Origin of the sequence: Spirillospora sp. NPDC047279, from assembly GCF_040643285.1 — a bacterium.
GTDB lineage: Bacteria > Actinomycetota > Actinomycetes > Streptosporangiales > Streptosporangiaceae > Spirillospora.
In genome coordinates this window covers 57672-114505 of record NZ_JBEYUA010000020.1, presented here as the reverse complement: position 1 = coordinate 114505, position 56834 = coordinate 57672, and the positions used below count along the sequence as shown (strand labels likewise).

50 protein-coding genes and 2 pseudogenes (2 of these 52 cut by a window edge) are annotated in these 56834 nt (G+C 71.1%); 34 read left to right on the top strand and 18 right to left on the bottom strand.

Annotated elements, in window-relative coordinates; translation table 11 throughout:
* The 4 genes from ABZ810_RS39040 to ABZ810_RS39025 all read left to right on the top strand — a co-directional run.
* On the top strand, positions 1–566 hold the 3' portion of the coding sequence (locus ABZ810_RS39040) for an LLM class flavin-dependent oxidoreductase (RefSeq protein ID WP_358411951.1). It extends 538 nt beyond the left edge of the window; the window shows 566 of its 1104 coding nt (coding positions 539–1104); the start codon falls outside the window, past its left edge; its stop codon occupies positions 564–566.
* A 71-nt stretch (positions 567–637) separates the two neighbouring features.
* Positions 638–1465 (top strand): SDR family oxidoreductase, encoded by an 828-nt coding sequence (locus tag ABZ810_RS39035; RefSeq protein WP_358411950.1) that lies wholly within the window; start codon positions 638–640, stop codon positions 1463–1465.
* Entirely contained in the window at positions 1462–2529 is a 1068-nt protein-coding gene (locus ABZ810_RS39030) for a dihydrodipicolinate reductase (protein ID WP_358411949.1), read from the top strand. The genes ABZ810_RS39035 and ABZ810_RS39030 overlap by 4 nt, the downstream gene beginning before the upstream one ends.
* Before the next feature lie 88 nt (positions 2530–2617).
* Positions 2618–2833, top strand: coding sequence for an EF-hand domain-containing protein (locus tag ABZ810_RS39025; protein WP_358411948.1), 216 nt, complete (start codon positions 2618–2620; stop codon positions 2831–2833).
* Between the two features lie 43 nt (positions 2834–2876).
* Here ABZ810_RS39025 and ABZ810_RS39020 read toward each other — a convergent pair whose 3' ends face one another.
* On the bottom strand, positions 2877–5834 hold the full coding sequence (locus ABZ810_RS39020) for an AAA family ATPase (RefSeq protein WP_358411947.1): 2958 nt from the start codon (positions 5832–5834) through the stop codon (positions 2877–2879).
* Positions 5813–7048: a glycosyltransferase gene (locus ABZ810_RS39015; RefSeq protein ID WP_358411946.1), complete on the bottom strand. Its 1236-nt coding sequence runs from the start codon at positions 7046–7048 to the stop codon at positions 5813–5815. Before ABZ810_RS39015 ends, ABZ810_RS39020 begins: the two co-directional genes overlap by 22 nt.
* A gap of 174 nt (positions 7049–7222) precedes the next feature.
* On the opposite strand from ABZ810_RS39015, the gene ABZ810_RS39010 reads away from it, so the two are divergent.
* From ABZ810_RS39010 to ABZ810_RS39000, 3 genes are read left to right on the top strand one after another with little or no spacing between them, the layout of a single operon-like run.
* Entirely contained in the window at positions 7223–8488 is a 1266-nt protein-coding gene (locus ABZ810_RS39010) for a serpin family protein (protein WP_358411945.1), read from the top strand.
* A gap of 42 nt (positions 8489–8530) precedes the next feature.
* On the top strand, positions 8531–9148 hold the full coding sequence (locus ABZ810_RS39005; protein ID WP_358411944.1) for a histone deacetylase: 618 nt from the start codon (positions 8531–8533) through the stop codon (positions 9146–9148).
* Between the two features lie 46 nt (positions 9149–9194).
* Positions 9195–9653, top strand: a complete 459-nt coding sequence (locus ABZ810_RS39000; protein WP_358411943.1) for a peroxiredoxin — start codon at positions 9195–9197, stop codon at positions 9651–9653.
* Between the two features lie 41 nt (positions 9654–9694).
* Here ABZ810_RS39000 and ABZ810_RS38995 read toward each other — a convergent pair whose 3' ends face one another.
* On the bottom strand, positions 9695–11263 hold the full coding sequence (locus ABZ810_RS38995) for a CocE/NonD family hydrolase (RefSeq protein ID WP_358411942.1): 1569 nt from the start codon (positions 11261–11263) through the stop codon (positions 9695–9697).
* A gap of 213 nt (positions 11264–11476) precedes the next feature.
* On the opposite strand from ABZ810_RS38995, the gene ABZ810_RS38990 reads away from it, so the two are divergent.
* Positions 11477–12544: a mechanosensitive ion channel family protein gene (locus ABZ810_RS38990; RefSeq protein ID WP_358411941.1), complete on the top strand. Its 1068-nt coding sequence runs from the start codon at positions 11477–11479 to the stop codon at positions 12542–12544.
* A gap of 68 nt (positions 12545–12612) precedes the next feature.
* Here the strand turns inward: ABZ810_RS38990 and ABZ810_RS38985 are convergent, their stop codons facing one another.
* The 4 genes and pseudogenes from ABZ810_RS38985 to ABZ810_RS38970 form a co-directional block, all read right to left on the bottom strand.
* Entirely contained in the window at positions 12613–13044 is a 432-nt protein-coding gene (locus ABZ810_RS38985) for an ankyrin repeat domain-containing protein (protein WP_358411986.1), read from the bottom strand.
* Between the two features lie 90 nt (positions 13045–13134).
* A pseudogene (locus tag ABZ810_RS38980) lies at positions 13135–13506 on the bottom strand (ATP-binding protein); the annotation flags it as partial.
* Between the two features lie 59 nt (positions 13507–13565).
* On the bottom strand, positions 13566–14255 hold the full coding sequence (locus tag ABZ810_RS38975) for a lysophospholipid acyltransferase family protein (protein ID WP_358411940.1): 690 nt from the start codon (positions 14253–14255) through the stop codon (positions 13566–13568).
* Between the two features lie 159 nt (positions 14256–14414).
* Positions 14415–14870, bottom strand: coding sequence for a MarR family transcriptional regulator (locus tag ABZ810_RS38970; RefSeq protein WP_358411939.1), 456 nt, complete (start codon positions 14868–14870; stop codon positions 14415–14417).
* A gap of 97 nt (positions 14871–14967) precedes the next feature.
* Here ABZ810_RS38970 and ABZ810_RS38965 point away from each other — a divergent pair, with 97 nt between their 5' ends.
* Both ABZ810_RS38965 and ABZ810_RS38960 read left to right on the top strand, forming a co-directional pair.
* Positions 14968–15375: an organic hydroperoxide resistance protein gene (locus tag ABZ810_RS38965; protein ID WP_358411938.1), complete on the top strand. Its 408-nt coding sequence runs from the start codon at positions 14968–14970 to the stop codon at positions 15373–15375.
* Positions 15376–15406: 31 nt separating this feature from the next.
* A complete protein-coding gene (locus tag ABZ810_RS38960) occupies positions 15407–15895 on the top strand; it encodes a cupin domain-containing protein (RefSeq protein WP_358411937.1) in 489 nt (162 codons plus the stop codon).
* A 3-nt stretch (positions 15896–15898) separates the two neighbouring features.
* Here the strand turns inward: ABZ810_RS38960 and ABZ810_RS38955 are convergent, their stop codons facing one another.
* From ABZ810_RS38955 to ABZ810_RS38920, 8 genes and pseudogenes are all read right to left on the bottom strand, one after another.
* Positions 15899–17419, bottom strand: coding sequence for a hypothetical protein (locus ABZ810_RS38955; protein WP_358411936.1), 1521 nt, complete (start codon positions 17417–17419; stop codon positions 15899–15901).
* Positions 17420–17465: 46 nt separating this feature from the next.
* Positions 17466–18101, bottom strand: coding sequence for a redoxin domain-containing protein (locus ABZ810_RS38950; protein ID WP_358411935.1), 636 nt, complete (start codon positions 18099–18101; stop codon positions 17466–17468).
* A gap of 83 nt (positions 18102–18184) precedes the next feature.
* On the bottom strand, positions 18185–19645 hold the full coding sequence (locus ABZ810_RS38945; protein ID WP_358411934.1) for a DHA2 family efflux MFS transporter permease subunit: 1461 nt from the start codon (positions 19643–19645) through the stop codon (positions 18185–18187).
* A gap of 136 nt (positions 19646–19781) precedes the next feature.
* Positions 19782–20405: a GPP34 family phosphoprotein gene (locus ABZ810_RS38940; RefSeq protein ID WP_358411933.1), complete on the bottom strand. Its 624-nt coding sequence runs from the start codon at positions 20403–20405 to the stop codon at positions 19782–19784.
* 156 nt (positions 20406–20561) lie between these two features.
* A pseudogene (locus tag ABZ810_RS38935) lies at positions 20562–20753 on the bottom strand (hypothetical protein); the annotation flags it as partial.
* Between the two features lie 3 nt (positions 20754–20756).
* Complete coding sequence (locus ABZ810_RS38930; RefSeq protein ID WP_358411932.1) at positions 20757–21683, bottom strand: SPFH domain-containing protein; 927 nt, start codon at positions 21681–21683, stop codon at positions 20757–20759.
* Positions 21684–21713: 30 nt separating this feature from the next.
* Positions 21714–23306 carry an MFS transporter gene (locus ABZ810_RS38925; RefSeq protein WP_358411931.1) on the bottom strand — a complete coding sequence of 531 codons (1593 nt, stop codon included), beginning with the start codon at positions 23304–23306 and terminating at the stop codon, positions 21714–21716.
* Positions 23307–23383: 77 nt separating this feature from the next.
* Positions 23384–26512, bottom strand: a complete 3129-nt coding sequence (locus ABZ810_RS38920) for a BTAD domain-containing putative transcriptional regulator (protein ID WP_358411930.1) — start codon at positions 26510–26512, stop codon at positions 23384–23386.
* Positions 26513–26571: 59 nt separating this feature from the next.
* Between ABZ810_RS38920 and ABZ810_RS38915 the strand changes: the two genes are divergently transcribed.
* A complete protein-coding gene (locus ABZ810_RS38915; protein ID WP_358411929.1) occupies positions 26572–26973 on the top strand; it encodes a limonene-1,2-epoxide hydrolase family protein in 402 nt (133 codons plus the stop codon).
* Positions 26974–27017: 44 nt separating this feature from the next.
* Here ABZ810_RS38915 and ABZ810_RS38910 read toward each other — a convergent pair whose 3' ends face one another.
* Positions 27018–30548, bottom strand: coding sequence for a SpoIIE family protein phosphatase (locus tag ABZ810_RS38910; RefSeq protein WP_358411928.1), 3531 nt, complete (start codon positions 30546–30548; stop codon positions 27018–27020).
* A 31-nt stretch (positions 30549–30579) separates the two neighbouring features.
* Positions 30580–32637, bottom strand: a complete 2058-nt coding sequence (locus ABZ810_RS38905) for a LuxR family transcriptional regulator (RefSeq protein ID WP_358411927.1) — start codon at positions 32635–32637, stop codon at positions 30580–30582.
* A 376-nt stretch (positions 32638–33013) separates the two neighbouring features.
* On the opposite strand from ABZ810_RS38905, the gene ABZ810_RS38900 reads away from it, so the two are divergent.
* The 4 genes from ABZ810_RS38900 to ABZ810_RS38885 all read left to right on the top strand — a co-directional run bounded on the left by ABZ810_RS38900 (position 33014) and on the right by ABZ810_RS38885 (position 36451).
* The gene (locus ABZ810_RS38900) at positions 33014–34126 is read left to right on the top strand and encodes an alpha/beta hydrolase (RefSeq protein ID WP_358411926.1); all 1113 of its coding nucleotides are present in this window, start codon (positions 33014–33016) and stop codon (positions 34124–34126) included.
* Positions 34127–34322: 196 nt separating this feature from the next.
* Positions 34323–34730, top strand: coding sequence for a PPOX class F420-dependent oxidoreductase (locus ABZ810_RS38895; protein ID WP_358411925.1), 408 nt, complete (start codon positions 34323–34325; stop codon positions 34728–34730).
* Between the two features lie 56 nt (positions 34731–34786).
* Positions 34787–35125 carry a hypothetical protein gene (locus ABZ810_RS38890; RefSeq protein WP_358411924.1) on the top strand — a complete coding sequence of 113 codons (339 nt, stop codon included), beginning with the start codon at positions 34787–34789 and terminating at the stop codon, positions 35123–35125.
* A gap of 96 nt (positions 35126–35221) precedes the next feature.
* On the top strand, positions 35222–36451 hold the full coding sequence (locus ABZ810_RS38885; protein WP_358411923.1) for a S8 family serine peptidase: 1230 nt from the start codon (positions 35222–35224) through the stop codon (positions 36449–36451).
* A gap of 213 nt (positions 36452–36664) precedes the next feature.
* Here the strand turns inward: ABZ810_RS38885 and eccCa are convergent, their stop codons facing one another.
* Positions 36665–40684 carry a type VII secretion protein EccCa gene (eccCa, locus tag ABZ810_RS38880; protein WP_358411922.1) on the bottom strand — a complete coding sequence of 1340 codons (4020 nt, stop codon included), beginning with the start codon at positions 40682–40684 and terminating at the stop codon, positions 36665–36667.
* Positions 40685–40927: 243 nt separating this feature from the next.
* On the opposite strand from eccCa, the gene eccD reads away from it, so the two are divergent.
* The 19 genes from eccD to ABZ810_RS38785 all read left to right on the top strand — a co-directional run.
* Positions 40928–42319, top strand: a complete 1392-nt coding sequence (gene eccD, locus ABZ810_RS38875) for a type VII secretion integral membrane protein EccD (RefSeq protein WP_358411921.1) — start codon at positions 40928–40930, stop codon at positions 42317–42319.
* Between the two features lies 1 nt (position 42320).
* Positions 42321–43661, top strand: a complete 1341-nt coding sequence (gene eccB, locus ABZ810_RS38870) for a type VII secretion protein EccB (RefSeq protein ID WP_358411920.1) — start codon at positions 42321–42323, stop codon at positions 43659–43661.
* Positions 43662–43884: 223 nt separating this feature from the next.
* Positions 43885–44199 (top strand): WXG100 family type VII secretion target, encoded by a 315-nt coding sequence (locus tag ABZ810_RS38865; protein WP_358411919.1) that lies wholly within the window; start codon positions 43885–43887, stop codon positions 44197–44199.
* 35 nt (positions 44200–44234) lie between these two features.
* Complete coding sequence (locus ABZ810_RS38860; protein ID WP_358411918.1) at positions 44235–44528, top strand: WXG100 family type VII secretion target; 294 nt, start codon at positions 44235–44237, stop codon at positions 44526–44528.
* Between the two features lie 92 nt (positions 44529–44620).
* A complete protein-coding gene (locus tag ABZ810_RS38855) occupies positions 44621–44908 on the top strand; it encodes a hypothetical protein (RefSeq protein WP_358411917.1) in 288 nt (95 codons plus the stop codon).
* Between the two features lie 1477 nt (positions 44909–46385).
* Complete coding sequence (locus ABZ810_RS38850) at positions 46386–47555, top strand: S8 family serine peptidase (protein WP_358411916.1); 1170 nt, start codon at positions 46386–46388, stop codon at positions 47553–47555.
* Positions 47539–48588, top strand: coding sequence for a hypothetical protein (locus ABZ810_RS38845; protein WP_358411915.1), 1050 nt, complete (start codon positions 47539–47541; stop codon positions 48586–48588). The genes ABZ810_RS38850 and ABZ810_RS38845 overlap by 17 nt, the downstream gene beginning before the upstream one ends.
* Positions 48569–48880 carry a hypothetical protein gene (locus ABZ810_RS38840; protein WP_358411914.1) on the top strand — a complete coding sequence of 104 codons (312 nt, stop codon included), beginning with the start codon at positions 48569–48571 and terminating at the stop codon, positions 48878–48880. Before ABZ810_RS38845 ends, ABZ810_RS38840 begins: the two co-directional genes overlap by 20 nt.
* Before the next feature lie 23 nt (positions 48881–48903).
* Complete coding sequence (locus ABZ810_RS38835) at positions 48904–49743, top strand: hypothetical protein (RefSeq protein WP_358411913.1); 840 nt, start codon at positions 48904–48906, stop codon at positions 49741–49743.
* 128 nt (positions 49744–49871) lie between these two features.
* Positions 49872–50297, top strand: coding sequence for a hypothetical protein (locus tag ABZ810_RS38830; protein WP_358411912.1), 426 nt, complete (start codon positions 49872–49874; stop codon positions 50295–50297).
* A 1079-nt stretch (positions 50298–51376) separates the two neighbouring features.
* Positions 51377–51631: a hypothetical protein gene (locus ABZ810_RS38825; RefSeq protein ID WP_358411911.1), complete on the top strand. Its 255-nt coding sequence runs from the start codon at positions 51377–51379 to the stop codon at positions 51629–51631.
* Between the two features lie 52 nt (positions 51632–51683).
* A complete protein-coding gene (locus tag ABZ810_RS38820) occupies positions 51684–52355 on the top strand; it encodes a S8 family serine peptidase (RefSeq protein ID WP_358411910.1) in 672 nt (223 codons plus the stop codon).
* A gap of 25 nt (positions 52356–52380) precedes the next feature.
* Positions 52381–52944 carry a hypothetical protein gene (locus ABZ810_RS38815; protein ID WP_358411909.1) on the top strand — a complete coding sequence of 188 codons (564 nt, stop codon included), beginning with the start codon at positions 52381–52383 and terminating at the stop codon, positions 52942–52944.
* Positions 52934–53296 carry a hypothetical protein gene (locus tag ABZ810_RS38810; RefSeq protein ID WP_358411908.1) on the top strand — a complete coding sequence of 121 codons (363 nt, stop codon included), beginning with the start codon at positions 52934–52936 and terminating at the stop codon, positions 53294–53296. Before ABZ810_RS38815 ends, ABZ810_RS38810 begins: the two co-directional genes overlap by 11 nt.
* A 155-nt stretch (positions 53297–53451) precedes the next feature.
* Positions 53452–54024: a hypothetical protein gene (locus ABZ810_RS38805; protein ID WP_358411907.1), complete on the top strand. Its 573-nt coding sequence runs from the start codon at positions 53452–53454 to the stop codon at positions 54022–54024.
* 155 nt (positions 54025–54179) lie between these two features.
* Entirely contained in the window at positions 54180–54584 is a 405-nt protein-coding gene (locus ABZ810_RS38800) for a hypothetical protein (RefSeq protein WP_358411906.1), read from the top strand.
* A 2-nt stretch (positions 54585–54586) separates the two neighbouring features.
* Positions 54587–54949 carry a hypothetical protein gene (locus ABZ810_RS38795; protein ID WP_358411905.1) on the top strand — a complete coding sequence of 121 codons (363 nt, stop codon included), beginning with the start codon at positions 54587–54589 and terminating at the stop codon, positions 54947–54949.
* A gap of 455 nt (positions 54950–55404) precedes the next feature.
* Positions 55405–55773 (top strand): hypothetical protein, encoded by a 369-nt coding sequence (locus ABZ810_RS38790; protein WP_358411904.1) that lies wholly within the window; start codon positions 55405–55407, stop codon positions 55771–55773.
* A 51-nt stretch (positions 55774–55824) separates the two neighbouring features.
* Positions 55825–56834 carry the 5' portion of a hypothetical protein gene (locus ABZ810_RS38785; RefSeq protein WP_358411903.1) on the top strand. It continues 340 nt past the right edge of the window, so 1010 of the gene's 1350 nt are visible here — the first part of the coding sequence; the start codon lies at positions 55825–55827; its stop codon lies beyond the right edge, outside the window.

Sequence of the window (56834 nt, the reverse complement as noted above, 5' to 3'; positions counted from 1 at the left end):
CCTCCAGCGACGAGGGGCACCGCGAGGTCGGCGGCCTCGGCCTGGGGTTGTGCTCGTTCGCGGTCGGCGTGCCGCCCGACGAGGTCAAGCGGAAGATCGACATCTACCGCGGCGCCGTCGGCGCCTGCACCGCGCCGATCGGCGCGGCCGTGCACGACAACGCGGCGACGTTCACCATGGCCCTCTGCGACACCGACGCCGGCCGGGCGGTCGAGACGGCCCGCGAGTCGTTCGAGTGGTACCCGAAGACCGGTGCCCGGCAGATCGCCACCGTCGCCGAGTGGATGGCCGAACAGCAGCGCGACCTGGGCAACTACGGCTACGCCGCCGACCTGAAGAAGACCGACGAGCAGGGCCTGCTCGACATGCTCACCATGGACTACCTCCTCGACGCCGGCGCCTGCGTGGTGGGCACGCCCGCCGACTGCGTCGAGTCCTGCCGCCGCTACGAGGAGGCGGGCGTCGACCTGCTGCTCTGCCTGGTCAACCCGTACAAGATCCCGCACGAGTCCGTGATGCGCACCATCGAGCTCATGGGCACCGAAGTCATCCCGCATTTCCGCTGAGCCAGTATTGAAACACGTTCTATTAAGTGCCAGGCTGGCCGAGCAGTCGAGCGTCCCGGAGGTGGGGTTCGGTGATCCTGGATCGGTTCCGAGTCGAGGGCAGGGGCGCGGTGGTCACCGGTGCGGGCCGCGGTATCGGCGCCGCGAGCGCGGTGGCCCTCGCGCAGGCGGGCGCCGACGTGCTCATCTCAGCCCGTACCGAAGAACAGCTGGTCAAGGTGGCCGCGGAGATCGAGGCGGCGGGCCGCCGCGCGCTCGTGGTGCCCGCCGACCTGAGCGACCTGGACGCGGCGGCGGCGCTCGCCGACCGTGCCGCCGCGGAGTTCGGCCGGCTCGACATCGTCGTCAACAACGTCGGCGGCACGATGCCGCGCCCGTTCCTGGCCACCAAGCCGCACCACCTGGAGAACGCGTTCCAGTTCAATGTCGGCATCGCGCACGCGCTCACCCGCGCGGCGGTGCCGCACCTGCTCCGAGCCGGTGGCGGCGCCGCCTCGGGGAGCACGGCCGGCGGCACGGCCGGCGGGGCGGTCGTCAACATCTCGTCGGTGATGGGCCGGGTGGCCGGGCGCGGCTACCTCGCGTACGGCAGCGCCAAGGCGGCCCTCGCGCACTACACCCGGCTCGCCGCCCTCGACCTGGCGCCGAAGATCCGGGTGAACGCGATCGCGGTCGGCTCGGTGGCCACGTCCGCGCTCGACATCGTGATGACCGACGACGGCCTGCGGACGCAGATGGAGGACAACACCCCGCTGCGCCGCATCGGCGAGCCGGAGGACATCGCCGCGGCCGTTCTCTACCTGGCCTCGCCCGCCGGCGCCTACGTCACCGGTTCGGTGCTGGAGGTCGACGGCGGCATCGACCGGCCCAACCTCGACCTCGGACTGGAGGACCTGTGACCTACCGGGTGGTGCAGTGGAGCACCGGGAACGTCGGACGGCACGCGCTGGCGGGCATCGACGCCCATCCCGAGCTGGAGCTGGCCGGGGTGTGGGTGTCCAACCCCGCCAAGGTCGGCAAGGACGCGGGCGAGCTCGCCGGGCTCGGCCGTTCGCTCGGCGTCGCCGCGTCCGGCGACGAGGCCGAGGTGCTCGGGCTGCGGCCCGACTGCGTCGTCTACACGGCCATGGCGGACGTGCGGATCTTCGAGGCGATCGACGACCTGTGCCGGATCCTGCGGTCCGGCGCCAACGTGGTCTCCAGCAGCCCGGTCTTCCTGCAGTTCCCGGACGGCGTGGTGCCCGAGGAGATGTCGCGGCCGGTACGCGAGGCGGCGGCCGAGGGCAACGCCTCGATCTTCGTCAACGGCATCGATCCGGGCTTCGCCAACGACGTGCTGCCGCTGGCGTTGACCGGCATCAGCGAGCGCGTCGAGGAGGTGCGCTGCCTGGAGATCCTCAACTACGCGACCTACGACCAGGCCACGGTGCTCTTCGACATCATGGGGTTCGGCGGCGCGCTGGACGACGCGCCGATGTTGCTCCAGCCCGGCGTGCTCACCATGGCGTGGGGCAGCGTGGTCCGCCAGATCGCCGCGGGCCTGGACGTCGAGCTGGACGCGGTGGAGGAGTGGCACACCCGCCTGCCCGCCCCCGAGACCTTCGACGTGGCGTCCGGCACCATCGAGAAGGGCACCGCGGCGGCGCTGCGCTTCGAGGTGCGCGGCATGGTGGGCGGCCGGCCGGTCGTGGTGCTGGAGCACGTCACCCGGCTGCGCGACGACCTCGCCCCGGACTGGCCGCAGCCCGCCGGGGCCGGGTGTTACCGCGTGGTCGTCACCGGTGAGCCCAACTACACCCTCGACCTGCAGCTGCTCGGCACCGACGGGGACCACAACACCGCCGGGCTCAAGGCGACCGCGATGCGGCTGGTGAACGCGGTGCCCGCCGTCGTGCGGGGCCCGGCCGGGCTGCTCACCGCCCTCGACCTGCCGCTCGTGCCGGGCCGCGGCCTCGTGCGGTAGCCGCGGCGGTCTTCGCAATACGGTCATCTCGGACTCGTGATCGTGCTTCGATGCTGCCTGTCCGGATCAACGATGCGAAAGGTTCGTCATGGCCGATCTCGACCCGACCGCCACGTTCAAGGAGTTCGACCGCGACGGGGACGGCTACATCACGCGCGAGGAGTTCGCCGCGGCCCTGAACGCGCGCGGCGAGGAGGTCACCTCGGCCGAGCTCGACTCCATCTTCAAGGCCGCGGACCAGCGCGACGGGGACGTCGACGGCCGCATCTCGCTGGCGGAGTTCCTCATCGCCTGGGAGAAGTAGCCGCCCGGCCGGTCCCGGCCCGCCGGCCGGGTGCTGAGGGGGGTCAGGCCCCGCCGGCCAGGCCCTCGCGGTGGGCGACGGCGGCCGCCTGCGTGCGGCTCGTCACGCCGAGCTTGGCGAGGATGTTGGAGACGTGCACGCTCGCCGTCTTCGGCGAGATGAACAGCTCCGCCGCGATCTCCCTGTTGTTGCGGCCCTCCGCGACGAGCTTGAGCACCTCGCGCTCCCGGCCGGTCAGCGCGCCGAACGCCGCCGGCGCGCCGGCCGGGGCGGACGGCGCCGCGCCGGGCGCGGACAGGCGGGCCCGGGTGCCGAGGTCCCGGAGGGCGCGCAGCAGGGGAACGGCTCCGAGCCGTTCGGCGTCGCGGACCGCCGCCTCCCACTCCGCGGCGGCCTCGTCGCGCTCGCCGCGTTCGGCCAGCGCCTCGGCGAGGCGCCAGCGGGACCGGGCGGTCTCGTACACGTAGCCGTAGTCGAACGCCTTGACGACGGCACGCCAGCGGCCGGGGTCGTTGTCGCCGCGAGCCCGGGCGACCTCCGCTTCGGCCCTGGCCAGCCAGGCGTGCCCTTCGAGCCCGAGCCAGGCGCGGTCCTTGCCGTCGGGAGTGGACGTGGCCGCCCCCCTGGCCATCTCGTGGAACTCGGCGGCGCCCCGCGCGGCCACCGCCGCGGTGGCGTCGTCGCCGGCGGCGCGGGCACGCACGGCCCGGTCGGCCTGGGCCCAGGCGCCGGTGGCCGCGACGCGGATGATCGGGGTGTCGCGCGGGTCGAGTAGCCCGTCGATGGCGCCCGCCACGTGCTCGAGGGCCGTGCCGGTGTCGCCCCGCCAGAGCGCGTGCTCGGCGGCGAGCCCGCGCGCGATGTAGGAGATCAGCCAGTCGTCGTCCCAGAGGGGCTCCAGCCAGCGCAGCCGCTCGTCGACGTTGGAGTCGTCGCGGGCCACCTCAAGGAAGAGCGCGTAGGAGGAGACCTCCGCCTCGATCGACCGGCCGACCCGGATGCCGAACCCGGACGACAGCCGCGCCGCCTGCTCCCAGTCTCCGGTCGTGTAGTGGATCAGGAACTGCAGGCAGCGCAGCGTCGTGCCGTAGCGGCTCCAGCGCAGGCCCCTGTCGAGCGTGAAGCGCACGCTCTCGTCCGCAGCCTCGGCCGCGCCCGCCAGGTCGCCCCGGTCGAACTTGGTGCGGGCGATGTGGAACGCGGCCCGCAACGCCACCTGCATGTTGCCGGCGCCGATCGCCAGGTCGCGGGCGCGCACGAACAGCTCGGCCACGTCGGAGGCGGCCTCCCGGGACTCGCGGTAGAGGCCGAGCGAGGTCAGCGCGCTGGCCTCCGCGTCGGCCGCGCCCGTCGCCCGGGCCACCTCGATGGCCTCCCGGGCCACCTCGGGGATCTCGGTGTGCTGCTCCTTGAAGAGCATCGTGCGCGTGTAGGTGGCGAGCAGGGAGGCGCGCTCCGGCGTCGGAGGGTCGGCCGGGACCAGCTCCAGGGCGGTGCGGGCGACCTCCAGGGACTCGTCGTCGGCGTCGATGTCGCCCAGGTAGTAGGCGAGGCTGTCGCGGACCTCGGCGGCCGTCCGCCAGTCGTCCGGGTCGACCATCTCCACGATCCGCCGGAGCCGCGACACCGCCCGCCTGGCCTCGCCGGACCGGCCGGAGGCGCGGACGGCGGCCAGCGCGAGGCGGATCCGGTCCATCCCGGCGGCGGCCTCCGGCTCGGGCACCGTGTCCCACAGGGACAACGCCTGGTCGTAGTGCCCGTGCGCCTCGTGCGGAGCGCCGAGATCCTCCGCCTCCCGGCCCGCCTGGACCGAGGCGGCGAACGCCCCGGCCAGGTCGTGCGCCTGGAGGCTGTGGTGGGCGAGCTCGGCGGCGGCGCCGCGCCGGCCGGCGGCGACGTCGCGCGCCACCAGCGCGGCGAACGCCGCGTGCAGCCGGGTGGCCTCGCCCGGCAGCACGTCGGACAGGGCGGCCTCGCGCAGCAGCGCGTGCCGGAAGACGTAGCCGTCGGTGCCGTCGGGCAGCAGGAGCCGGTGCGAGACGATCTCGCGGAGCGCCTGCCCCGTCGTCGTCTCGTCCAGCCCGGAGACGCCGCGCAGCCGTTCGTCGTCGACCCGGCGTCCGGCGACGGCCGCGATCCGGACCACCTGCTGCGCGGGCTCCGACAACCGTTCCAGGCGGGACAGCAGCAGGTCGGCGAGCCCGGCGGGCAGGTCGTCGCCGGTCTGCGCGGCGGCGGCCAGCTCGGCCGCGTAGAACGGGTTGCCCTCGGAACGGTCGTGCACCCGCCGGGCGACCTCGGCGGACACCCCCGGCTCCAGCGCGGCCAGGTAGTCGGCGGTCTCCTCCGGGCCGAAGGGGCGCAGGTCGACCCCCGACACGGTCGGCAGCCGCGACAGCTCGGCCACGACGGGCCGCAGCGGGTGGCGGCGGTGCAGGTCGTCGGAGCGGTAGGTGCCGACCAGGCAGACCCGCTCGTTCTGCAGGACGCGGCTGAGGAACGTGAGCAGGTGCCGGGTGGACGGGTCGGCCCAGTGGAGGTCTTCGAGGACCAGCAGGACGGGGCGTTCGGCGGACATCTCGCCCAGCAGGCCCAGGACGGCGCCGAAGAGCTGCTGCTGGGCCACGTCCGGCGCGGCGCCGGCCTGCTGCCCGCCGCCGTCGGGGAGGAGGCGGGCGAGCACCGGCCGGGCGTCGAGGGCCTCGCGCAGCGCCTGGCGTTCGGCGGGGGAGGCGAGCGGGTCACGGGTGGCGGTCCAGAGGGCGTCGGTGAGGGGCAGATAGGGCATGCCCTCGCCGAGCTCGGCGCAGAGGCCGACCAGGACGGCGGCTCCCCGCTCGCGGGCGGTGGCGGCGAGCTCGGCCACCAGCCGGCTCTTGCCGACCCCGGCGTCGCCACTGATCAGGACGACGCCGGCCTGGCCCTCCCCGGCACGGTCGAGCGCGCCGGTGAGCTCCCCGAGCTCGGCGCGCCGTCCGATCAGCTGCTGACGGTCTCCCACTCGTCCGAGTATTCCATCGGGTGGCGGCGCTCCACGATCTCCGTGTAGGCGCGGGCCGTTTCCGAGGCGATCCTGTCCCAGGAGTAGCGCGAGTGCGCGCGGTCGGCGGCGGCGATCGCGTAGCCGGCCAGCGTGGTCTGCTCGGCGAGCAGCAGCCGGACGGCGCGGCCGATGGCGGTGGGGCGGCCGGGCGGCACGTGCAGGCCGGTGATGCCGTCCAGCACGCTGTCGGAGTTGGCGCCGACCGGGGTGGCGACGACCGGGACGCCGCACGCCATGGCCTCCAGCGGGGCCAGCGGCGAGTCGCCGCGCGGCGAGACGCACAGCGCCAGCTTGGCGGTGCGCAGCAGGCGCGGCAGGGTCTTGCGGGGCATCGCGCCGAGAAAGATCACGCGGTCGTCGACGCCGAGCTCCTTGGCCAGCAGCCGGAGCGTGTGGACCGTGCCGTCGTTCTCCAGGTCCTCGCGCGCCGGGCCGCCGGTGACGGCCAGCTCGGCGCCGGGGATGTGCACGAGCGCGCGGATGGCGGTGGCGGTGCCGCCGTCGGCCAGGTCGGCCGACAGGACGACCAGCCGGTCCAGTTCGCCGCTCGGCATCGCCGGGCCGAGCTGGCTGAACTGCTCGCCGTCCACGCCGTACGGGGTGATGCCGATCCGGGCGCGGGGGATGCCCATCCGGACGAGGCTCTCGACCTCGCCGGCGTGTCCGGCGAACACCGCGTCGGCGCCGCGGCCGATCGCCTTCTCCATGCGGATCCGGGCCGGGTGCACGGACCGGCCGGCGTTCTGCTCGGCGATGCCCAGGCCGTGGTAGCTCTGCACCACCGGCAGGTCCAGGTCGCGGGCGGCGGCGCAGGCCGCCAGGCCGCCGATCCAGCCGTGCGCGTGGACCAGGTCGGGCTTCTGCTGGGCGTTCGACCAGCGGCGGCGCAGGCCGGAGGCGAGGTCGCGGACGTGCGGGAGCAGCTGCTCCTCGGAGAGGGGCCTGGCCGGGCCGGCGTCGAGGCGGCTCAGGGTGGCGCCGGGGCCGAGCCTGGTCCGCGTGCGCGCGGCCGTGTCGAGGCGGCGGGCGTGCAGGGTGACCTGGCGCTCCTCGCGACCGTCGGCGTCGGGGCGGCCCAGGGCGCAGGCGAGCTCTCGCACGTGAACGTCCTGAACGTCGTCGCCGTCCGAACCGGTCGCGGAGACGAGGGCGATGTTGAGGGGGCGGAACATGAGACATCCTCCGGTAAACGCGCAAGGGGCTACCTGGAGGTGTCGTCGTCGTAGACACCACTCCCCTGAAACCCTAACCGGTCTTTGGGGGAACAAAACCTTGTCCTGGTGATTCCCAGGAAAAACCTCCGGTGAGACAGGGAACCCGTACCGGGGGAGTGCCGTCTGACGTCCATGGGTCTTCTGCGCACGAGCACCGTGCTGGGCTGCACGATCCTGAGCGGCATGGCGGCCCTCTCGCTCACCGCCGCCTGCGGCTCGGAGCAGGGCGGGGGCTCGCGCACCGTCCGCGGGGCCGCCGCCCAGGTGCCCGCCGCGGACCCGCGCCCCTACGCCGACGCGGACGCCGCCTTCGGGCTCGACGTGCTGAAGTCCTGGTGCGGCGAGGACAAGGCCGCCAACGTCGTGTTCTCGCCGAGCAGCCTGTCCAGCGGCCTCGGCATGGTGCACCTGGGCGCCAGGGGCCGGACCGCCGCCGCCATGGCGCGCACGCTCCGGCTCCCCGCCGGTGACCCGCTGCCCGGCCTGCACGCCCGCGGCCGGTCGTTCGAGGGACTCGGTGGCAAGGACGTGACGTTCACCACCAGCGACCAGGTGTGGTCCGACGAGCGCGTCACGCCCGGCAAGGCCTACCTCGACCGGGTCGCCACCGCGTACGACGCGAGCCTGGAACTCCTGGACATCGCCGGCGACCCCGACGGCGCCCGCAAGACGATCAACAGCGCGGTCAAGAAGACGACCGGTGGCAAGATCCCCTCGCTGCTCCCCAAGGACTCGATCACCAAGGAGACCGGCTGGGTCCTGACCGACGCCGTCTACCTCAAGGCCGACTGGGCCACGCCGTTCAAGAAGTCCGCCACCGGGCCCGAGCCGTTCACCACGGCGGCGGGCAAGCGGATCCAGGCCGACATGATGAGCCGGGCGGGCATGTTCGGTCACGCCGAGGCCGGCGGCTGGACGGCGGTCGACCTGCCCTACAAGGGCGGCCGGCTCGGCATGACCGCGCTGCTGCCCGACGACGCCGGCTCCACCGGCTGCCCGGAGCTGTCGGCCGCGACGCTGCGGAAGGTCACCTCGGCCCTCCGGCCCGCCCGCCTCGACCTGCACCTGCCCAAGATCGACCTCAAGTCGAACGAGGACATGAAGCCGCTGCTCACCAGGCTCGGCATGGGCGTGGCCTTCGGCGACCAGGCGGACCTGACGGGCCTCTCGGCGCACGCCGACAAGATCCAGTTCGTCCGGCACGCGGCGACGTTGCGCGTGGACGAGAAGGGCACCGAGGCCGCCGCGGCCACCGGCACCGGCATCGGCGTCACCTCGGCCCCGCCCGCCGCCGAGAAGAAGATCGTTTTCGACCGGCCCTACCTGGTGCTCGTCCGCGACACCCGGACCGGCCAGCCGCTGTTCCTGGCGCGCGTCGCCGACCCGTCCGCCTCCTGACCGGCGCGTCCCGGCCCGGCGGGCCTCGGGCATCCTGAACGGGTGGACGACGACCTTCTCTGGTACGTGGCGTACGGCTCCAACCTCTTCCGCGAGCGGTTCGCCTGCTACCTGGCCGGAGGACGGCCCCGGGGCGGCGCGCGGCACTACACCGGATGCCGTGACCCGCGCCCGGCGCGCGCCGAGCGGCCCGTCACGCTGCCGGGCGGGATCTACTTCGCGCTGACGTCCCTGACCTGGGGCGGCGGCATGGCGTTCTACGACTCCGAGCTGCCGGGCCGCGCCGCCGCCCGCGCGTACCTGCTCACCCGGCAGCAGTTCTGCGACGTGATGTCGCAGGAGATGCGCCGCGAGGTGGGGGAGGACCCCGACCTGGGCGAGGCCCTCGCCACCGGCAGGCAGCGGCTCGGCCCCGGCCGGTACGAGACGGTCGTCCGGGTCGGGGAGGAGGGCGGCCACCCGATGCTCACGTTCACCTCGCCCGACGGCGCGGGCCGCGCGGAGCTGAACGCGCCGACCGCGCCGTATCTGGCCATGCTGGGCGGCGGCCTGCGCGAGGCGCACGGCTGGGAGCCCCGCCGGACCGCCGCGTACCTGGCCGGGCGCCCCGGCGCGCACGGCGCGTGGACCGAGGCGGGCATCGTCACGCTGCTGGGGTGACCTCCGTCACGGCCGGGCTTTCTTGGCGATGGGATAACTTCTACCCATGAAGGTCGGTGACGTCGTTGACGACTTCGAACTGCCCGACGAGACCGGTACGCCGCGCACGCTGGGCGGCCTGCTGGAACAGGGCCCGGTGGTGTTGTTCTTCTACCCGGCGGCGATGACCGCCGGGTGCACCGCGGAGGCCTGCCACTTCCGCGACCTCACGTCCGAGCTGGCCAAGCTCGGCGCGCACCCCGTCGGGATCAGCTCCGACACGGTCGAGAAGCAGAAGGAGTTCGCCGACAAGCACAGCTTCGGCTACCCGCTGCTGTCGGACACCGACGGCGCCGTCCGTGCCGCGTTCGGGGTCAAGCGCGGGATCGCGCTCGCCCCCACCAAGCGGCAGACGTTCGTCATCGACACCGACCGCCGCGTCCTGGAGATCGTCAAGAGCGAGATCCGGATGAACGCGCACGCGGACAAGGCGATCGAGGCCCTGCGCGCCCGCGCCGGGTCCTGATCCCGGCACAGGCCGGCGATCCCGCCCATCCGGCCGGCATTTCAGCCGGGCATGACCGGCAGGACGATGGCCGACGGGCGGCCGGGGGCGTGGAAGATCTCCTGGTCGGCGGTGACCATGCGGGTCGCCGTCCCGATGGGTTCTCCCGTGCCCGGATTGCGGGCCACCCGCGGGTAGGCGCCGCTGCAGACCTGCACGCGCACCCGGTGGCCGGCCCGGAACCGGTGCCCGGCGGGCCACAGCTCCACCGCGACCCGGCGGACGCCGTCGCCGTCGGCCTCGGGCGTGCCGGGGACGAGGCGGCGCATGCCCTCGCAGAGGTTGAGCGAGGCGCCGTCGGGCGCGACGTCGCACAGCCGCACCACGAAGTCGGTGTGCTCCCGGTCGGACCGGACGTACAGGTCGGCGGAGACCGGGCCGATGATCTCCAGGTCGTCCGCGAGCTCCGCCGAGGTGAACGTGAGCACGTCGCGGCGGCGCTCCAGCCGGCGCTGGTCGGTCTGCGGGTGCGTGTCGCCGAGCAGCGTGGGCCCGCCGAGGAACGGCGTCGGATGCGCGGGGTCGTACCGGTAGGAGGCGGGCTCGGACTCGGGCGGCGGATCCGGTGACAGGGCGCCGTCCGGCTGCAGGTGCCAGCGCTCCTCGGTCATGCCGGGCACCGGCCAGTCGGGGAAGTCGCGCCACTCGTCCGAGCCGGTCACGTACAGCCGCACGGGGTCGGGGCGCAGCCCGGACGGGTCGTCCAGCAGCTGGGCGCGGAACCAGCGGATCGACTCGCCGATCGAGTCGCGCATCATCTTGCCGTCGGCGTGGAACCACGGCCCGATCGTCAGGTACGGGCGGTGGCCGCCCGCGCGCAGCGCCGCGTAGTCCTTCAGCTGCCACGGCAGGAAGATGTCGTACCAGCCGCCCGTCATGTTGACCGGCGCCCGCACCTCCGACACCGTCGGGCTGAAGTCGCGCTTGTCCCAGAACGGCGTGTCCGGGCCCTGGGTGAGCAGGTCCTGGAAGAACCGCTGCGTGGTCCCGGTCGCCAGCGAGTCGAGCTCGGCGAGCGGCCGGCCCGACAGCGTGGCCCGGCGGGCGCGGCGCGGCGACATGATCCCGGTGGTGAGACCGGACAGCGGATGTTTCATCCGGGCGGTCAGGTCGACCCAGATCAGCGCGGACTCGAGCGCGAACGTGCCGCCGACGTTGACCGCGTCGCGGAATGTGGACGCGGTGACCTGCATCGACAGTGCGCGCAGCTCGGGACCGGCCTCGGCGGCCACCGCCCACTGCACGTAGCCGAGATAGCTCGGGCCGTGCATGGCGAACGTGCCGCCGAACCACGGCTGCGCCTTCAGCCACTCGACCGTGGCGAGCCCGTCCTCGCGTTCGTCCAGCGGCTCGAACACGCCGCCGGAGCCGAACCCGCCGCGCACGCTCTGCACCACGGCCTGGAAGCCGTGCGAGGCGAACGTCTGGCCGCACATCAGCCCGAACGGCCCGCGCCGCCCGTACGGCGAGCGCACCAGGATCGCCGGCGGACGGTCGGCGTCCGCCGGCGCGTAATGATCGGCGAGCAGGGTCACCCCGTCGGCGACGGGAACCTCGAGGTCCCGCCGCACCGTCACCTTATGGGGGCCGTTCGTGAGTCCCAGCGCCGTTACCCCCAGGCGGCGCATCAGTCCCAGGCCTTCCACGTACTCGATCGTAATATGTGAGATTTCGGCTTCGTCCCCGGGGTGGTGACGGTTCACTACCATCGGGCGGGGTTGGGAGTAATGCCGTTTAGGGGCGACTATCGGCTCAGCCGTCGTCGCCGAGAGGGAGATCCGCACATGCATGAGCCGTCGTTGACCGAGATCGTCACCTCGATCAGCGTGGTGGTGGGAGCCCTGGTGCTGGCGGTGGTGCTCCGCCTGGCCGCCGGGCGGCTCAACCGCAGGGCCGGAGACACCCGCTGGGCCTGGGACGACCTGGTCGCCAAGCTGCTCCACGACCTCGCCATCCCGGCCGCGCTCACCGGCGGCGGCTGGATCGCCGCGCTCATCCTGCCCCTCGACCCCGAGACCAAGAACATCGTCGCCAAGGTGCTGTCGGCGGCGATCATCCTGTGCGTCACGTTCGCGCTGGCCAGGCTGATCGCGGGCATCGTCACCTCGGTCACGCTCGCCCGGCAGGGCCCGGACTCCTCGGTCACGATCTTCGGCAACATCACCCGGGTCGTCGTGCTCGGCATCGGCATGCTGGTGATGTTGCAGAGCCTCGGCGTCTCGATCACGCCCCTGCTCGGCGCCCTGGGCGTCGGCGGCCTGGCGGTGGCGCTGGCCCTCCAGGACACGCTGGCCAACCTGTTCGCTGGCGTGCACGTGCTGGCGTCCAAGACGATGGAGCCCGGCGACTACATCAAGCTGAGCAGCGGCCAGGAGGGGTACGTCGTCGACATCAACTGGCGCAACACCTCGATCCGCACCCTCTCCGACAACATCGAGGTCATCCCGAACGCCGAGTTCTCCAAGTCGATCCTCACCAACTTCCACCGCCCCGCCCAGGACATGTCGCTGCTGGTCCAGGCGAGCGTCGCCTACGAGAGCGACCTGGAGCGGGTGGAGAAGGTCGTCATCGAGGTCGGCGAGGAGGTCATGAACGAGGTCGAGGGCGGCGTGAAGGACGCCGAGATCCTGGTGCGCTTCCACACGTTCGCCGAGTCGAGCATCGACTTCACGGTCATCCTGCGCATCAACGAGTTCGGCGAGCAGTTCAGGATCAAGCACGAGTTCATCAAGCGCCTGCACCGGCGGTTCCGGGCCGAGGGCATCCACATCCCGTTCCCGATGCGCCAGATCGTGATGGCCGACACCGGCCTCGACGGCAACGGCCGCCCCCGCACCGTCGTCAGCGGATGAGCCGCACGTCCGGGTGCCGCGGCGAGGGGGCGTTCAGCAGCGGGGCCGGGCGGTGGCGCAGATGGCGGTCAGCCAGCGCCGAACCAGGCGAGGAACTCGGTGTGGCCGAACATCCGCGCGGTGTCGACGGCCGAGGGCTCCCCCGCGTGCGGGTCGGCGCCGGCGTCGAGGAGGGCCCGCACCACGGCGGGCTCCTTCTTGAAGACCGCGCCCGCCAGCGGGCTCTGCCCCCGGTCGTTGGCGCGTTCCGGGTCGGCGCCGCGCGCGGCCAGCGCGGTGACCGTCCCGGCCTGCCCGTGGTAGGCGGCCAGCATGAGGAGGGTGTCGCCCCGGTCGTTGGCCAGGTTGACGGGCACGCCCGCGTCGACGTAGGCGGCGAGCCGTTCGGTCTGGCCGGTGCGCGCCAGGTCGAACAGCCTGGTCGCGAACTCCTCCAGCTCGGGATCCGGCTCGGAATCAGGCGCGGGCTCGTCCGCGGGCCCATCCGCGGGCTCGTCCATGACGGCGACCCTATCGAGGACGACCGCCTCGGCCTCGGCCAGCATCGGGGCCAGCGCGTCCGCCCGGAACTCCAGCTCCTTCTCCATCGCCACCAGGGCGCCCTCGCGCCGCAACGCCTGGAACCTGATGTCGTCCGACAGCGACTTCATGATCATCAGGCCCCGGCCGTGCTCGTGCACGAAGTCGGGCTCGTTGCCCCGGGAGGCGGCGTCGAAGCCCGACCCGTGGTCCAGGACCTTGATGACGCAGCGGTCGTTGGTGATCACGAGCTGCACCGCGTACGCGTCGCTCGCCGTCGCGTGCCGGATGACGTTCGTGCAGGCCTCGGTGAGCATGAGCTCGACGTCGATGAGGATCGGCTCGGTCACGCCGAGGGCCTCCAGCGAGGACGCCAGCAGCCGCCGCGCCACGGGCACGCTCGCCGCGTCGCGCGGGAGCAGGAGTTCGAGACTGAACAGCACACCGGCCCCCGGTTTCGGACGACGACTGCCTCCCCACCCTGTCCCCCGGCGGGGCCCGCTTAACCACGCGGGTCGTCCACCGGCCCTGCCGCCCCCGGCCGCGGGGCGTACTCGTCCACGTACCGCTGCCCGGAGAGCCCCTGGATCGCCTGGACGATCGTGTCGGTCGTCGCGCGCACGTCCGCGTCCGCGCCGAAGGTCATCGGCGCGCCGAGCCGTACCCCGATGCGGCCCGGCCGGGGCACGACCCGGCCACGCGGCTGCACCCGGTCGGTCCCGGCCAGCGCGACCGGCACCACCGGCGCGCCGGTGCGCAGCGCCAGCCGGGCGACCCCGGTGCGGCCGCGGTAGAGGCGCCCGTCGGGGGAGCGGGTGCCCTCGGGGTGGATGGCGAACACCTCGCCGCGTTCCAGCACGTCCGCCGAGGCCGCCAGGGCCGCCTCGCCCGCCGTGCCGCCCGAACGGTCCACGGCGATCGCGCCGACGCCGCGGAAGAACGCGGCCTGGAGCCGCCCGGCGAACCCGGGGCGCGTGAAGTACTCGTTCTTGCCGAGGAAGAACACCTGCCGGGGCACCACGAGCGGCAGCACGAACGAGTCGACGAACGCCAGGTGGTTGGCCGCCAGGATGACCGGCCCGCGGCGCGGCAGGTGCTCGAGCCCGGTCACCTCGGGCCGGAAGGCGAGGCGCATCGGCGGCCCCAGCACCACGTGCTTCATCAGCGGGTAGATCAGGCGTTCGACGTTCATGTCCTGAACGTTAGGGAGCCGTCACTCCCGGGCACGCTGCCCGCGCGAGACAAGATCCCGCGCCGGGATCTTGTAGGACGCCCACATTGCGCCGCGGCCCAGGGCTCGTGGCCTGCCCGCGGCCCGAGCGGGGCGGGAGGCCGGAACCCTGGCCGGAGGTCAGTCGGCGCTGCCGGCGGCGTCCAGGGCGGCGGTGAGGCGTTCGAGGGAACGGCGCAGCTCGACCAGCTCCTGGGGGCCGAGGCCGGTGGCGTCGAGGACGCGCCGCGGCACGGCGGCCGCCTTCCGCTTGAGCGCCTCGCCCTGGGCGGTGAGGGTGACGATCACCGAGCGCTCGTCCCGCGCGCTGCGTTCGCGCCGGACCAGCCCCGCCGCCTCCAGCCGCTTGAGGAGCGGCGAGAGGGTGCCCGAGTCGAGGCGCAGCACGAGCCCGAGCTCCTTGACGGTCAGCGTGCCGTGCTCCCACAACGCGAGCATCGCCAGGTACTGCGGGTAGGTGAGGTCCAGGTCGCGCAGCAGCGGGCGGTACATCGCGTCGAAGGCGCGCGAGGTCGCGTGCAGGGCGAAGCAGACCTGGTTGTCCAGGCGCAGCAGCTCGTCGGAGGCCGTGGTCATGTTCACATCATACAACTTAGTTGTGTGCAATTGAATTGTGCTAAGTTGAATTTGAAGGCAGCCGAGATCCACGAGCGAGATCGACGAGGGAGACATCATGAGCACCCACTACACCGCCGTCGCCACCGCCAGCGGCCGGGACGGCCGTGCCGTCAGCTCCGACGGGCGCCTCGACCTGCGCCTGGCACCGCCGCGGGAGATGGGCGGCAGCGGCGAGGGCACCAACCCCGAGCAGCTGTTCGCGGCCGGATACGCCGCCTGCTTCGCCAGCGCGCTGGGCGCGGTGGCCCGCGCCGAGCGCAAGGACGTCAAGGACGTCTCGGTCACCGCCGAGGTCGGCATCGGCGGCAGCGTCGAGGAGGGCTTCGGGCTCAGCGTGGTGCTGCGCGTCGAGCTTCCCGAGGACCTGGAGGGCGGCCGCGAGCTGATCGAGCGGGCGCACCAGGTCTGCCCGTACTCCAACGCCACCCGCGGCAACATTCCGGTCGACCTCGTGATCGAATAGGACACGACCGGGCCCTCGACGAGGAGGACGCATGTCGTATCCGCGCGAGCTCTACCACGCCGACCAGGGCGAGGTGAGCGGCACGCTCTGGAAGGGCGACACGGCGCCCGACCTCGTGATCGGCGGGCGCACGAACGTGCACTACCTGGCGACCGGGCGATCCACGGACGGGCAGTACGGCCTCTACCGCTGGGACATGGGGGAGAAGCCCGGCGGGCCGGGCGCGCACTTCCACAAGACCATGTCCGAGGCGTTCTTCGTGCTGTCGGGGGTCGTCGGCCTCTACGACGGCGACGCGTGGGTGAACGCGTCCCCCGGCGACTTCCTCTTCGTCCCTCCGGGCGGGATCCACGCGTTCCGCAACCCGGAGGGACCGGCGTCGATGTTGATCCTTTTCGCGCCCGGCGCGCCGCGCGAGGGCTACTTCGAGGAGCTGGCGGAGGTGGCGGCCAGCGGCCGGGCCCTCACCGAGGAGGAGTGGACCGACATCTACCTCCGCCACGACCAGTACATGGTCTGACCGTCACTCCACGGGCTGACCGTCCAGCAACATCGCCAGGCGTTCGCGCACCTCGGCGACGGGCTCCCGGGCGGCCGCCCGGACGACGGCGTCCCGCGCGCCCGCCGGCCAGTGCTCGCCGTCCCAGGCGGCCAGCGTGCGGATCGCCGTGTTGCGGTTGCTGACGGCCGGGCTGGCCAGCCCGGCGGCGACCAGGGGCCAGCCGACGCCGGGCCACCGGCCGAGGGCGGGCAGGCACGCGTCCAGGCTGAGGTGAGGCCGGAACCCCGGGCCGAGCCCCGACTCCTCGGTGGGGCCCGAGGCGATCTCGTCGAGCGGCAGCAGCGAGACCGCCAGCTCCACGATCTCGCCGACGGTGTCCTCGTCCGCCTCCTTCAGGGCGAAGGCCCAGTGATGCGCGGCGAGCGGATCGCGGCGCACCCTCGACAGGTGCGCCCGCAGCGCCGGGACGCCCAGCAGGCGGCAGGCCCGCGCGGCCCTGTTGAACTCCCCGTCGTCCGTCGCGGTCAGGCCCAGCCGGGCCAGGTCGGACCACAGCGGCCGTTCGAGGATCTCGGCGCAGCCGGGCTCGAGGTGGGGCCAGTGGTCGGCCGCGTAGGTCCGGATCGAACGGACCGCGAAGTAGTGGCGCAGATCGTCGGCGCGGTCGGCCATGTGACCGAGGAAGAGCCCGGCGGCGCGCTCGCCGTCGTCGTACCCGGCCATGCCCTGGGTCGGCCCGCCGTCCTCGCACAGGGCGTCGAAGATGTCGGCGGCCGCGATCAGCAGGTCGTCGTCCGGCGCGTCGGCGAGCCGCCCGGCCAGGTCACCGGCCCGCGCGGCGACGCCGGCGAGATACTCGTTCATCACGTCGTTGCGGAAACCCTCCCGCAGGATCCAGTCGCGGATGAGCGGGTCGGCGGTGGAGGCGAGGCGTTCCACCAGATGGATGCGGCCCCAGCCCCGCACGTCGCGGGCGAGGGCCCACAGGTCGGCCTCGACCGCGGCCTCGTCGTCGCGGTTGGCCAGCGCCACCATCGCGAAGATCGTGAACTCGTCGTGCCGGGCCAGCGTCATCAGCTCGTCGCGGTGGTGGCCTGCCGAGAACAGGCCGAGCAGTGCGATGCCGAGCTTGACCGCCTCCCGGTCGTGCGCCTCGGTGGCCAGCCGGTGACCGAGGCCGTAGACCTCGGCCGGGGGGAGCCCGGACTCCCGCACCCGGTCGAGCAGGTCGTCCACCATGGAGATCATTCGTGCCTCGCGCACGGCGTCGACCAGCGCGTCGTACTCCTGCTCCGACTCCTGATCCGAGCCGGTGGCGGCCGTCACTGCGGCCAGCACACGGTCGACCTCGGCGGGCTCGGCCGAGCCGCGCCAGTGGTAGATGAGCACGCCGTCCTGAGCGCCCGGCGCCCACATACGTCCCGTGCCCTCGTCGGGGAGGGTCTCGCCGCCCTCCCGCAGCCCGGGGCCGTCCTCCCGGACGTGCGCGCGGAGGTGGTCGAAGATTGAGATGGGCCGCCCTTTCTGATGTCTGCGAAACATCCGGACACTGTAGGGCGATCTCCTCGCTCAGGGCACCGGCTTTTCGTCAGCCGCCCGCGAGCGCCCGGACGCGCTCGTCCAGCGTCTCGGCGCCGAGCGGCCCGGCGGCACGGTCGGCGGAGCCGTCCCGCCTCATGAACAGGAACGACGGGCGGGACGTGACCTCGAAGTGCTCGGACAGGCCGCCGGACCGGTCGTCGAGCTGGGTGATGCCGCCGGTGCCGGTGCGCGTGACGAACCGGCCCGGCCGCTCCCCGCTCCGGTCGCGCCCGGCGACGCCGACGAACGTGACGCGGCCCTGGTATTCGCGGGCCGCCGCCGCGACGGCCCTGCCCTCCTCCTGGCAGCCGGCGCACGACGGCGTCCAGAACCAGAACACCACGGGCTGCTCGGCGAGGTTGCCCCCGGTGAACGGCCTGCCGTCCAGGGTCGTCGCCTCGAACTTCAGCGGCGCGGGCAGCGAACGCAGCCGCGCCGACGGAGACCCTGCTCCTGGAGACCCTGCTCCCGGCGACGCTCCTGGAGACCCTGCTCCCGGCGACGCGGCCCCCGGCGTGCCGGCGGTGGACGACGGACCCGCGGTCGGCGTGCCGCCGTCCGCGCCGTCACCGTCCGTGCCGCCGCCGCAACCCGCGAGTGCGAACGCCAAGGTCACCGCGACCGTCACAGGGAGCTCTCGCATGAGGCCAGGCTAGCCAGCCAGGGCGCCGGGGGTTCTCGCGAAGCGGTGACATGGGCGGGGCGTGACGGGGTCAAAACCCTTCGCTAGGCGTCCTTGTCATCAGCCTGGGCGTCCTTGTCGTCCGCCGGGGCGGAGAGGCGCCGGTTGGTGAGGGAGGCGAGGGTGGCGATCAGCGAGGCGGCGAACAGCACGGCGAACGCGCGGTGGTACCCGGTCACCAGGCCGCCCAGCTCGGCGGGGGAGAGGCCCGCGGCGGCGCCCCCGTAGAGCAGGCGCCGGTCGGCGGGATCGAGTGCCGAGCTGGCGAGCATGAGGCACAACGCCGCGCCCATCACGTTCCCCACGTTCAGCAGCGTCATCCGCAGCCCGTTCACCACGCCGAGCCGGTCGGACGGGACCGCGGCGAGGACGGCGGAGGTGTTGCCGGTGGTGAAGACGCCGCTGCCGACGGCCACCAGGATCAGTGACAGCGCGATGAGCGCGTACGGGGTGTCCTCGTCGATGACGAGCAGGGCGACGAGCATCCCGGCGGTGGCGGCCGCGGACCCGGCGGCGGCGATCGTGCGCGCGTGCACGCGGCGGCCGAGGAAACCGCCGATCGGTGCGGCGACCATGCCCGCCAGCGGCCCGGGAAGCACCGCCACGCCCGCCTCCGCCGGGGTCATGCCGCTGACCGCCTGGAGGAACAGCGCCATCAGCAGCACGCTGCCGACCCGCCCGATGTTGTTGCAGAACGCCGCCAGGTTGGCGAGCGTGAAATGCCGGTCGGCGAAGAGCCGCACGTCCACCAGCGGGTGGCGGGCGCGGCGCTGGCGCACCGCGAAGGCGGGCAGCAGGAGGGCGAACGCGGCGGCGCCGCCGAGCGAGACCGGGGTGGTCCAGCCGTGCGAGCCGCCCTCCGACAGCGTGAGGATCAGGCCGCCCAGCCAGCCGCACAGGAGCACGGCGCCCAGCACGTCGATCGGCTCGCTCGCGCCCGGCGGCACCCGCGGCAGCGACCACGCCGCCCAGACCAGCGCGACCAGCCCGAACGGCACGTTGAACCAGAACACCCACTGCCATCCGGCCGCCTCGGCCAGGAGCCCACCGGCGGACGGGCCGATCAGCGGGGCGGCGGTGAGCACGCCGAAGTAGACGCCGAGTCCCTCGCTCAGCCGCTTGGGGCCGAACGCGTGCGCGATGATCGCCGTCCCGTTCGCCAGCAGCACCGCCCCGCCGAACGCCGCCACCACGCGAAGCGCGATCAGCACCTCGATGGTGGGCGCGAAGCCGGAGAGCAGGCAGGCCACGGTGAAGAGGGAGAGGCCGGCGAGGTACATGCGGCGGCGGCCGAAGACGTCCGACATGCGGCCGAAGACCATGAGGAGCGAGGTCTGCACCAGCATGAAGCCCAGCACCAGCCAGCTCGCCGCGAAGGCGCCCGCCTCGAAGTGGCCCACCACGACCGGCAGCGCGATGTTGAGCGTGGTCATGTTGACCACGAGCAGCAGGGTGCCGAGGGTGACGACCGAGAGCACCCGCCAGGCCCCGGATCCCTCGGACACGCCTCTCCCGGGTCGGCGGAACGCGACGATCCAGCACGTCAGCCGTACTAGAGCGGCGTTCTAGATCAATTCCACCCTTTCCCGTGAGTGCCCGGGATGTCAACCGGCCGCCCGCCCCGGAGCCGGCCGGCCGGGATCAGCCCGCCGCCTCGGCGGCGCGCTGGGACCGGATCACCTTGCGCACGGCGTGCGGCGCCGGGCCGCTGCGCGCGGTCAGCTCGTCGATGCGGCGCCGGTGCCGCCGCCGGTCGGACTTGGGGAGCACCGTCTTGAGGTCGCCGGCCGCGGCCAGCGCGACCGCGGCGGCGTCCCAGCTGTTGGCGTGCGCGACCGGCCGGCCGCGCAGTGCCGAGGACGCGCCGCCCCACAGCGCCTTCACCACGCGCGGGTCGCGCACGGTGATCCGGGTCGAGGGGAAGACCCCGAGGACGCGCCGCGACTCGACGCGGATCCAGCCGTCGCGGGCGAGCTCCTCGCGCACGGTGCGCACGATGGCGCGGTGGTCCTTGCGCACCCAGTGTTGCCAGGAGTGCGGGCGCGAGCCGGAGATCTGGGTGAGCACGCCGTACGGGTCGGCGCCGTCGGTGTCGGTGTACGGCTTGTCGCCCCGCTCGGCCAGGCGCCCGTCGAGGTAGAGCTCGGTCAGGGCCGCGCCGCGCAGCACGTAGCCGAGCTGCGAGCGGGCCGTCAGCCGCTGCTTGTTGAGGTCGTACGCCAGCAGGAACATCCGGGCCGGCAGCGAATCGGGCACGTCGACCATGAGCTACTCCTCGTCCGCGTCCTCAGTGTCGATTGTCTCGGGCGGCCCGGCGGCCGCGGTATCGGGTGCCGCCTCGGGGCGCCGGGCGGACGGCGGATCGGGCGGGGCGTCCGGAGGGTCGTGCGTCGCGGCGCTCGGTCCGGCGTCCGGGGAGGCCTTGGCCGGCCGCCCGGGGCGCCGCATCCGTCCCGCGTCGCCGGGCATCCGGCCGGCGTCGGCCAGCGCCCGGCGGAGCAGGAACTCGATCTGGGCGTTGGTGCTGCGCAGCTCGTCCCCCGCCCACCGGGCCAGCGCGTCGTGGACGGCGGGATCGAGGCGCAGCAGGACCTTCTTGCGCTCGGAGGCCACGGACTACTGGTAGAGCGAACCGGCGTTGACCACGGGCTGCGCGTCCCGGTCGGCGCACAACACCACGAGCAGGTTGCTGACCATCGCGGCCTTGCGCTCCTCGTCGAGCTCGACCACGTTCTGCTCGTCCAGCCGTTCGAGGGCGGCGTGCACCATGCCCACCGCGCCCTCGACGATCTGCTTGCGGGCCGCCACCACCGCGCCCGCCTGCTGGCGGCGGAGCATCGACTGCGCGATCTCCGGCGCGTACGACAGGCTGGTGATGCGCGACTCGATGATGCTCACCCCGGCGGAGGCGACCCGGGCGGAGATCTCCTCCGAGAGCTGCCCGGTGATCTCGTCGGCGTTCTCGCGCAGCGAGACCCGCTCGGCCGAGTCGTAGGGGAAGCTGCCCGCGATGTGCCGGACGGCCGCCTCGGTCTGGAAGGCCACGAACTCCACGAAGTCGTCGACCTCGAAGATGGCCCGGGCGGTGTCCTGCACCTGCCACACCACGACCGCGGAGATCTCGATCGGGTTGCCGTCCAGGTCGTTGACCTTGGCCAGCCCGGTCTCGTGGTTGCGGATGCGGGTGGAGACCCGGCGCCGCTCGGTGATCGGGTTGACCCAGCGCAGCCCGGCGGTGCGGGCCGTGCCGACGTAGCCGGCGCCCACCAGCTGGAGCACCCGCGCCTCGTTCGGCGCCACCGGGGTCAGCCCCACGGCGATCACCCAGCCCGCCAGCTCGAGGACGACGCCGACCGTGATCAGCGTGACGCGCGCGGCACCGTCGCCCATCACACCCAGGATGATGATCCCGACCGCGCCGAGGATGAGGACCGCCGCGAGTCCCACCATGGGCCAGCCGCTCGTGTCGCGCGCGGGGCGCTCGGAGATCTGCGGGGCCGGCATGTCCACCTGGGCGGCGGGGTCGAGGTTCGGCTCGGTCATGGTGCCTCCTTCATGTATGGCTTCAAACTATCAAAGTGATATCACTTTTTCCATCTCGCCTTCCGCGCCCTCGTCCTCCTCGCCGTCGACGAGCTCGGGAATGACCTTGGGAACGTGCCGCAGCGTGAACAGCGCGGCGATCGCGATGGCCGCGGCGAACACGGCACTGCACGCGAGCGCGGCGTGCATGCCGTCCACGAACGCGACCCTGGCGGCGCCGGCGACCTGCTCGCCGAGCCGGGCCGGGAGCGAGGCCGCGACGTGCACGGCGCCCGCGAGCGAGTCGGCGGCGGCGTGCCGGGCGTCCGCGGGCAGGCCGGCGGGAAGCTCGACGGAGTCGCGGTAGACGGCGTTCAGGACGCTGCCGAGGACCGCCATGCCCAGCGCGGCGCCCAGCTCGTTCGCGGTCTCGGAGATCGCGGACGCGGCGCCGGACCGGCGCCTGGGCACCGACGCCAGCACGGTGTCGGCGGTGACCGTCATCGCCAGGCCCATCCCGACGCCCGAGAACACCATCAGCGGCACCATCGCCAGGTAGCCGGTGTCCAGCCCGACGGTCAGGTACCCGGCGAACGAGGCGGCCGAGATCAGCAGCCCCGCCGCCGCGACCCGGGCCCGGCCCAGCACGCCGATCAGCGGCGGGGCGAGCGCGGCGCCGCCGACCATCGCGCCCGCCGCGCCGGGCAGGCCCGCCAGACCCGCCTTCAGCGGCGACCAGCCGAGCGCGAGCTGGAAGAACAGCGAGAAGATCAGTGACTGCGCCACCAGGGCGAACATCGCGAACATGGTGGTGCTGACGGCGCCGGTGAACGCGCGGCGGCGGAAGAGCCGCACGTCGATCAGCGGTTCGGCCAGCCGGGTCTGCCGGACGCCGAACAACGCCAGCGCGACCGCCCCGGCCACCGCGGCCACCAGGACCTTCGGCTCGGCGACGCCGTGCACCGCCGCCTCCTTGATCGCGTACACCAGGCCGAGGATCCCGCCGATCGACAGCGGCACGCTGGGCAGGTCGAGCCGGCCGGGCACCAGCGTGCGCGACTCGGGCAGCACGACCACCCCGGCGGCCAGGGCCACGGCCATGATCGGGACGTTGATCATGAAGACCGCGCCCCACCAGAAGTGGTCGAGCAGCGCGCCGCTGACCACCGGGCCGAGCCCGACGGCCAGGCCGGCGATCCCGAAGAAGACGCCGACCACCGCCGTGCGCTCCTTGGGATCGGTGAACGCGCGGCGCAGCAGCGAGAGCGCGGACGGCATGAGGGTCGCCCCGGCCACGCCGAGCAGCGCCCGCGCCGCGATCAGCAGTTCGGCGGTCGGCGCGTAGGCGGTGAGCGCGGACGCGCCGGCGAACAGCACGGTGCCGATGAGCAGGAGCTTCTTGTGGCCGATCCGGTCCCCGACGCCGCCCATCGTGATCAGCAGGCCGGCGAGCACGAAACCGTAGGCGTCGGCGATCCAGAGGATCTGGGTGGACGAGGGGTTCAGGTCGGCGGTCAGGTGCGGGATCGCCTGGTTGAGCGCGGTCAGGTCGATGTTGGGGACGAGCGCGACCAGGACGCAGATCGCGAACGTGCCCCACTTGCGGGCTGGAGAGAGCGCCGGAGCGCCGGCCGAGGAGTTCATGCGGTCAGCGTGGAAGGGCCCGCTGACCGTCCGCGCACCGTCCGCTGACCGCCGCGCGCCGCCCCGGCCGGCGGGCGTCAGGCGCGGGCGAGCGCCAGCGCTTCTTCCCTGGTCAGCGCTGTGCCGCGCGCGTGGGCCCGCTCGAACGCCGCGCCGTCCATGGCCTCCCGGACCTCGGCGGTGACCCTGATGATGTCCGGAGCGTGCCCGGCGAACGGCCGGACGGCACCGGTCGCTCCGATGAGCGTGGCGGCGCGTTCGGCGTCCCCCTCGCGGAGCACGATCGCGGCCAGGCCCGCCACCACCTCGGCGACCGTCTGCCCGTAGACGTTCTCGAACTCGGAGTCGAGCGCGGCGAACAGGTGCGAGCGCGCCAGGGAGAGGTCGCCCTCGCCGAGCGCCACCCAGCCCAGGCCGAGGCGGGCGCGGGCCCCGGTCTCCGCGCTCCATCCCCAGTCGGACTCCGCGCCGCTCAGCCCCTCCTCGTAGAGGGCGCGCGCGGCTCCCGCGTCGCCGCCGAGCCGCACCACGTCGCCGAGGCCCGCCCGCGCCGCCCGGACCTTGCGCGGCGACCCGGCCCGGACGGCGATCTCGACCGCCCGTTCGTACTCGGCCCGCGCCGTCTCGGGGTCGTCGCGGCGCAGCAGGATCTCGGCGCGGCGGCAGAGCAGGTCGACCATGTCCTCGGGCACGCCCAGCTGCGCGACCAGCGCGTACGCCTCGTCGATCAGCTCCAGCGTGCGGCCGAGATCGCCGTGCAGTTCGGCGATCATGGCCAGCCCGTCGAGCGTGTTGGCGATGCCCCAGCGGTCGCCGAGCGCGCGGAACCGGACGAGCGACTCCTCGAACGCGGCGAGCGCCGGCTCGATCTCGCCGCTGAAGAGCTGCTGGTAGCCGTTGCTGAAGCCGTCCAGCGCGTGCATCCACGGGTCCGCGCTCAGCATCAGCTGCTGCCGCCGCTCGTCGATCTCCTCACGGCCGGGAATGGGATTGGACATCGCCCACAGGACCAGCAGGCTCACCCGGCGCGGCAGCGCGGTCATGGAGGTGTAGTCCATGATCCGATCGGCGGCCCGCTTGTAGTCGGCCGTCGCGTCGCCCAGCACGCCGCCCGCGCCCGCGTTGATCACGCAGAACACGTACTCCTCTTCCATCCCCTCCGGCGCCTCGGTGCCGTACCGCCGCAGCAGCTCGGCCGCCGGAGAGGCCAGCTCGCCCCGCACACCGCGCAGCCACCAGTACCAGGAGAGCGCGCTCACCAGGCGCATCGCGGTGTCCGGATCCTCCCGGACCCCCCAGCGCAGGGCCGCGCGCAGGTTGCCGTGCTCCCGGCCGAGCCGCGCCATCCACTCCAGCTGCCCGCCGGAGCGCAGCCGGGGCTCGGCGGTCTCGGCGAGGCCGAGGAAGTACGCGGCGTGCACCCGGCGCAGCCGGTCGTCCTCGCCCGCCTCGGCCAGCCGTTCGGCACCGAAGGCGCGGATGGTCTCCAGCATCCGGTACCGCCCGCCGCCGGCCTGCACGAGCGACTTGTCGGTGAGGCTCGCGAGGAGATCGTCCACCTCGTACGCGGGCATGCCGCAGACCTTCTCGGCCGCCTCCAGCGTGAAGCCGCCGGCGAAGACGGTCAGCCGCCGCGCCAGTGCCCGCTCGTCCTCCTCCAGGAGCTCCCAGCTCCACTCGACGACCGCGCGCAACGTCTGGTGCCGCGGCGCGGCGGTGCGGTCGCCGCGCGAGAGCAGCCGGAACCGGTCGCCCAGCCGGGCCGCGATCTCCTCGACCGGCAGCGAGCGCAGCCGCGCCGCCGCCAGCTCGACCGCCAGCGGCAGCCCGTCGAGAGCCGCGCAGATCCGCAGGACGGCGGGCAGCTCGGCCTCGGTGATCGCGAAGTCGGGCCGGACCGCCGCCGCGCGGTCATGGAAGAGCCGCACCGCCGGGAAACCGAGCGCGTCCGCCAGCGGCGCGCCCTCCGGCGGCAGCGCCAGCGGCGGCAGCGGCATGATCGACTCGCCGGTGATGCCGAACGCCTCCCGGCTGGTCACCAGAACGCGCAGCTCCGGGGCGGCGCTCAGCAGCCGGTGCGTCAGCCGCGCCGCGTCCGTCACGACCTGCTCGCAGTTGTCGAGGACGAGCAGCAGCCGCCGCCCGCTCAGCGCCCCGAGCAGCCGGTCGATCGGCTCCGCGCGTTCCCGCGGCCCCGCCTGCAGCCCGTGCTCGCGCACGCCCAGCGCGTTGAGCAGGGCCTGGGGCAGCTCCGCTCCCTGCACCACGGCCGACAGATCGACGAAGCACACCTCGCCCTGCTCGCGCGCGCCCGCCTCGATCGCCAGCCGGGTCTTGCCGGTGCCGCCGGGCCCCAGCAGCGTGACCAGCCGCCCGTCCGCCAGCAGCTTGCCGACCCGCCGGAGCTCCTCGTCCCGCCCGACGAACGTGGTGAGCTGCGCCGGCAACGCCGTCAGGGCCGCCGGGGCGGCGGCCTCGGGACGTTCCGCCTCGCCCCGCAGGATCGCCAGGTGCACTCCGGCCAGCTCGGCCGACGGATCGGCACCCAGCTCCTCGGCCAGCACCGCCCGCACGTCCTCGTAGACCGCCAGCGCCTCGGCCTGCCGCCCGGTCGCGTACAGCGCCCGCATCAGCAGCCCGCGCGCCCGCTCGCGCAGCGGATGCTCGGCGGCCAGCTCCCGCAGCGCGGTGATCGTGCCGTACTCGCCCAGCGCCAGCTCGGCCTCGGCCAGATCCTCGACGGCCCCGGCCCTCAGCTCCTCCAGCCGCGCCGCCCGGGCGCCGGCGAAGGGCACGTCGGCCAGGGCGGGCCCGCGCCACAACCCGGCCGCCTCCCGCAGCGCCCCGGCCGCGCCCGCGTGATCGCCGCGCCCGAGCGCCTGCCGCCCCTCCCGGGCCAGCCGCTCGAACCGGTGCGCGTCCACGTCCTCGGGATCGACCACCAGCCGGTAGCCCGCCGCGTGGCCCTCGACCAGATCGGCCGAGCCCAGCCCGCGCCGCAGCCGCGAGACCTGGGACTGGAGCGCGTTGGCGGCGCCCGCGGGCGGCTCCTCGCCGTAGAGCCCGTCGATCAGCCGCTCGTTGCCCACCAGCCGCCCGGCGTCCAGGAGCAACATCGCCAGCAGGGCCCGCACGCGGGGTCCGCCCACCGCCACGGGCTCCCCGTCCCGGCGCGCCTCCACCGGCCCCAGAATGCCGAACCGCATGGTCATGATTGTGGCGGACTCCACTAGCGTGAGGGAAACCCACGCCTTGGAGGACGCCCATGTCCGAGATCGAGACCGTCCAGGACTTCCTCTCCGCGCTCGAGGCCCTCGACATCGACCACGCGCTCACCTACGCCGCGCCCGGGATCGTCTACCAGAACGTCCCGCTGCCGCCCGCGCGCGGCATCAAGGCCGTCGAGAAGACGCTGCGCGCCATGGGCCGCTACGGCAGCGGGTTCGAGGCCCGCATCCACAACATCGCCGCCAACGGGCCGGTCGTGCTGACCGAGCGCACCGACGTCCTGGTCGCCGGTGCCTGGCGGGCCGAGTTCTGGGTGTGCGGCACCTTCGAGGTCCACGACGGCAAGATCACCCTGTGGCGCGACTACTTCGACTGGGCCACCTTCCTCGCCGCCTCCGCCCGCGGCGCCGTCACCGCCCTCCTCGGCAAGGTCCGCTGACCCCGCCCACCCCGCCCACCCCCGGAACGCATCGTCTGGCGGCGTCATCCGGCGGAGTCAGGCGGGGTGCCCTCCAGGAGGTCGTCGAGGAGGGGGGCGAGGGGTTCGGCGGCGGCGCGGCGGGCGCGTTCGGCGGCGTCGTGGCAGGAGGTCGAGACGATGGCCCAGATCCGGTCGTCGAGCCGCTTCATCTGGCGGAAGCCCGCCAGCGGGGAACGCGTCTCGTTCCAGATCCGCTGCGCGGCGCCGGTCAGGCGGGCGGCCTCCTCCGGCCGGCCGCGCTCCGCGGCGATCCACGAGAGCAGCGCGAGGCCCAGGCCGATGCCGACCCGGTCGCCGAGCGGGCGCTTCAGCCGCAGGCTGCGCAGCACGGCCCGCTCCGCGGCGCGGCCGTCGCCCAGGCGCCACAGGCTGACCCCGTAGGAGTAGAGGGTGGCCGAGGTCCGCCAGTGGTCGGAGGTCGTCGCGGACACGTCCAGCGCGGTGTCGCACAGCACGAACGCCAGCCGCAGGTCCTGGGCGCCGCTCTCGGTGCCGGGGTCGGCGGACAGGGCGTGGCAGAGCGCGAGCTGGTGGAGGCACGTGACGATGCCCGGAGTGTCGCCCAGCGCGCGGTGGCCGGCCAGCGCCTCCTCGTACAGCGGGACGGCGACGGCGCGGTCGCCGCGGCGCAGCGCGATCTCCGCGGAGAACTGCAGCGCCTGGGTGCCGGCGCGCTCGTCGTCGAGCCGGTCGGCGAGGGCGCAGCACTCCTCCAGCGACAGCAGCGCCGACGTCTGGTCGCCCTGGAGGCCGGCGAGCCAGCCGTGCACCCACAACGCCCGGGTGCGCAGCGCGCTCGGCGCCGTCTCCAGCGTGAGGCCGCGCGACAACCACGTCCGGCCCTCGGTGACGAAGCCCCGGATGCCCCAGTGCGGCCACAGGGCGGTGGCGAGGGCCAGCCCGCCGCGCGCCTCGCCCGGCTCGCTGAAGGCGAACTCCAGGGCCGAGCGCAGGTCGCGATGGTGGAGTTCCATCCGGTCGAACCGTTCGGCCTGGTCCTTGTCGTACCAGAGGTCGCCGTCGTCGACCGCGACGCGGCGGTGGTGGTCGAGATGGCGCCGCCGGACGCCGCGCCGGTCGTCCAGCGAGGCGAGACGTTCGAGGCCGTAGCGCCGGACCGTGTCGAACATGCGGTACCGCGCGCCGCCCTCGCCGGCCTCCTCCTCGTCCGGGGCGCGCTCGGCGACCAGGATCGACGTGCGCACCAGGCGGCCCAGCAGCTCGAGGATCTCGTCGGGCGCCAGCTCGTCGTCGGCGCACACCGCGACGGCCGCGGCCAGGTCGAACGTTCCGGCGAAGACCGACAGGCGGGCCCACAGCAGGCGCTCGGCGGGCTCGCACAGCTCGTGGCTCCAGCCGATCGAGGACCGCATGCTGCGGTGCCGCATCGGCCGGACCTCGTGCTCGCTGGTCAGCAGCTCGAACGGGTCGCCGGTCATCGAGGCCAGGTCGTCGAGCGACCGCCGCCGGAGCCGGCCCGCCGCCAGCTCGACCGCCAGCGGGATGCCGTCCAGGCGCACGCAGAGGCCGCGCGCGATGTGCTCCGCGGTGCCGGACAGGCCGAGGTCCGGGGAGGTCCTGGCGGCGCGCGCCCGGAAGAGGGCGAGCGCCTCGTCCTCGTCGAGCGGCGGGATCACCAGGATGTGCTCGCCGGGCACGCGGAGCGGGCACCGGCTGGTGGCGAGCACGCGCACGCCGGGCGCGGCGCGCAGCAACCCGCGGACGAACACCGCGCAGGCCTCGGCGAGGTGCTCGCAGCCGTCGAGCACCAGGAGGAGCCGCTGGTCGGCCATGACCTGGCGCAGGACGGTCTCGTCGGGGACGTCGCCGGGGCGCCGGACGAACCCGAGGGCGGTGAGGACGGAGGGGAGGAGCAGCGCCGGGTCCTGGACGGCGGACAGATCGATGATCCGCACCCCGTCGGCGAAGCCGCTCCTGCCCTTCACGCACCGGTCGGCCGCGTACCGCGCCAGGTGGGACTTGCCGATGCCGCCGAGCCCGGTCAGCGTCACCAGCCGCGCGGCGGCCAGCAGCCGGTCGATCTTGATCAGCTCGCGGTCGCGGCCGACGAGGATCGCCTCCGCCGCGGGCGGCCCGGCCGCCGGTGCGCCGGCCGCCACGTCCGGGGGAGCGTCTCCGGCGGCGGCCTCGGACGGGGACGGCGTCGCGAGCGCGTCCGCCGGCGGCCCGAGCAGCCGGGCCACGAGCAGGGTGACGTCGTCGGAGCGTTCCCCGGCTCCGGATGCCGCTCCCGCGTGCAGCTCGGCGAGCAGACCGTCGCAGGTCAGGTCGAGCGTCCCGGCCGGGCGGCCGAGGCGGTCGGCGATGGCCCGGAATCCGTCCTCGATGTCGAGGTGCCCGGTCTCGACCAGCCCGTCGGAGTAGAGGACCAGCAGGCTGCCGTCCGGCGTGTCGACCGTGCACGGCTCGAACGGGACGCCGCCCACGCCGATGGGCACGCCGGCGGCGCCGGTGACGAACTCGCACCTGCCCTCGCCGGTGACCAGCGCCGGCGGAACGTGCCCCGCGTTGGCGATCTGGCACCGCCGGAACTCGGGGTCGTAGACCGCGTACACGCACGTGACCAGCAGGCCCTGGTAACGCTCGTACTCCGCGGCGAGCCGCCGGATGAGCCGGTCGAACCGCAGCAGCAGCACCTCCGGCGCCGGGTCGAGCGAGGCCAGCGTGCGCACCATGGCCTTGCACTGGCTCATCCGGAGCGCGGCCTCGGGCCCGTGCCCGGCGACGTCGCCGATCACCAGCGCGGTCCGCCCGCCCGGCAGCGGGATGACGTCGAACCAGTCGCCGCCGAGCCGGCCGGTGGCGCTGGTCTGGTCGGGGAGGTAGCGGTAGCGCAGGTCGAGGCCGGGGGCGCGGATGGGCAGCTCGGGGCCGGCCTCGGTCCAGAGCCGGTGCGCCAGCGGGTGCTCGTCCTCGCTGAGGAGCCCGTTGGCGATGTCGTCGGCCGTCCAGGAGACGAGCGCCTCCAGCGCGGCCAGGTCGTCGGGGCGGTGCGCGGGCCGGTCGGGCTCGGTGACGAGGAGCACGTCGCCGAGCAGCGCTCCGCCGCTGCGCAGCGGGAGCAGCAGCGCCGAGCGGCCGCGCAGCGGGCCGGCGAGCCCGGGCACGCCGAGCTGGACGGAGAGGAACCCGGCGGTCGGCCCGTCCAGGTCGTGGATGTGGACGGTCTCGCCGCGCGCCAGCGCGGCCGGCACCGGATCGGCGGTCTCCCACCCGGCGGTCAGGTCTCCCGCCAGCAACGCGGCGAGGCGATGCCCGGCCGCCTCCGTCGCCGCGGACGCGGCCGTCCGCAGCACCGGCCGCCGCGGCTCGCGCGCCGCGGCACGGAAATCGAACAGGTGCACCACGGCCAGATCGGCGAAGCGCGGCACGATCGCCGCGGCGAGCCGGCGCGCGGCCCGCTCGGGGTCGCCGGCCGGCGCGACCGGCGGGGCCGGCTCCGCGGGCCGGTCGCCGGTGCGCGGTTCAGCGCCGGGGGACGGCGCGGTGTCGCGGGATTCCTCTCGGGGCATCGACTACTCCGCGAGCCCGGCGGGGGCCGGCTCAGGAGCCTCCCGGACCCGATGGGCCGGCGTCGAGGGCGAAGCCGACGCCGGACGTGAAGTCCAGCTTGCCGCCGTCCCGGAACGCGCTCTGGTAGACGTCTTCACCCAGCATCTCCCTGACCTTGACCTCACACTGCCGCCGTCTCGCCGAGAGTTCGGGGGAGCCGAGCTGCGGCAGGCCGAAGCTGTGCCACAGCCGATCCGAGAAACCGAGCAGCCGGGCCGCGCGGTCGCCGTCGCCGGCCGCGGCCGTGGCCGCGGCCAGCAGGTCCAGCGCCAGCGCCGAGCTCAGCCGGTCGGGCAGCCGCTCCTTGAACCGCAGCGACTCCTGGCCGTACCAGACCGCCGCCGTGACGTCGCCGCGGCTCAGCTCGGCCAGGCCCCGCATGTAGTCGGCCACCGAACGCACCCAGCGCTCCCCGTAGCCGTCGCATCTCTCCCGGCACTCCTCCAGGAGGGCGACCGCCCGGTCGCCCTCGCCCCGCATCGCCCGCACCATGCCCTGCATGGCCAGCGTGAGCAGCAGGCCCATGCCGTCCTCGCCGTCCTCCTCGTGCAGCCTGGCGGCCTCTTCCAGCAGCTCCACCGAACGTTCGTGCTCGCCCTTGAGCATCGCGATCGAGCCGGAGAGATAGGCGATGTGCGCGCGCGTGGTGACGTCGCCCTGCTCGACGGCGAACGGCCTGCACCGTTCGAGGAGCCCGGACGCGGTGGCCAGGTCGCCCTGGGCGGTGGCGATCCGGGCGCACTCGCGCAGCGCCTTGGTCAGCCCGGGGCCCGCCGGGGGATCGACGGCGAGGACCCGGTCGAGGTAGTGCCTGCCCTCGGGGATCATCCCGCTGGTCACCCAGAAGAAGTAGAGGTCGCTCGCCATCCTCAGCGCGGCGCCGTGCTCCTCCGGCTCGGACAGGCTGAAGTCGAGCGCGGCGCGCAGGTCGGCGTGGACGGCGTTCATCCGGTGGCACCACTCGACCTGGCCCGGCCCGCACCAGGACGCGGCGCAGCGCCGGGCCAGCACCAGGTAGTGGTCGCGGTGCCGGCGGTGGAACGCCCGGTGCACGCCGAGGATCTTCAGCCACTCCTCGCCGTACTCGCGCAGCGTGTCGAGCAGCCGGTAGCGCACCGGGGCGCCGGGCTCCCGCAGCAGCACGGACTTGTCGGCGAGCCCGTCGAGCAGCGCGGGGATCTCGTCGCAGGGCAGCCGGCCGTCGGCGCACACGGACTGGACGGTGGCGGCGTCGACCGGGCCGGCGAAGACCGACATGCGGGCCCAGAGCAGGCGTTCGAGCGGGTCGCACAGCTCGTGGCTCCAGCCGATCGCCGCGCGCAGCGTCTCGTGCCGCCGCGTGTCGTGCGGCAACGTCTCGTACGCCTGCTCCTGGCGGCGCGATCCGGCTCCCGAGCCGCCCGACAGCAGGTCGAGCCGCTGGTCCAGCTGCCGCACCACCTGCGCCACCGGCATCACCAGCAGCCACACCGCGGCGAGTTCGAGCGCCAGCGGGAGGCCGTCCAGCCGCCGGCACAGCCGCATCACCGCGTCCCGGTTGCCGGCGGTGAGCGCGAACGCGGAGTCGGCCGCCGCCGCCCGTTCGGTGAACAGCACCACCGAGTCGCAGCGCGCGTCGTCGTCGTGCGGGGCGTCCGGGTCGGGGACCGACATCGGCGGCACGGCGAACACCTGCTCGCCCGCGACCTCCAGCGGACGCCGGCTGGTCACCAGGAAACGCACGCCGGGGCAGTCGGCGAGCAGCAGCTCGATCAGCATCGCCACGCCGTCGACCATGTGCTCGCAGGTGTCCAGCACCAGCAGGAGGCGCCGGTCGGACAGGAACGCCGTCAGCGCGTCGATCGGCGGCCGGGCGGTCTGGTCCTGCAGGCCGACCGCGTGCGCGACGGCATGGACGAGTAGACGGGTGTCGCGAATGCCCGACAGCTCGACCAGGCACACCCCGTCGGGAAAGTCGCGAGCCGCCTCCGTGGCCGCGCGCAATGCGGTCCGGGTCTTGCCGACGCCGCCGAGCCCGGACACCGTGACCACGCGCGATGTCGCCAGCAACCGCCCGATTTCGTCGAGTTCACGGCGCCGTCCAACAAAGCTCGATATTTCGGCGGGGAGATTACCTCGCCCACCGCCTGATTGATCGGTGATTTCGGTCATCGTGCTGCTCCCGTGTCGTCCCGCGTCCGCCTGCACGGTCGAGACTCCATGAGCGTAACCCCTGGGAGCCCTGCGGTCTCGTTCAATCGCCAATACAATGCGCGCTTCTCGTTGGAGCGTTCCCAGCTCCCAAATCACTACAAATAGGATGCCTCACATAAAGGCTCGGGAGCACCACTAAGATCGCCTGAATCCGCGCTATATTTCAGCCTCCCCCGAGATCGGGTGACCGGCAATTCAGATACCGGGGAGCATCCTTATGCGTCACCATCCCATGCATTCGACGATCGCCGGGCTCGCGCCGTTCGTGATCGCCCTGTCCCTCGCCGCCGCCCCCCGGACGGCCCACGCCGCGCCCGCGTCCCACGCCGTGCCCGCGTCCCACGCCGCGCCCGCGTCGCCTCGTGCGATCGCCGCGCCCGCGGTGCCCGCGACGGCCACGGGCGGGTGCACGAACGTCACCGTCCCCGTGGCCCTCGGGCCCGGCCGGCCCGACGACCACGTGATCTCCGGGACGTTGTGCACGCCCGAGTCCTACGCGGGCGGGGTCAAGCGCGTGGACCTGCTCGCCCACGGCGGCACGTACGACCGCACCTACTGGGACTGGCCCCAGGATCCCGGCCGGTACTCCTTCGTCGACAAGACCACGGCGGAGGGCCGCGCGACGTTCGCCTACGACCGGCTCGGCGCCGGCGGCGGCAGCCGCCCGCTCAGCACCGCCCTCTCCGTCCCGGCCGACGCCCACGTCATGCACCGGCTCGTCCAGTGGCTGCGCGGCGGCGACTTCGACGAGGTCACGGTCATCGGCCACTCGCTCGGCTCGGCCGTGGCGATCACCGAGGCCGCGGTCTACGACGACGCCGACCGGCTCGTGGTGACCGGCGTCGTGCACCCGCCGGGGTTGTCCGCGGGCGCGGCGCTGGTGTTCGGCAGCTTCTACCCCGCGGTCCTCGACCCGAAGTTCGCCGGCCGGCTCCTCGATCCCGGCTACTTCACCACCGTGCCGGGCACCCGCGGCATCGCGTTCTACCACCTGCCGGCGGCCGACCCCGCGGTGATCGCCGCCGACGAGAAGCGCAAGGCGCTGATGTCGGAGACCGAGCTGGCCGAGGCCGCGGTCCGGATCGTCGCCGCGGCCGCCCTCAACGAGACCGCCCGGGTCCGCAAGCCCGTCATGGTGGTCGTCGGCGCGCACGACCAGGTCTTCTGCGGCCTGCTGCTCGACTGCACGCGCGAGGGCGCCGTCCAGGCCAACGAGGCGCCCTACTACCCGCAGGCGCCGAGCCTCACCGCCCGCGCGATCCCCGGCACCGGCCACTCGGTCGCCCTGCACCCCTCGGCCGGTGCGTCGTTCCAGCTCATCGACCAGTGGATCAAGAGCCACTGATCGGTCCGGACCACGCAGGGGCCGCCCTCGCGCGGAGCGCGGCCCCTGCGTGCCCGCCACACGCCCCGCGGCCGGTGGTGCCGCAGATGGCCATGGGACTAATCGATCATGGCGGGTGATCTCGGGCGGGTGTCGAAATCAGTGGTGGCCGTTCGTGTGAGAAGGGGAGGATCCTGTCCGGAGAGAGGAAGATCAGATGTCGTTCACCGAAGAAGAGATCGCCTACCTGAGGTCGCGTTCGTTCGGCCGCCTGGCCACGGTCACCGCGGACGGGCAGCCCGACGCCGTCCCGGTCGCGCTGGAGTACGACGGGACCGCCTTCTGGGTGGGCGGCGGCGAGACCACCCTCACAACGCGCAAGGTCCGCAACGTCGGCGCGGGCAACACCAAGGTGGCCCTGGTCGTCGACGACGTGGTGTCGATGGAGCCGTTCATCGCCCGCGGCATCCGCGTCTACGGCGTCGCCGAGCCGCCGGTCGAGCGGACCGGCATGGTCGGCCCCGGCTTCTACATGCGGATCAGCCCGACCGTGTCGTGGAGCTGGAACATGGCGGGCGAGCCGGCCGGGGAGACCTGGTACGAGTCCCGCCGCGCCGATCACTGAGCCCGCCGTCAAGACGATCTCGACCCGGAGACGTGCGGTCAGTAAGCTCGCGCGCCGTGAGAGTCAACGCTGGATTCATCCTGTTCTTCCTGGGCGGCCTCGCCGCCCTGGTCGCCGGCGTCATCGCCACGTCGAGCGCCTACAACAAATGCCCCGGGCCGGGTGACCGCACGGTGTCCGCCCAGTGCGCGCTGGACGCGCGGGCCCAGTCGTTCTCGGGTCTCAGCGTCTCGCTCGGCGGCGTCGGCCTGATGATCGCCTCGGTCGGCTTCCAGCTGGGCAGCCTGGTCGCCCCGCGCCACGCCCCGACGCCGGTCGCCTTCCCCGCGTCCCCCGCCGCGGGCCCGCCCCACCCCGGACCGCCGCAGCAGCCCCCGTACCCCCAGCCCCGCTGAGCCTGAACGCACTCGCCGCGCGCCTCCGTACCCCAGGGCGGAGATGCCCGTTCTCTACAGTCGTGCGGCGGGACCGGCCGGCGTGGGGAGGCTGCGATGGTGATGGTCCGGTGGGCGGCGGCAGGTTCGTGCCTGGCGCTGACGTCGGTCGCCGTCTTCGCGCCCGCCGCCCGCGCCAGCGCGCCCGCGTGCGACCCGCCGCGCGGCTTCCGCGGCGCGGTCGGCGAGTCATGGGCGCAGAAGCGGCTGGCGTTCACCCAGGTCTGGCCGCTGACGCGCGGCAAGGGCGTCACGGTCGCCGTCGTCGACAGCGGCGCCGAGGAGGACCACCCGATGCTCGCCGGGCGCATCGCGCGGTACACCGACCTGACCCGCACCGGGCGCGCCGACTGCGTCGGCCACGGGACGGGCGTGGCGGCGCTGATCGGCGGGCGCGACCTGAGCGACCGGCGGATCCCGCTCACCGGCGTCGCCCCCGCCAGCACGCTCGTCGTGGTCAAGCAGCAGAACGACGACAGCGACCAGGCGGGCGGTGACCGGCTCCCGGCCGCGATCCAGGCGGCGGTGGCCGCCGGCGCCGAGGTCGTCAACATCTCCATCAGCACCGGTCACTCGCCCCGGCTCGAGGCCGCCGTCAGGTTCGCCGTCGCCAGCGACGCCGTCGTCGTCGCGGCGGCCGGCAACGCCAGGAAGGCGGACGGGAACGACGGCCCGGCCTATCCGGCGAGCTACCCCGGCGTGATCTCGGTGGCGTCGCTCGGGCCGGACGGGGCGCGGGCGGAGACGTCCGGGCTCGGTTCGAAGGTCGACCTCGCGGCTCCCGGCGAGGGCGTCCCCACCGCCTGGACGCGCGGCGGCTTCAACCTCCAGGCGCGGGGGACGAGCTTCGCCACCGCGTACGTCTCGGGCGTCGCGGCACTGGTCAGGGCGCGCCACCCGGGGCTGAACGCGCGGCAGGTCGCCCACCGGATCACGGCGACGGCGGACGGCAACGCCGGCGACGGCACCGGGCAGGGCATGGTCAACCCGACGCAGGCCGTGACCGCCGTGCTCCCCGAGGAGCGCACCGCCGCCGCGGTCCCGCCGGCCGCGGCGGGGCCGGTCCGGTTCGAGGCGGCGGAGCGCACCGACGACCGCACCCGCACGGTGGCGGTCGCCGTCACGGGCGGCGCGCTCGGCGTGGCCGCGCTGGCGGCGGTGTGCGGCATCGTGTTCCCGCTGGGCCGGCGGCGCGGCTGGCGTCCCGGCCGCGCGGAGCCGCACCGCGAACGACCCGACGAGACCACCGAGGTCGTCCGCACCGAAGGCGGCCTCATAGGCCGCTGACCGGCCCCGAGGGACCGGCCACGTGGTCTCCTGCTGGGTGGCCCTGCCACGCGGTGTCCCGCTGGGCGGCCCCGCCACGTGGTCTCCTGCTGGGTGGCCCTGCCACGCGGTGTCCCGCTGGGCGGCCCCGCCACGCGGACTCCTGCTGGGCGGCCCCGCCACGCGGACTCTTGATGGCCGACCCGTCAGGCGGTCTTCCGGTGGGCGGGCCGGTCAGGCGGGCTGCTGGTGGGCGGGCTCGCCGTAGGCGGTCTGGATCAGCCGCGCGCCGCCGCGGCGTTCGGTGAACGTGCCGCGGCCCGGCGGCAGCGGGGAGGGGCGCACCTCGCCGAACAGCGGGCCCTCCTCGGCGCTGCCCGACATGATCAGCGCCGGGGTCGCCATGTCCTTGAGCTGCTGGACGACCGGGTCGAACAGCGCCCGGCTCACGCCGCCCATGGCGCGGGACAACACGAGGTGGACGCCGATGTCGCGGGCCTGGGGGAGGAGCCCCACCAGCGGCAGCAGCGGGTTGGACGCGGTGGCGACCAGGTCGTAGTCCTCGACGAAGAGGAAGACGTCGCTGCCCTTCCACCACGAACGGTTGCGCAGCTGCTCGGCGGTGAGGTCGGCGGGCGGCAGCCGGTCGTTCAGCGCGTCGACCAGGTTGTCCACCAGCTCCGCGGCGGCGGTCGAGGACGCGGCGTAGCCGACGCGGTGGTCGGTGTCGGCCGTGTCGAGCAGCGAACGCCGGTAGTCGATGAAGATCAGCCGCGCCTCGCCGGGCGTGTGCCGGGCGACGATGCCGTCGGCGATCCGGCGCAGCAGGTTCGACTTGCCGCTCTCGGTGTCGCCGACGACCACGAAATGCGGATCGGCCTGGAAGTCGAGCACGACGGGCGCGAGCGCGTTCTCGTCGATGCCGATCGGCACCCGCCAGCGCTGCGGGGGCACGGACGCCAGGGCCGACACCGGCAGCAGGCCGGGCAGCAGCCGTACGGGCGGCGCCTTCGGCCCCCGCCACGCCTCGTCCACCGCGGTGACCAGCGCGGCGACGCCGTCGGCGAGGTCGTCGGTGGTGCCGCGCCCGTCGATGCGGGGCAGTGCGGCCAGGAAGTGCAGCCCGTCGCGGGTCAGGCCGCGGCCGGGCCGCCCCTTCGGCACGTTCTCCGCCAGCCGCCGGTCGATCTCCGATTCGTAGGAGTCGCCGAGCCGCAGCTCCAGGCGGGTGCCGAAGACGTCGCGGATGCCCATCCTGAACTCCGACCACTTGCCGGCGGTCGCCACGACGTGCACGCCGTAGCCGAGCCCGCGCGCCGCCAGGTCGGTGACGGTCTCCTCGAGCTGCTCGTACTCCTGCCGCAGCGTCGTCCAGCCGTCCACCACCAGGAAGACGTCGCCGAAACCGTCGCCCGGCACCGTGCCGGCCGCCCGCATCCGCCGGTAGGTGGCGATGGAGTCGATGCCGCGCTCGGTGAACTCGCGTTCGCGCCGGTCGAGGAGCGTGGAGACCTCGGCGACCGTGCGCCGCACCCGGTCGGCGTCCAGCCGGCTCGCCACGCCGCCGACGTGCGGGAGCCCCGCGAACGCGCTCAGCGTCCCGCCGCCGAAGTCCAGGCAGTAGACCTGCACCTCCTCCGGCGTGTGCAGCAGCGCCAGCGACGCGATCATCGAGCGCAACATCGTCGACTTGCCGGTCTGCGGCGCCCCGGCGATGCCGACATGGCCCGCCGCGGCCGACAGGTCGATCCAGAACGGGTCGCGGCGCTGGTCGAACGGCCGATCGATGATCCCGACGACGGCGGAGAGCGTGCCTCGCCCCTCCCACCCGGCGGAGGTCAGCCCGTGCCGCGGCGACACCGACAGCGGCGGCACCAGCCGGTCGACCGTCGGCGGGACGTCCAGCGGAGGCAGCCAGATCTGGTGCGCGGCGGGCCCGTTGCCGGCGAGCCGGGCGATGACGACGCTGAACAGGCTCTCCCCGGATTCGCGCTCGGCCGGGGCGGGCCTCCGCTCGGGCTGCCGGACGTACTGCGGCTGGATGTAGCCGACGCCGTACGGGAGGATCCGGCGCTGCGCCACCGGTCCGTGCTCGGCCGCCGCCCGCCGTTCCGCGTGCACCGGCCCCGACACGTACGCGGCCTTGAACCGCACCATGCCGGAGACGTCGACCTTCAGGTAGCCGTTGCCGGGCGCGGACGGCAGCTCGTAGGCGTCCGGCACGCCCAGCACCACGCGCGACTCCATCGCCGAGAACGTGCGCAGGCCGATGCGGTACGACAGGTGCGTGTCGAGGCCCCGCATCCTGCCCTCCTCCAGGCGTTGCGAGGCCAGCAGCAGATGGACGCCCAGCGACCGGCCGAGCCGTCCGATCATCACGAACAGCTCGGCGAACTCCGGCTTGGCCGACAGCAGCTCGGAGAACTCGTCCAGCACCACGAAGAGCGTCGGCATCGGCGCGAGCCGCGCGCCCTGCTCGCGCGCCTTCTCGTAGTCGCGCAGCGAGACGTGGTTGCCGGCGGCGCGCAGCAGCTCCTGCCGCCGGATCATCTCGCCGTGCAGCGCGTCGTACATGCGGTCGACGAGCGGCAGCTCGTCCTCGAGGTTGGTGATGACGGCGGAGACGTGCTGGAGCCGGTCGAGGCCGAGGAACGTCGCGCCGCCCTTGAAGTCGACGAGCACGAAGTTGAGCGTCTCGGAGGAGTGCGTCATCGCCAGCCCGAGCACCAGCGTGCGCAGCAGCTCGGACTTGCCGGAGCCGGTCGCGCCGATGAGCAGCCCGTGCGGGCCCATGCCGCCCTGCGCCGACTCCTTGATGTCCAGCTCGACCGGGCGCCCGTCGGCGTCGACCCCGATCGGGACGCGCAGCCGGTTGCGCGGCGCCCTCGGCTGCCAGCTCGCGCGCAGGTCGATGGCCTCCGGGCCGCGCAGGCCCAGCAGCGAGGTCAGCGTCAGGTCGGCGGCCAGCACGTTCTGCTCGGGCTCCTCCGGCGCGCCGGCGCGCAGTGGCGCCAGCCGCATCGCGAGCCCCTCGGCCTGGACGCAGGACAGGGCGTCGGGGCGGCCCAGGGGAGTGGCGACGTCCTTGCCGGTACGGTCGCGCTCCAGCATCTCCAGGCCGTCCGCCGCCACGTTCAGCCGCAACATCGTGGCGTCCGCCGTCGGCGTCACCGACCCGCTGAGGTCGATCACGCACACGCCCTTGATGCCGTCCGCGCCGAGCTGCGAGTCGGCGGTCACGGTGCCGCCGTCCACGATCACCACGTGGTACGGCAGGTCCTGCGGTCCGACGCCCGCGCTGAACCGCGGCCGGTCCTTGATCTCGTCGCCGAGCAGTTCCTCCAGCGCGGTCAGCGTGCCGGTCAGGAGCCGCACGGGCCCCGCCGCGTCGTGCCGGCTCGGGTGCAGGCAGTGCGGCAGCCACTTGGCCCACTGCCACTCGGGCAGACGCTCCGGCGACGCGCAGATCGAGATGCGCAGGTCGTCGGGCGTGTGGAAGGCCGCCAACTGCGCGACCATCGCCCGCGCCATCGCCCGCGCCGCGTTCGGCTCGGTCGCGGTCGCGGTCGCGGTCGGGCTCGGGCTCGTGGTCACGATGCGCGCGAACGCGGGCAGTGACACCGACACCGGCAGGTCGGGAACGGTCGAGTGCGCGCGCAGGAACCGCCGCAGCGCCCCCGCGCACATCGGCTCCAGATCCTCGATCGGCCTGGTCTCCGGAACGACGAGCTCCAGCGCCAGCCGCTGCCGTCCCAGCCCGATCCGCACATGCCCGAAGTCGTCGTCGGCCGCGCGGCGTTCCCAGAGCCGGTGGCTCATCACCATCGACCACAACGTCCGGGGGCTGGGGCCGGTCCACTCCAGCGCCTCGCGTTGCTGCCGGGCGGCCGTGCGCACCCGTGTCCGGATCTGGTCGAGGTAGCGGTAGTAGTCGCGCCGCGCGCCGTTCAGCTGCTGCTTGCGTTCGCCCGCGCTGTGGCCCATGTGCCCGAAGCCCATGCCGACCATCGACAGCACGAACAGCCCGCTCGCCACCCACATGATCGGGTTGCCGCCACCGGCCCCGCCCGCGCCGCCCATGAACATCAGCCCCATGGCCGCGCCGCTGGCCGCCATGGGCAGGTACATCAGCGCGTTCGCGAATCCCTGCTTGATGGTCTCGGGGACCTCCGGGGGAGGTTCCAGCATGATCTCGCCCTCCGGCAGCTGCGGAGGCGGCCGGCGCTCCGGGCGACGTACGAGAACGATGCTCACCGTTCTGGCCTTTCGGAATGGAAACCGATCACCATGACCGGCGGTCAACGGCGGGTCATCTTAGTGATCGCATATCTCCGCGGAAGGTGGTACGCCACATGACTTAATGGCGGTTCATGGTCCTTTGCGGCAGATCTGCCCTGAACTCTTCACGGAGGCGTAAGTTCTGTCGGACCGGCAGTCAATGACGGCCGCTCACGGCGGCCGTCGCGGCGACCGCCGCGAGCCGACCGGGAGGCGCTGGTGAATCCGACGACGGGAGCCGACCTCTGCCGCGTGGCGCTCGTGGCCCCCGGCCGCCGCATCGACCTGTCGCTCCCCGCCGACGTCCCGCTCGCCCACATGCTGCCCACGCTGCTCCAGGCGGCGGGCCGCGACCTGGCCAACGCCGGGCTCGCGCACTCGGGCTGGGTGCTGCAACGCCTGGACGAGGCGCCGTTCGACGAGTCCAGGACCCTGGGCGCGCTCGGCGTGCGCGACGGCGAGGTGCTCTACTTCCGTCCCGAGATCGCCCAGCTCCCCGAGGTCGTCTTCGACGACGTCGCCGACGTGGTCGCGACCGGGATCAACGAGCACGCCGACCGCTGGAGACCCGAGAACACCCGCCGCTTCGGCCTCACCGCCGGCGCCGCGCTCCTGGTCGCGGGCGCCGTGGGCCTGGCCCTCTCCGGCCCCGGGTGGACCCTCATCGCCCTCGCCTCCGCCGCCATCGCGGTCATCCTCCTGCTCGCCGGCGTCGTGCTCTCCCGCGCCCTGAGCGACGCCGGCGCCGGAGCGGCCCTCGGCTTCAGCGCGCTCCCGTACGCCTTCCTCGCCGGCCTGGTCGCCCCCGCCCGCCCGGTCGGCCTGTCCGAACTGGGCGCCGTGCACGTCCTGTCCGCGACGGCCGCGATCGCGCTCGCCGCCGTCATCGCGGCGTTCGCCATCATCGAGGGCCTCCCGACCTTCCTGGGCGTCGCGTTCGCCGCCCTGCTGGGCGCGCTCGGCGCCGCCCTGGCCGAGGGCCTCTCCACCGACCCCGCCGGCATGGCCGCCATCACCGCCGCGCTCTGCCTCGTCCTCACCGCGCTGATCCCGTCCCTGGCGTTCCGCATGGCCAGGCTGCCGCTGCCGCCGGTCCCGGAGAACGCCGAAGAGCTGCGCAGCGCCCAGACCTTCGACGGCCCCACCCTCCTGCGCCGCACGCGGGAGGCCGACCGCTTCAGCACCGGCCTCGTCGCCGGCGTCGCCCTGGTCTGCCTGGGCGCGCAACCGTTCCTCGCCCTGGAACGCACCTGGCTTGCCACCACCATGAGCGTCTGCGTCTCCCTCGTCCTGCTCCTGCGCGCGCGGGTCTTCCACGGCCACGCCCAGCGCCTGTGGCTCCTGTGCAGCGGCCTGGCGGGCCTGGCCCTCCTCAGCTGGTCGTGGGGCGCGACGTCCTCACCGGCCACGATCGTCCTCACCGTCGCCGTCCCCATGGCCCTGGCCGTCACCGTCATGCTCGTGATGGCCATGCGCCTACCCGCCCACAAACCCTCGCCGTTCTGGGGCAGGGCGGGCGACATCCTCGACCTGATGCTGATCGTCAGCCTCTTCCCCTTCGCCATGGGGCTCCTCAACCTCTACTCATGGCTGCGCGGGCTGGCGGGCTGACATGCAGACGCGCAAAGACCTCTACCAAGCGCACAAGCTGATGACCCAGCGCGTCGCGCTCGCCCTGTTGCAGGGCAAGCCCGGCGCCGCCGAGTCGCCGCTGCGCCGCACCGGCGTGGGCGCCCTCTGCGGCGTCATGGTCGTCGTCCTGGTCGCCGCGGGCTTCGGCATCACCGGCCTCCTCTTCAAGGGAGGGGCCCGCAACCTGGAGCAGCCCGGCCTCGTCCTCATCGAGAAGGAGACGGGCGCCGCCTACTCCTACAGCGCCCAGCAGAAACGCCTCATCCCGTTCCTCAACTACACCTCGGCCCGCCTCGCCATGTCGGGCACCTCCATCCAGCGCAAGCTGGTGTCCAGCCGCTCTCTCGCCAAGTACCCCCGCGGCCCCCTGACCGGCATCCCCGGCGCCCCCGAGTCCCTGCCCACCGTCGTCCGCGCGCCCTGGTCCCTGTGCGTGAGCAACGGCGTCTCCCTCATCGGCGGCCGCGACGTGGGCGGCACCCCCCTCACCGACACCCAGGCCGTCCTCGTCCGCGGCGGCCCGCAGTCGTGGCTCATCTGGCGCAACACCCGCATGCGGCTCTCACCCGCCGCCGCCCGCACCCTCACCCCCGCGCCGCCCACCCCCGTGGACGAACGCTGGCTGAACGGCCTCCCGCAAGGCCCCGACTACGCCGCGCCCACCATCCCCAACATCGGCGCCCTCGCCACCGGCCCCGGCGGCCAGACCGCCTCCGTCGGCCAGATCTACAAGGTCCGCGCCGTGGCAGGCTCGGCCGAACGCTGGTACGTCCAGCTCCCCGACGGCCTCTCGGGCATCTCCGAGACCCAGGCGGGCCTCCTCCTGGCCAACGCCACCGCCCAGGAGCAGGTCATCACCCCGGGAGCGGCCGCCGCCAGCACCTCCTCGACCAACCTCTACAACAGGTCCCTGCCCGAGAGCCCGCCCAGACCCGCCGCCTACGACCCCGCCGCCCCCCTCTGCGCCGTCTACCCCGACCGCTCCACCAGCGCCCGCTTCACCGTCGGCGGCAGCCTCCCCGCCGCGGCCCCGACCTCCAACGGCCTGGACCAGGTCATCCTCCCCGGCGGCGGCACCTTCGCCGGCACGCTCACCGCCCCCGGCCGCGCCCCCCAGTCGTTCTCCCTGCTCACCGAACAGGGCCTCCGCCACCCGGTCCCCACCCCCGACGACGCGACCAAGCTCGGCTACACCCAGGACTCTGCCGCCCCCATCCCCGCCAACCTGCTCCAGCTCTTCCGCCCCGGACCTGCGCTGACATCCACCGCGGCCGCACGGCCGGTTCCGGCCACTCAACCCCTGACCTATTCAACCCCTTGACTACGTACCCCCAGTTGACAACAGCAAAGACCACGGCAAGCCACCTCAGTCAGCTCAGCTTGACCATGAATCTGACTAGTGACAGGTAGTCCATGACCCAACTACCGTCTTCCGCAAATGTCACGGGGTGTGTCGCCGAACCGGCGCTACTGAACGACATCAGCTGGTTCGCGCGGCGGCGCGTCGTGATCCATTCACCCCACCGCCCCAAGGAGCGATCGGCATGAGCCAGCAATCAGCGCACAGCCGGGCAGGAATGCAGTCCGGCGCCAACGCCATCGAGGACGCCGAGAACAAGCTGCGAAAGACCCGCGCCCGCCTGGACGCCGAGCAGAAGGCCCTGGCGGCCACCTGGAAGGGCGAGGGCGCGACCGCGTTCGTCAGCGTCTTCCAGCGCTTCGACCAGCAGTTCGTCAAGGTGCTCACCGACCTCAACAACATCCAGCAGAAGCTCGGCGACGCCCGCGTCACCTACGCGGCGAACGAGTCCGAGACCGTGGCCCGCGTGAACGCCCTCAAAGGCCTCATCAACGACTAGCCGACCCCCCTTTGTTCATTAGGAGGAACTGAACGATGAGTGATTTGACGAAGGTCAACTTCGGATCCATGCAGCAGGCCCAGGCGAGTTTCCAGAAGGCGTTGAACGAGTACAAGGCGGCGTTGCAGGAGCTCGAAGGCAAGGTCAAGTCCACCCTTGCCGAGTGGGAGGGCGACGCCCAGCAGGCCTACTTGCGGATGCAGACCCAGTGGAACCAGGCCGGCAACGAGCTCGGCAACGTCGTGCACCGCATGGGCGCCGCCATCGGCGAATCCCACGACGGCTATCGCACGACCGAAAACCGCAACACCTCCCGCTTCAGCGGCTGACGGCCCCCATGCAGGGCACAGGAGCACCGGCTCCAGGACCCAGACCGGACATCGAGCACAGCCCCGAAAAGATGCGCCAGGTAGCCCGAGCCATGCGCGCCGAGCTCGCGAAGCTGACGGCCCGCACGGATGGCCATTCCGGCGGTGTCGGCACGGTCGGCGCGTGGGACGTTCCCGAAGAGCTCGCGGAACGGGTCGGGACGGCTCACCAGTCGATGTCCAAGTACGTGGGCCAGTTCGTCGCCGCCTATCAAGCATTGATCACGCGCATCGAGACGTCGGCCAAGGACTTCGACCTGAGCGATCTGGCCGCCCAGGACGCGGCGAGCGGCGCGGGCCGGGGCCTCGAGCCGCCCGCGACGCGTGAGAGCCAGAACTAAGAGTTCGACAGCTTTCGAGGGGACGAGGGTATGGGCGAGCAGGCCTACCCGATCAGACGCGGCGCGATCGGCGCCGGCAACCCAGAACAGTTCGACTACCACCAGATCATTCAGAAGATCAAAGCCTCCGACTCGTCCGGTCTGCACAGCCTCGGCGGCACGTACGAGTCGCTGAGCAAACTGCTCGAACGGGCCTTGGCGGATCTGGCCTTCCACCGCGGTCGCCTGAAGACCGCCTGGCCGGCCGGCCCGTCCTCGGAGGCGGCGCAGGGACAGATCGCGAGGCTCGAGAGCGCCGCGAACGAGCTGGCCGCCGCGAGCCTGACGTTCGGTTTCGTGCTGAAGGAGGCCGGCGTTCAGGTCGACACCTTCAAGGCCAACGCCCCTTCGGAGCCGACCGACCTCCTGGGGCGGCCCAAGGACCCCAAGACCGAACTCCTGATGGAGAAGTACGCCAAGGACCGCGAGGCCCAGCAGTACATGGCCCGGTTGAACCAGACCCTCGCGGACGTCTACTCCGTCATCCCCACCTCGATCCCCCTCGACTTCCCGGGTTCCGGGCAGCAAGAGGGGTTCGGAGCACCGGGAAACGGCAGCGCGCCAGGCGCGACCGGCGGTGCCGGCTCTGGCGGAGCCGGTGACCGGCCGCCGCTTCCAGGACCCGGTGGTGCCCCGGAGACTCCCGCCACACCCCGCCCGGACCTGCCGGGCGGAGGCCAGCCCGGCCCCGGAGGCGGAGGCGGCGAATCGGGCGGCTCCGGTGGCGGAACGGACCTCGAAGGTGCGACGCCCGGAGTACCGGGGATCCCGCCCGCGGGCCCCGGTCCCGGCACCCCTGGCGGCGCGCTCGGCCCAGGTGGAGTGGGGCCGAACGTGCCGGGCCCGGGCCTCGGCCCGGTCGTTCCAGGTCCCGCGCCGGTCGTTCCAAGACCGGCACCCGGGACCGTGGGACCCGGCGCCGGGGCCCTCCGGCCAGGCGGCGCGAGTCCGCGCCCCTTCGCCCCGGCACCAGGCGTTCCAGGCTCCGGCCCGATCGGCCCGAGAACCGGGCCGCCGGCCCCGCGAGCCACGCCGCAGCCAACGCGGCCCATCGCTCCCGGCGCGATCGGCGGCGGTGCCACCGTTCCGACCCAAGGAGGCGGCGCACGTGGAGCCGGCCGTTCGAGCTCGCCCGGCACCGCGAACGGCACCCCACGAACAGCCGGCACAGGCAGCGTCATCGGCGGCGCAAGACCCTCCGGCCAGAGGCCGTCAACCGCCCCGGCGACCCGCGGGCCGTCAACAGGCTCTGCGCCCCGCGGGCCGTCGACCGCCCGTGGGATGTCGCCTGGCCATACCGCCTCCTCCGCAGGCGGTGCCCGTTCCCGCAACCGTGCCAACGACGCGGAACGCCGGACAGGGCTCACCGAAGACCAGGACGTCTGGAACGGCGACGAAGGCACGACACCACCGGTGATTCGCTGAGAGAGGAGTGACCGTGCAGGCCGTAGGGCGATGGAGCGCGGGACTCGCCGCAGTGGCGGCCCTGGTCCTCTCGTCGCAGACCCCCGCGCTGGCGCAGCCCAAGCCTCGCAAAGAGTTGTACTGGTTCGACTGGTGGGAGCTCGAGAACAAGGTCTGGCCCCTCACCACGGGCAAAGGGGTGACGGTGGCCGTGGTGGACGAGGAGGTCAACCGCGGCCTGCCGGACCTCAGCGGATCGGTCCTGCCCAACGTCAACCTCGACGAGATCCGCGTCCGCCCCGATCCGAAGAACGGTGGGCACGGCACGGCCATGGCCGCGCTCATCGTCGGCCAGGGACGCGGAACGGGCATGGTCGGCGTCGCACCCGGAGCGAAGGTCCTGCCCCTGATCGCCCATGGCGACATCACCTGGGGATTGGCGATCCGGTACGCCGCCGACCACGGAGCCAAGGTCGTCAACATGTCACTCGGCTCCCAGACGTTCCTGCCGTGCCCTCCCGACCTCCAGCAGGCCATCGCTTACGCCGTCCGGCGCGATGTGATCATCGTGGCCTCCGCGGGCAATGAGGGCCGCCACGCCGACTGGCGGAGCACACCGGCCAACTGCCCGGGCGTCTTCGCCATCGGAGGCCTGGACGGTTTCGTCAAACCATGGGCCGGCACGACCCCCGGCGAGTACGTGATGGCCGCAGCCCCCGCGGTCGGCGCGGGCACCATCAACGGCGGAGGCCAGTTCCAATGGCGCGGCGCCGGCACCAGCCCGTCCGCCGCCCTGGTCTCCGGCGTCGTAGCCCTCGTGCGATCCAAGTACCCCCAAATGCCGGCCCGCGAAGTCGTCCAACGAATCCTCGCAACCTCCAAGGACGTAGGAAAACCAGGCTGGGACGACGTCACCGGCTACGGCCTGGTCCGCCCCTACCGAGCCCTAACAGACAAAGTCCCCCCCACCGCCCCCAACCCCGTCTACGCCAGCTTCGACAGGTCGCAAGAGAACAATGGGAAGGTCAGGAGCGAATCGCGAGCCTCAAAGGGTCGAACTCCGAGCCCTCAGGTAACGCCGAAGCCTCAAGCCTCCTCGGGACCTCTGTACCGGGAACCCGTGATTCTTCTGGGGCTAGTTGGCGGGATGCTCGCTCTTTGCCTAGGCGCGGTCTTCTGGAGAGTAAATGTCAAACAGCGATAATCCCCTCAAAGGCAAGCTTAACACGAATGTTCCTTTCGCCCCCGATGGGGCTGAGGAAGTGAAAACCCGCATAAAATTCGCCGAAGAAGTTGGACCCGAAGTCGAAGCTGAACGGGACAGATCTTCTAGTTTCAATGAGGAGGCTTGGTCGCTTTCACAGCCAAAAAGACCGCAGGTGAGTATGAGGGAATCACGTGCCGGGGCAGCATCACGTCACTCAGATGCCCAAGAAGACTTCACCGGCCTTGGGCAGATTGCAGTCGAAATTCAGGCGGCTGTAGGTGAACTTGAGAGCGTGATTCGCGCTCTGCCCGGAACAGATGACTTGATTGAGCCAGTAGAGGCAGCTGATTCACGAAGTGTTTTCACAGTCAAGATTGATTCATCTAACCGGATAGTCAAAGTACGGCCGAATAGCCGTTGGCGAGCAAAAGTGCCAGCCGATGAACTGGGGTCGGCGTTGCTGGACGCAGTCCAATCTGCGGTCTCCCTAAGATTCGAGCGTTGGCTGTCGCCGGTGAATACCTCTCAGGAATCCCGGGCAGAGACCGCCTCTTCGGTCGTCGCGACGACTCGAGAGCCGCCAACCCGGGAGTCGAAAGCGCCTATTGACTTTATCGCTGTGCTCGATGAACTTCTGAGAAAGTCGCATGCCTTGCAATCCGCGACTGATGCTGTAATCCGCGATCACTCCGGAGAAATCCGCGAGCACCTGTACAGAGATCACCGAGTTTTGATGGACTTTGCGGCCGATGGACTTCCCTCCCGGATCGACATAAATACGAGCTGGGTGGAGAAAATAGACCTGTCCCAACTCTCTGACGGTCTCAATGATTCATTCAAAATGGCTTACGCTTCCTTTGATCGCGCCATGTGCTCGAAACCTGAGCACTCGGCGGCTGTATCTGAAGATTTCGCGGCAATAAGCGAAGATCCGGCAGGCTCGCTATTGAACTACGCCGCGCAACTGGGAATCGACACCACCAATATCTCTCGCACTCAAAGGGGGCGTGATGGCACCAGATCCCGATAAAATTGAGGTGGCGATCAGCAGTCTCTACTCTGCCGGAAGAGAATGGACCAAGCAAAGTGGAGAGCTCAAGCGTATCGCCAACAATGCAGCGTCCCTGGAGATGAACAGCACTCAGATGGGTCTAGCCGCACCAGTTCGTGGTGTATACGAAAAAGTGCGTGCGGGAATCCAAGCTCGCCTTCTGGAAGGGGCGCAGGAGGCTGCGGCGATCGGTAAAGCCTTGGAGGGTGCGTCTATACAGTATAGAAAGGAGGAGCAAGAGGGTGTGCACCGGATAAAGAAGATCTGGTGACTCTTACTGGGTGAGGAATGGTGATGGCCGATATTACAGCAAAGCTACTCAGTCCGACGGCTGTATCTGAACTAGGCATTGAGATCAGCGCAAATCTGCAAAAAGGGGTTGAGTCGGTCAACAAAATAATCCATGAAGGAAACAAGTTCTTGGAAAAAGCTCCAGACTGGCTGGACTGGGTGATTGAGACACACATCAAGGCGTTTGAAAACCTCAGAGACGTGGTCGAGAAGATCGTCAAGAAGGTCAACGAGATTCTGGAGGGTCTAGCTTTTCCGATCATGGCCTTCTTGCTGGCAGATGATTGGATCGACCTTATTAAGAATCCTATCAATAAGGTGATCGGATCGATATCCGACGACAACTCAAAGATAGATCAGTTCTGGCAGGGGCCTGCCGCCTTCGCCTATAAGGCGGCCGTTATGGGAGCCCCTAACGGGCAAGCAGGTCAGACTACCGCGTTGAGTGAGGTGGCGACTATTGCGGAGGATATTAAAGAAAGACTGTGGGCCCTGGCGGGAATAGTAGGCGGGTTCTATGTTGCACTAGGAGTCTTGGTTCAGCAGTGGCTCGCGGCGATGACGGCTTCGGCCGCCGCTGCCACCACCGGAGCCGGAGCGCCGCCGGCGGCTGCGGCGGCGGGCGCGAGCTCGGGGGTTACGTTCACAGCGATCATCGGTCTCATTGCGGCTCTCGGTGCGCTGATTTCCAAGCAGACCCAGATGCTGACGGACTATGACGGCAAGATTTCGGCGAATCCCGCCTTTCCCGAAGGGCGATGGCCTCGGGCGACTGTGGCGTCGATGTCTGATGGCTCGATGAAGGACAAAGATGGTTCCAGTGACTGGCGGCTGAGAACCTGAGAACTTGTCTGCCGGTGGGGAGTTCAACGATGCTTCCAGTAGGTTCAGAGGAGTGGCTGCGTTCATGGTCGCCTGAGCAGCGCCGTACCACTCTTGAACTCGCGCGACGAAGGGCCCAGAGACTTCGCGTGGCGGCTGGTATCGCGACCGCGGGAGTAGTTACCGCACTCGCGTCCATGGTTCTTGCTATTGCGGCCGAGGATAATGGCTTTGCTCTTTCGCTCGCCCTTCTGTTGCTGGCACTTACTGTCGCAACAGCGTCAATTTTGGTCAGTCTCTTCGGGTGGCAAGCGGTCAGAGATGTATTCCTGAATAATTCGCCGCCGACGCGGTTGCGGTCGACTAGGCATGTGTCGGGCCTGCTTGGGCTGCTATCGATGGTAGTTACAGTGCTCGGACTGATTCCGGTGGGCGTTAAAGTCGGTGTGGCCACGCAAGAGTCTGATTTTGGCGTCTATCAGAGCCTCGCAGGATTCTCAATGATGTGCGCGATTATCGCCAGCATTTTCGGGATCGCGCTTTGGGTCAACCTCTTGCCCGTCCGCACTGATTGATGCCGACTTATGGAGGGTAGCGGGAGTGCGCCGTCTGGATGAGACTATGGGCCTTTCACTATTTACGGTTCAACGCCAGAAACGAGCTCACCAGCTGGCCTATGACGACTACCGGCCTCATCTATGGGCGCCCTGCTGGCTCTGTTCAAGTTCAGCACGGACGAGATTCTCGCACTTCTGGTACCCGTGATTCCATTCGTATACCTGCCTCTTGTCGGGATGTCACGTATGGGCCATCGAGCAAGTGGACGACTGGGTCTAAGCTCTAGGAGCAAAATGGCGGCGCTGAGTGCGATTGGTCCGTTCAGTCTCGGACTCGCGTGTTTCATTCTGGCCCTGCGCCTGCGGCGGGGGTTGGGTGCCGCAAACATTGCGCGAGGAACCAGCATCTCCTACCGAGACGTTCCTCGACAGCCTCGAATGCGTGCGAGCCATGTCAACCTGATCATTGGCTCTGCCTTTCTAATCACTGGATTCTTCTGTCTCTTTCCCGGGCCATTGGTACTGGCACCTATCGTCGTTATCGTTTTTGGGATTTATCCATACTTTCAGAGGCATAAAGAGTTGCAGGATGCCGCAAAAGTAGTCGCCGAGAATGGAAAGACAAGCGCATCCGACCCCTAATGATGCTCATCGTCGATCCAAGACGAAGCCTTACGGCCAGTGTTAAGTTGTCGCGCTTCGTGAAGCTCCAGGTGGTGGTGAAACGGTTGGGGATGGAAGGTGACGCCAAGAAGATGAATCCCTCGAAGTGTACTCGGCAGGGCCTCCGAAGCTCTTGCCGAGGGCTCCTCTGGATATGCGCAGCTTCGCTTCTCGTCCCGGGAGTGGTCGGATGTACAGACAGGGAGAAGAGAACGTTCCCCGAACGCAGGGAGACCGGAGCGAAGGTTTCTGACCCTTGTGCGCTGATAAGTGCCGACCTGGCGACCGAGATGGTTGGTTCGGCGTCCGTCAAGAGAGGGACTGAGATAGGGCGGGCCGAGTGCCAGTGGCGATCCGGCAAAGAGGCAAAGCCTTCCGAAAAGGCGGGTCTTATCATCCTTCAAGCATATGTTCAGCGCAAGGAGTCTGTTGGGGTGGACAAATTTGATGAGGCCAAGGTCAATTATCGTGGATTTCAAGTGGGGAACAAGTGCCTCACCATCACAACTTCGGTCGAGGAGTCATGCTGGTACGGCCAAGAAAAAGGGTTGAGCCTGGTGATGCGGCGCGGCTATTTCGTCGTCTCGCTCACGGCCACCGCCATAAATTCTCCAGCGCTCCAGCCTGGCCGGCGCCCGATGACCAGTCGCAAGTTGGTCACCGACATTGCCGGTAATCTGCCTTCCTAGCTCGACCGCAGAGAGGTTTACTGATGAACATATCATCCAGGCAGGTGATGCGGTGAATGATGTTGCAAACCTGTGGGCCGGGGCGGCCAGCGTCGCCAACGGCGGTTACGCATGGGCCAAAGCCATCCATTACGCGACCGATCACGGGGTCAAGGTCATCAACATGTCCCTCGGCTCGGAGAGCTTCCAGTCCTGCCCGAGTTACCTCCAGGAGGCCGTTTCCTATGCGGTGTCGCGAGATGTCGTCGTCGCCTCGGCAGGAAACGAAGGCCGTGCTCGTGATTGGCGGAGCATGCCGGCCAACTGCCCTGGAGTGCTGGCCGCTGGCGGCTTGGACGGGCTCGTCAAGCCGTGGTCCGGAACGACTCCAGGCGAATACGTCACGGCTGCGGCACCTGCGGTGCATGTCCCCAGCATCGACAACAGCGGCGTCTTCCGGAAGCCAGGGCTTGTCGGCACCAGCGCCGCCACCGCCCTGACCTCCGGAGTCGTGGCCCTGGTGAGCTCCAGATACCCCGAGATGCCGACTCGCGAGATCGTCCAGCGCATCCTCGCCACAATCCAAGGACGTAGGAAAACCAGGCTGGGACGACGTCACCGGCTACGGCCTGGTCCGCCCCTACAGAACCCTGGTGGACAAAGTCCCCACCACAGCCCCCAACCCCGTCTACACCAGACTCGCTCGATTGGTTGTTTGCTGCTAGCTCGTAGGAAGAGGGCATGACGATCAGGATTAAGGTTGTGACGCCTTGAACGACAGATCCGAGCTCTGGAGAGCCATCAATCAGAGCGTTCCCTTCGCTCCGACGAGTGATACCGAGATAAGTCAGCGCAAGTCAGCGGCTTCTGTTCAGGCAGAGCAAGGCAATGTTCTCGTGCCACCCGAACCTGAAGCTGACGATGAGAGTTCTGGCGACGTCAGCTCGAACCAGAAGCATCGGAAATTGGCTGATAGTTCTCCATCGGTTATTACTGATGCGGGTCAGTCCGATGAGGATGTATTTTTCGAAATTTCTGATGAATTGGCTCAGGCGGCCTCTGATCCGTATAGGGAGGAAAACGAGGCACGGCTCGCTCGCGAACTCGGCACGACGGTCCTTGAGCAAGTGGCTTTCGACGGACATCTTCGCGTTCGCATCGATGGCTACGGCCAGATCTTGGCGATCGAAGTCGACGCGGAAGCACAACGAGTGGGTGCATTGGCCCTAGGCAAGGAGATGGTCGAAGTGATTAACAGGGCTCAACGTGAAGGGGAAAGGCACAGGCGTTCGCGGCGAGCTGCCCATCTGGGGGAGGCTCAGCATGAGGGATGATCGCGGGGAGCGCCTGAGGCTGATGCAGCAGGCGCGGGCTGAGCTGATGAACCAGATCGCTCGGCTGCAGAAACAGGCCGAAGCCTTTGAGGACAGCGCCCAGCGGTCGGCTCATCTAGACGAGCGCCTGGCCGCGATGGCCTTTCGAGAGCAGATCAGATCGGACCTGGGCGAGCTGACTATGCATGGCAATGGTCATATCGCAGCGATCAATTTTCACGCGAGAACGTTGCGTGAGATAAATCCCGATGAAATCGGCAAGAGGGTCCTCGATGCAGTGCGCCAGGCGCAGCTGCAGATCTCCACTGAGCGGTCGGCCAGACGGGCCGAGATTTTCAGGCAGCTCTTCTAAACAGGGAGAATGTAATGGCCCAAGGACCTCGACCCGGCGGTGGGCGTCGTGGCGGCGGGCGGAGGCGGCCCGCCACACCTGCACCGCCAGCGCAGACCGACCCGCCGGCAAATCAGGTCTCTACGCTCCAGAGGGCCCTTTCCAGCGTGGTTTATGTGGGGCTGGCAGCCGAGATGCTCCTGCACGCGAGAAAGCTCGGTGGCAGGCCCGACCAGGTGATAAGTGCGGTGGATGGTTGGTTTGACGCGGCGAAGAAGCTTGATGATTCGACGAACAAGATGTTCGCATCGTACAACGACCTCGGAACGAATTGGGAGGGGCCGGCATTCAAGACATATCAGGAGTTCATGCAGCGAAATATAGATCTGACTGACGCCAGTTTCGATGCGCTGGTCGCCGCTGGAATGCAGCTGATCAACACATACAAAGAAGTCGTCACCGCGTGCGGACATCGAAACACGGCCATCGCCAAGGCGTTTATAGCGATTTCAGATGCTGCGGGCCTCTGGCTCGGCAATGGGACGGAGAATGAAGCCGAGAAGGCGCAAGTGAAAAATGCGTTGCAGGTTTTCGCGCTCGAGTATTCGGAAATAAAGAATACGCTGCAGTCAACCTTGGCCAGCTATACCGCGGACATCAAGAGCATTGAAGGGGAGGTCCTCTCCGTCAGCGCACCGGGCGTCTTTCCGGATTCGGCACTGAATAGGAAGAAGTGGGAGAAGACTTGATGGCACCGAAGATAATTCTGGTTCCAATAGTGTTCACGCTGACGTTCGGGGTTTCCTGTACCGACGATGGAGAGAATGTCGGTAGTACCACAAGGCCATCCTCTGTAGGGGCCGTACCGTCAGTGGAATCGTGGCATAGCCCTGATCCTTGCAGTTTGACCGATGCCGAACTGCGTGCGCAGATACTGGGTTATGGGCAAATATCGAGAACTCCGATCTTTCGCGGCTGTGACTGGCGCGTAAAGCAGACCGATCGCAGTTTAACTGTCATTGTGCGAGAGGGCATTCATTACACTGGAGTGCGCGACCTGCGGCGCAACTCCGATAAAGCGGATGAGATCTACAGGCAACTCACGGACAAGGGCTGTGTGCCGTTGAAGGTACTGATTGCGACTGCTTGCTGGCAACGCAGGGCGGTCGAGGGAATGAGTGTTCATCTGCGAAAATCAGATGTCGTGACCACGGTTCAGATTCAATATCGCGATCTTGGTTCCAAGGACTCTCAAAAGCTTTCAGCCTTGGCCCAGAAGGTTGCTCAGCATGTATCCAAGGGGATGTAGCGATGGCTGGAGACTACACCGCATACGAGCTTCGTCACATAAACAAGTCTGGCGATAGAGTTCAGGATGCCGCCTTGGACTGGGTAGCCTCCATTAGGGCAATGAACAGTGCCTTCATTGCGACGGGAACATTTGGCATTGTGGGAGACGAGGCTGGTATTCCCTTGAAGTATGCCAACGTGATTTCGTCTACGATCACTACGCTGGAGGAGGGGGTCAAGAATCTTCGAGATTCAGCATTGGCGCTCTACAAGGTCTCCAGGACCTACGAAGAGAACGAGGAGACGATCAGAAGGAAGATCTGGATGGCGCGCGGGCTGTCCCCCGAGTCGTGGGCCCTTTCCGGCAGATATTTGAAGGACTGAAAGCTGGTTCTGGGAGGGCGGTGCCGGTCGGCATGCTTGCGGAAGCAGACCCAACGCGCCCCAGACCGGGTATGCGACGAGCAGGGACCGGTCGGAGCCTGGTGATGCATTACGGAGATGGCGTGTGAGACATCCGCTCGTCCAGTTGCCCGTTCCGTTCTCGTCGACGATTTTCGGCCTCGAGGACGCGGAGACCGGGGGCTTTGGTGTGGGCCCCCGACCGCGATGAGGTTGACGGTCTGAGGAGCTTGGCAACGGCCAGTGCGGCGCGCATGGTGGTGGCACCTGCCAGCGCCGCGATCGGGTTTTGACGGCGCTGCTCGTCTGGGGTTGGGCCTTCTGGTAGACGTTCCATAGTCACGGCACGCCCGTTGGCGGGTTGAGTAGTTTGGCGGGGTGGGGGGTGAGTAGGCGGGCGGAGGTGGAGGAGCGAGGGCGGTGGTTGGGTGGCGGGCATGACTGGACTTGATGGTGGGGCGAAGGGGCTTTGGCGTGGGTGGCACGTGGGGGCGGGCTTGGGGGTTGGGGCGGCGATCCTGGGGGCGGTGGTGTTGCTGGCGGAGGGGGCGGAGTGGATAACGGTCTACAAGAACTCTGAATGGATGCCTCTCTATTGGGTGCCCTGCGCGCTGGCGTTCGTGAACGCGGTGGTCGCCGTGCTGCGGTCGGCGGTGCACTACTCGCGGGGGCGGGTGGGGGCTGGAGCCCTGATGGGGCTTGGTGTTCTGAGTGGCGTCGTCGCGGTGGCGCTGTTCTTCGCCGGTGGGTTCGCGTGGTTGATGGTCTCGATCGGGGTCGAGGACGGCGGGTGGGCGAGGCGCTGATTTCGGGAAGTCGGTGTCGGTGGGTGATGTGTGGCATACGCTCCGTGTTTTGTGACCTCCACTCACGCGATCCGTGAGGATCTGGCCGGGCGGGCGATCGAGCAGCGGCCTCCGCGGCGGACCTATTTGTCGGGTGCTCCTGCGCCGGGGGCCGTTCTGGTTCCGCCGATCAGGCTCGCGCCGGCGGGAGAGCTGATCGCGGCGGCTCGGCGGTCGCCGCTCTACGAGATCGTGCAGGCGCAGGTCGGATGGGCGCGGGCCGGGCGCGAAGTGGAGCCGGATGGTCAGTTGTCCGTCGAGGGGTTCGAAGAGCTGCTCGATTTGATGGACGAGAGCGTGCGGCGGGCGGCGGCGCGGTCGGAGGAGATCGCGCAGTCGGTACGGCGGTTCTGGGACACGTTGATCCAGGTGGGCATCCTGCACGTGGACGGGGTGCGTTCGCTGGTGTGGCCGGGGCCGTGCGCGGTGGCGCTCGCGGGCGCTGATGACGAGGGGGCGCTTGCCGCGTGGCGCGCTCTGCTGATCGCCATGCTGGATCGCTGGAGCGGGGTCGGGCAGGGCAATCCCGAGGTGGAGGGGCTGTCCACCAATCTGCTGGTCTTCCTCTACACGCGCAGCGAGAGGGTCGTCCGGGAGGACCTGGCACCGCTCATGGACCCGCGGGCCCAGGCCGGGATCCGTTTCCGGATCGACGTGCTCTCACATGCCGGGCTGGTCGAGCAGGAGGGCGGGGACGTCTGGATCTCGCCGCTGGGCACGTTCGTGTGCAGGGAACTGCTCCAGGACGCGACCGGGCTGGTGATCCCGACGGTCGGATGCCAGCTGGACGCCGACGCGGGAACGCTCCTTCAGGCCCTCACCGTCTATCGGGTCGACTACATATCGGAGGAGGTGAGCGGCTGGCTGGCGGCGCGATCGGTGGAGCACGGGGTCGCGGAGATCTGCGCGGCGCTGCCGGAGGCGAGCCCGATGGCGCGGCGTGCCGGCCTGGATCTCCTGGCGGGAACGTTCGACACGGCTTTCGGTACGCAGGGGCGGCGGGCGCTGATGAGTCTCGCGGA

What these genes read in the sequence shown, in the direction of transcription:
- ABZ810_RS38835 (WP_358411913.1), top strand. Translation starts at nt 48,904, where the DNA reads ATGGCCGATATTACAGCAAAGCTACTCAGTCCGACGGCTGTATCTGAA.
- ABZ810_RS38795 (WP_358411905.1), top strand. Translation starts at nt 54,587, where the DNA reads ATGGCTGGAGACTACACCGCATACGAGCTTCGTCACATAAACAAGTCT.
- ABZ810_RS39010 (WP_358411945.1), top strand. Translation starts at nt 7,223, where the DNA reads ATGGGTCTTCTGCGCACGAGCACCGTGCTGGGCTGCACGATCCTGAGC.
- ABZ810_RS38930 (WP_358411932.1), bottom strand. Translation starts at nt 21,683, where the DNA reads ATGACCGAGCCGAACCTCGACCCCGCCGCCCAGGTGGACATGCCGGCC.
- ABZ810_RS38810 (WP_358411908.1), top strand. Translation starts at nt 52,934, where the DNA reads ATGAGGGATGATCGCGGGGAGCGCCTGAGGCTGATGCAGCAGGCGCGG.
- eccB (WP_358411920.1), top strand. Translation starts at nt 42,321, where the DNA reads ATGCAGACGCGCAAAGACCTCTACCAAGCGCACAAGCTGATGACCCAG.
- ABZ810_RS38920 (WP_358411930.1), bottom strand. Translation starts at nt 26,512, where the DNA reads ATGCGGTTCGGCATTCTGGGGCCGGTGGAGGCGCGCCGGGACGGGGAG.
- ABZ810_RS38900 (WP_358411926.1), top strand. Translation starts at nt 33,014, where the DNA reads ATGCATTCGACGATCGCCGGGCTCGCGCCGTTCGTGATCGCCCTGTCC.
- ABZ810_RS38940 (WP_358411933.1), bottom strand. Translation starts at nt 20,405, where the DNA reads ATGGTCGACGTGCCCGATTCGCTGCCGGCCCGGATGTTCCTGCTGGCG.
- ABZ810_RS38950 (WP_358411935.1), bottom strand. Translation starts at nt 18,101, where the DNA reads ATGCGAGAGCTCCCTGTGACGGTCGCGGTGACCTTGGCGTTCGCACTC.
- ABZ810_RS38990 (WP_358411941.1), top strand. Translation starts at nt 11,477, where the DNA reads ATGCATGAGCCGTCGTTGACCGAGATCGTCACCTCGATCAGCGTGGTG.
- ABZ810_RS38985 (WP_358411986.1), bottom strand. Translation starts at nt 13,044, where the DNA reads ATGGACGAGCCCGCGGATGGGCCCGCGGACGAGCCCGCGCCTGATTCC.
- ABZ810_RS38925 (WP_358411931.1), bottom strand. Translation starts at nt 23,306, where the DNA reads ATGAACTCCTCGGCCGGCGCTCCGGCGCTCTCTCCAGCCCGCAAGTGG.
- ABZ810_RS38865 (WP_358411919.1), top strand. Translation starts at nt 43,885, where the DNA reads ATGAGCCAGCAATCAGCGCACAGCCGGGCAGGAATGCAGTCCGGCGCC.
- ABZ810_RS38970 (WP_358411939.1), bottom strand. Translation starts at nt 14,870, where the DNA reads ATGACCACGGCCTCCGACGAGCTGCTGCGCCTGGACAACCAGGTCTGC.
- ABZ810_RS38910 (WP_358411928.1), bottom strand. Translation starts at nt 30,548, where the DNA reads ATGCCCCGAGAGGAATCCCGCGACACCGCGCCGTCCCCCGGCGCTGAA.
- ABZ810_RS38885 (WP_358411923.1), top strand. Translation starts at nt 35,222, where the DNA reads ATGGTGATGGTCCGGTGGGCGGCGGCAGGTTCGTGCCTGGCGCTGACG.
- ABZ810_RS39025 (WP_358411948.1), top strand. Translation starts at nt 2,618, where the DNA reads ATGGCCGATCTCGACCCGACCGCCACGTTCAAGGAGTTCGACCGCGAC.
- ABZ810_RS39015 (WP_358411946.1), bottom strand. Translation starts at nt 7,048, where the DNA reads ATGTTCCGCCCCCTCAACATCGCCCTCGTCTCCGCGACCGGTTCGGAC.
- ABZ810_RS39000 (WP_358411943.1), top strand. Translation starts at nt 9,195, where the DNA reads ATGAAGGTCGGTGACGTCGTTGACGACTTCGAACTGCCCGACGAGACC.
- ABZ810_RS38965 (WP_358411938.1), top strand. Translation starts at nt 14,968, where the DNA reads ATGAGCACCCACTACACCGCCGTCGCCACCGCCAGCGGCCGGGACGGC.
- ABZ810_RS38915 (WP_358411929.1), top strand. Translation starts at nt 26,572, where the DNA reads ATGTCCGAGATCGAGACCGTCCAGGACTTCCTCTCCGCGCTCGAGGCC.
- ABZ810_RS38790 (WP_358411904.1), top strand. Translation starts at nt 55,405, where the DNA reads ATGACTGGACTTGATGGTGGGGCGAAGGGGCTTTGGCGTGGGTGGCAC.
- ABZ810_RS38840 (WP_358411914.1), top strand. Translation starts at nt 48,569, where the DNA reads ATGGCACCAGATCCCGATAAAATTGAGGTGGCGATCAGCAGTCTCTAC.
- ABZ810_RS38860 (WP_358411918.1), top strand. Translation starts at nt 44,235, where the DNA reads ATGAGTGATTTGACGAAGGTCAACTTCGGATCCATGCAGCAGGCCCAG.
- ABZ810_RS38845 (WP_358411915.1), top strand. Translation starts at nt 47,539, where the DNA reads ATGTCAAACAGCGATAATCCCCTCAAAGGCAAGCTTAACACGAATGTT.
- ABZ810_RS38960 (WP_358411937.1), top strand. Translation starts at nt 15,407, where the DNA reads ATGTCGTATCCGCGCGAGCTCTACCACGCCGACCAGGGCGAGGTGAGC.
- ABZ810_RS38975 (WP_358411940.1), bottom strand. Translation starts at nt 14,255, where the DNA reads ATGAACGTCGAACGCCTGATCTACCCGCTGATGAAGCACGTGGTGCTG.
- ABZ810_RS38855 (WP_358411917.1), top strand. Translation starts at nt 44,621, where the DNA reads ATGCGCGCCGAGCTCGCGAAGCTGACGGCCCGCACGGATGGCCATTCC.
- ABZ810_RS38895 (WP_358411925.1), top strand. Translation starts at nt 34,323, where the DNA reads ATGTCGTTCACCGAAGAAGAGATCGCCTACCTGAGGTCGCGTTCGTTC.
- ABZ810_RS38955 (WP_358411936.1), bottom strand. Translation starts at nt 17,419, where the DNA reads ATGTTTCGCAGACATCAGAAAGGGCGGCCCATCTCAATCTTCGACCAC.